Source organism: Cloacibacterium normanense (genome assembly GCF_002943105.1).
Lineage (GTDB): Bacteria > Bacteroidota > Bacteroidia > Flavobacteriales > Weeksellaceae > Cloacibacterium.
Genome location: NZ_PTPZ01000001.1, coordinates 461,372 through 519,042 on the forward strand (window position 1 = coordinate 461,372; position 57,671 = coordinate 519,042).

At 34.4% G+C, this 57,671-nt stretch carries 49 protein-coding genes and 1 tRNA gene (2 of these 50 running past the window's edge); 32 read left to right on the forward strand and 18 right to left on the reverse strand.

The window, feature by feature from the left end; all coding sequences use genetic code 11:
• Positions 1-2,074, reverse strand: partial view of an NADP-dependent isocitrate dehydrogenase gene (locus tag C3729_RS02090; protein ID WP_104792613.1) — the 5' portion only. The gene continues 146 nt to the left of window position 1, outside the view; the window shows 2,074 of its 2,220 coding nt (coding positions 1-2,074); it begins with the start codon at positions 2,072-2,074; its stop codon lies off the left edge, out of view.
• A gap of 147 nt (positions 2,075-2,221) precedes the next feature.
• On the opposite strand from C3729_RS02090, the gene tpx reads away from it, so the two are divergent.
• From tpx to argH, 12 genes are all read left to right on the forward strand, one after another.
• On the forward strand, positions 2,222-2,719 hold the full coding sequence (tpx, locus tag C3729_RS02095; protein WP_104792614.1) for a thiol peroxidase: 498 nt from the start codon (positions 2,222-2,224) through the stop codon (positions 2,717-2,719).
• A 61-nt stretch (positions 2,720-2,780) separates the two neighbouring features.
• The gene (locus C3729_RS02100; protein ID WP_104792615.1) at positions 2,781-3,197 is read left to right on the forward strand and encodes an SRPBCC domain-containing protein; all 417 of its coding nucleotides are present in this window, start codon (positions 2,781-2,783) and stop codon (positions 3,195-3,197) included.
• Between the two features lie 58 nt (positions 3,198-3,255).
• Positions 3,256-3,897, forward strand: a complete 642-nt coding sequence (locus C3729_RS02105; protein ID WP_104792616.1) for a J domain-containing protein — start codon at positions 3,256-3,258, stop codon at positions 3,895-3,897.
• A 90-nt stretch (positions 3,898-3,987) separates the two neighbouring features.
• Positions 3,988-6,846: an aminomethyl-transferring glycine dehydrogenase gene (gene gcvP, locus C3729_RS02110; RefSeq protein WP_104792617.1), complete on the forward strand. Its 2,859-nt coding sequence runs from the start codon at positions 3,988-3,990 to the stop codon at positions 6,844-6,846.
• A gap of 256 nt (positions 6,847-7,102) precedes the next feature.
• Entirely contained in the window at positions 7,103-7,678 is a 576-nt protein-coding gene (locus C3729_RS02115; protein ID WP_104792618.1) for an N-acetyltransferase, read from the forward strand.
• A gap of 5 nt (positions 7,679-7,683) precedes the next feature.
• Positions 7,684-8,880 (forward strand): argininosuccinate synthase, encoded by a 1,197-nt coding sequence (gene argG / locus C3729_RS02120; RefSeq protein ID WP_104792619.1) that lies wholly within the window; start codon positions 7,684-7,686, stop codon positions 8,878-8,880.
• Entirely contained in the window at positions 8,873-9,832 is a 960-nt protein-coding gene (gene argC, locus C3729_RS02125; RefSeq protein ID WP_104792620.1) for an N-acetyl-gamma-glutamyl-phosphate reductase, read from the forward strand. Before argG ends, argC begins: the two co-directional genes overlap by 8 nt.
• Before the next feature lie 111 nt (positions 9,833-9,943).
• Complete coding sequence (locus C3729_RS02130) at positions 9,944-11,080, forward strand: aspartate aminotransferase family protein (protein WP_104792621.1); 1,137 nt, start codon at positions 9,944-9,946, stop codon at positions 11,078-11,080.
• 3 nt (positions 11,081-11,083) lie between these two features.
• Positions 11,084-12,025, forward strand: a complete 942-nt coding sequence (locus C3729_RS02135) for an acetylornithine carbamoyltransferase (protein ID WP_104792622.1) — start codon at positions 11,084-11,086, stop codon at positions 12,023-12,025.
• A gap of 32 nt (positions 12,026-12,057) precedes the next feature.
• Positions 12,058-12,858, forward strand: a complete 801-nt coding sequence (argB, locus tag C3729_RS02140; RefSeq protein WP_104792623.1) for an acetylglutamate kinase — start codon at positions 12,058-12,060, stop codon at positions 12,856-12,858.
• On the forward strand, positions 12,836-13,918 hold the full coding sequence (locus tag C3729_RS02145; RefSeq protein ID WP_104792624.1) for a M20 family metallo-hydrolase: 1,083 nt from the start codon (positions 12,836-12,838) through the stop codon (positions 13,916-13,918). The genes argB and C3729_RS02145 overlap by 23 nt, the downstream gene beginning before the upstream one ends.
• 219 nt (positions 13,919-14,137) lie before the next feature.
• Positions 14,138-15,448, forward strand: a complete 1,311-nt coding sequence (gene argH, locus C3729_RS02150; RefSeq protein ID WP_104792794.1) for an argininosuccinate lyase — start codon at positions 14,138-14,140, stop codon at positions 15,446-15,448.
• Positions 15,449-15,493: 45 nt separating this feature from the next.
• On the opposite strand, the gene C3729_RS02155 is transcribed toward argH, so the two are convergent.
• The 3 genes from C3729_RS02155 to C3729_RS02165 form a co-directional block, all read right to left on the reverse strand.
• Positions 15,494-16,021 carry an Lrp/AsnC family transcriptional regulator gene (locus C3729_RS02155; protein WP_104792625.1) on the reverse strand — a complete coding sequence of 176 codons (528 nt, stop codon included), beginning with the start codon at positions 16,019-16,021 and terminating at the stop codon, positions 15,494-15,496.
• Between the two features lie 117 nt (positions 16,022-16,138).
• Positions 16,139-16,834 carry a DUF1003 domain-containing protein gene (locus tag C3729_RS02160; protein WP_104792626.1) on the reverse strand — a complete coding sequence of 232 codons (696 nt, stop codon included), beginning with the start codon at positions 16,832-16,834 and terminating at the stop codon, positions 16,139-16,141.
• A 32-nt stretch (positions 16,835-16,866) separates the two neighbouring features.
• Entirely contained in the window at positions 16,867-17,961 is a 1,095-nt protein-coding gene (locus C3729_RS02165; protein ID WP_104792627.1) for a hypothetical protein, read from the reverse strand.
• Between the two features lie 48 nt (positions 17,962-18,009).
• On the opposite strand from C3729_RS02165, the gene dgt reads away from it, so the two are divergent.
• From dgt to C3729_RS02185, 4 genes are all read left to right on the forward strand, one after another.
• A complete protein-coding gene (gene dgt, locus C3729_RS02170) occupies positions 18,010-19,368 on the forward strand; it encodes a dGTP triphosphohydrolase (protein WP_104792628.1) in 1,359 nt (452 codons plus the stop codon).
• Between the two features lie 256 nt (positions 19,369-19,624).
• The gene (locus C3729_RS02175) at positions 19,625-20,557 is read left to right on the forward strand and encodes an SPFH domain-containing protein (RefSeq protein ID WP_104792629.1); all 933 of its coding nucleotides are present in this window, start codon (positions 19,625-19,627) and stop codon (positions 20,555-20,557) included.
• 105 nt (positions 20,558-20,662) lie between these two features.
• Complete coding sequence (locus C3729_RS02180; RefSeq protein WP_104792630.1) at positions 20,663-21,052, forward strand: hypothetical protein; 390 nt, start codon at positions 20,663-20,665, stop codon at positions 21,050-21,052.
• Positions 21,053-21,078: 26 nt separating this feature from the next.
• The gene (locus C3729_RS02185) at positions 21,079-21,546 is read left to right on the forward strand and encodes a PEGA domain-containing protein (protein WP_104792631.1); all 468 of its coding nucleotides are present in this window, start codon (positions 21,079-21,081) and stop codon (positions 21,544-21,546) included.
• 45 nt (positions 21,547-21,591) lie between these two features.
• Here the strand turns inward: C3729_RS02185 and C3729_RS02190 are convergent, their stop codons facing one another.
• Positions 21,592-23,268, reverse strand: coding sequence for an APC family permease (locus C3729_RS02190; protein ID WP_104792632.1), 1,677 nt, complete (start codon positions 23,266-23,268; stop codon positions 21,592-21,594).
• 184 nt (positions 23,269-23,452) lie between these two features.
• Between C3729_RS02190 and C3729_RS02195 the strand changes: the two genes are divergently transcribed.
• The 4 genes from C3729_RS02195 to C3729_RS02210 all read left to right on the forward strand — a co-directional run bounded on the left by C3729_RS02195 (position 23,453) and on the right by C3729_RS02210 (position 28,686).
• Positions 23,453-26,407 (forward strand): tetratricopeptide repeat protein, encoded by a 2,955-nt coding sequence (locus C3729_RS02195; RefSeq protein WP_104792633.1) that lies wholly within the window; start codon positions 23,453-23,455, stop codon positions 26,405-26,407.
• A 28-nt stretch (positions 26,408-26,435) separates the two neighbouring features.
• Positions 26,436-28,205: a TonB-dependent receptor gene (locus C3729_RS02200; RefSeq protein ID WP_104792795.1), complete on the forward strand. Its 1,770-nt coding sequence runs from the start codon at positions 26,436-26,438 to the stop codon at positions 28,203-28,205.
• A gap of 51 nt (positions 28,206-28,256) precedes the next feature.
• Positions 28,257-28,328: transfer RNA gene (locus tag C3729_RS02205), tRNA-Arg, on the forward strand.
• Between the two features lie 121 nt (positions 28,329-28,449).
• Positions 28,450-28,686 (forward strand): YdcH family protein, encoded by a 237-nt coding sequence (locus C3729_RS02210; protein WP_069798662.1) that lies wholly within the window; start codon positions 28,450-28,452, stop codon positions 28,684-28,686.
• A 177-nt stretch (positions 28,687-28,863) separates the two neighbouring features.
• Here C3729_RS02210 and C3729_RS02215 read toward each other — a convergent pair whose 3' ends face one another.
• Positions 28,864-30,987, reverse strand: coding sequence for a Tex family protein (locus C3729_RS02215; RefSeq protein ID WP_104792634.1), 2,124 nt, complete (start codon positions 30,985-30,987; stop codon positions 28,864-28,866).
• 535 nt (positions 30,988-31,522) lie between these two features.
• Entirely contained in the window at positions 31,523-31,846 is a 324-nt protein-coding gene (locus tag C3729_RS02220) for a hypothetical protein (RefSeq protein ID WP_133159931.1), read from the reverse strand.
• A 478-nt stretch (positions 31,847-32,324) separates the two neighbouring features.
• Between C3729_RS02220 and C3729_RS02225 the strand changes: the two genes are divergently transcribed.
• Positions 32,325-33,419, forward strand: a complete 1,095-nt coding sequence (locus C3729_RS02225; protein ID WP_104792636.1) for a 6-phosphofructokinase — start codon at positions 32,325-32,327, stop codon at positions 33,417-33,419.
• Positions 33,420-33,793: 374 nt separating this feature from the next.
• Positions 33,794-34,369 carry an REP-associated tyrosine transposase gene (locus C3729_RS02230; protein WP_104792637.1) on the forward strand — a complete coding sequence of 192 codons (576 nt, stop codon included), beginning with the start codon at positions 33,794-33,796 and terminating at the stop codon, positions 34,367-34,369.
• A gap of 900 nt (positions 34,370-35,269) precedes the next feature.
• On the opposite strand, the gene C3729_RS02235 is transcribed toward C3729_RS02230, so the two are convergent.
• Together C3729_RS02235 and C3729_RS02240 are read right to left on the reverse strand one after the other, a co-directional pair.
• Positions 35,270-37,408, reverse strand: a complete 2,139-nt coding sequence (locus C3729_RS02235) for a catalase (protein ID WP_104792638.1) — start codon at positions 37,406-37,408, stop codon at positions 35,270-35,272.
• A 17-nt stretch (positions 37,409-37,425) separates the two neighbouring features.
• Entirely contained in the window at positions 37,426-37,977 is a 552-nt protein-coding gene (locus C3729_RS02240) for a ferritin-like domain-containing protein (protein ID WP_104792639.1), read from the reverse strand.
• Positions 37,978-39,058: 1,081 nt separating this feature from the next.
• On the opposite strand from C3729_RS02240, the gene C3729_RS02245 reads away from it, so the two are divergent.
• From C3729_RS02245 to C3729_RS02275, 7 genes are read left to right on the forward strand one after another with little or no spacing between them, the layout of a single operon-like run.
• Positions 39,059-39,241, forward strand: a complete 183-nt coding sequence (locus tag C3729_RS02245) for a hypothetical protein (RefSeq protein ID WP_133159932.1) — start codon at positions 39,059-39,061, stop codon at positions 39,239-39,241.
• Between the two features lie 17 nt (positions 39,242-39,258).
• Positions 39,259-40,974, forward strand: coding sequence for a cbb3-type cytochrome c oxidase subunit I (locus C3729_RS02250; RefSeq protein ID WP_104792641.1), 1,716 nt, complete (start codon positions 39,259-39,261; stop codon positions 40,972-40,974).
• Between the two features lie 11 nt (positions 40,975-40,985).
• Positions 40,986-41,978, forward strand: a complete 993-nt coding sequence (locus C3729_RS02255) for a cbb3-type cytochrome c oxidase subunit II (protein ID WP_104792642.1) — start codon at positions 40,986-40,988, stop codon at positions 41,976-41,978.
• Positions 41,979-41,999: 21 nt separating this feature from the next.
• Positions 42,000-42,281, forward strand: a complete 282-nt coding sequence (locus C3729_RS02260; RefSeq protein WP_260204346.1) for a hypothetical protein — start codon at positions 42,000-42,002, stop codon at positions 42,279-42,281.
• Complete coding sequence (locus C3729_RS02265) at positions 42,278-42,688, forward strand: cytochrome C (protein ID WP_104792644.1); 411 nt, start codon at positions 42,278-42,280, stop codon at positions 42,686-42,688. The genes C3729_RS02260 and C3729_RS02265 overlap by 4 nt, the downstream gene beginning before the upstream one ends.
• A gap of 30 nt (positions 42,689-42,718) precedes the next feature.
• Entirely contained in the window at positions 42,719-43,972 is a 1,254-nt protein-coding gene (locus tag C3729_RS02270; RefSeq protein ID WP_104792645.1) for an NAD(P)/FAD-dependent oxidoreductase, read from the forward strand.
• Between the two features lie 5 nt (positions 43,973-43,977).
• Entirely contained in the window at positions 43,978-44,505 is a 528-nt protein-coding gene (locus C3729_RS02275) for a DUF421 domain-containing protein (RefSeq protein WP_104792646.1), read from the forward strand.
• 1 nt (position 44,506) lies between these two features.
• Here the strand turns inward: C3729_RS02275 and C3729_RS02280 are convergent, their stop codons facing one another.
• From C3729_RS02280 to C3729_RS02300, 5 genes are all read right to left on the reverse strand, one after another.
• Complete coding sequence (locus C3729_RS02280; RefSeq protein WP_104792647.1) at positions 44,507-45,664, reverse strand: alcohol dehydrogenase catalytic domain-containing protein; 1,158 nt, start codon at positions 45,662-45,664, stop codon at positions 44,507-44,509.
• Between the two features lie 10 nt (positions 45,665-45,674).
• A complete protein-coding gene (locus tag C3729_RS02285; protein WP_104792648.1) occupies positions 45,675-47,246 on the reverse strand; it encodes an FAD-dependent oxidoreductase in 1,572 nt (523 codons plus the stop codon).
• Positions 47,247-47,371: 125 nt separating this feature from the next.
• The gene (locus C3729_RS02290; RefSeq protein WP_104792649.1) at positions 47,372-48,574 is read right to left on the reverse strand and encodes a Gfo/Idh/MocA family protein; all 1,203 of its coding nucleotides are present in this window, start codon (positions 48,572-48,574) and stop codon (positions 47,372-47,374) included.
• 12 nt (positions 48,575-48,586) lie between these two features.
• On the reverse strand, positions 48,587-48,817 hold the full coding sequence (locus C3729_RS02295; protein WP_104792650.1) for a hypothetical protein: 231 nt from the start codon (positions 48,815-48,817) through the stop codon (positions 48,587-48,589).
• A complete protein-coding gene (locus C3729_RS02300) occupies positions 48,807-50,351 on the reverse strand; it encodes an FAD-dependent oxidoreductase (RefSeq protein WP_104792651.1) in 1,545 nt (514 codons plus the stop codon). The genes C3729_RS02295 and C3729_RS02300 overlap by 11 nt, the downstream gene beginning before the upstream one ends.
• Before the next feature lie 83 nt (positions 50,352-50,434).
• On the opposite strand from C3729_RS02300, the gene C3729_RS02305 reads away from it, so the two are divergent.
• Entirely contained in the window at positions 50,435-50,923 is a 489-nt protein-coding gene (locus C3729_RS02305) for a CinA family protein (RefSeq protein WP_104792652.1), read from the forward strand.
• 59 nt (positions 50,924-50,982) lie between these two features.
• Here the strand turns inward: C3729_RS02305 and C3729_RS02310 are convergent, their stop codons facing one another.
• The 4 genes from C3729_RS02310 to C3729_RS02325 all read right to left on the reverse strand — a co-directional run bounded on the left by C3729_RS02310 (position 50,983) and on the right by C3729_RS02325 (position 54,211).
• Positions 50,983-51,510, reverse strand: coding sequence for a DUF892 family protein (locus C3729_RS02310; protein WP_104792653.1), 528 nt, complete (start codon positions 51,508-51,510; stop codon positions 50,983-50,985).
• A 67-nt stretch (positions 51,511-51,577) separates the two neighbouring features.
• Positions 51,578-52,417, reverse strand: coding sequence for a ferritin-like domain-containing protein (locus C3729_RS02315; RefSeq protein WP_260204354.1), 840 nt, complete (start codon positions 52,415-52,417; stop codon positions 51,578-51,580).
• 56 nt (positions 52,418-52,473) lie between these two features.
• On the reverse strand, positions 52,474-53,508 hold the full coding sequence (locus C3729_RS02320; protein ID WP_133159933.1) for a hypothetical protein: 1,035 nt from the start codon (positions 53,506-53,508) through the stop codon (positions 52,474-52,476).
• Positions 53,509-53,554: 46 nt separating this feature from the next.
• Positions 53,555-54,211 (reverse strand): hypothetical protein, encoded by a 657-nt coding sequence (locus C3729_RS02325; RefSeq protein ID WP_104792655.1) that lies wholly within the window; start codon positions 54,209-54,211, stop codon positions 53,555-53,557.
• A 928-nt stretch (positions 54,212-55,139) separates the two neighbouring features.
• On the opposite strand from C3729_RS02325, the gene C3729_RS02330 reads away from it, so the two are divergent.
• Together C3729_RS02330 and C3729_RS02335 are read left to right on the forward strand one after the other, a co-directional pair.
• The gene (locus C3729_RS02330) at positions 55,140-56,060 is read left to right on the forward strand and encodes a helix-turn-helix transcriptional regulator (RefSeq protein ID WP_104792656.1); all 921 of its coding nucleotides are present in this window, start codon (positions 55,140-55,142) and stop codon (positions 56,058-56,060) included.
• A gap of 334 nt (positions 56,061-56,394) precedes the next feature.
• A protein-coding gene (locus C3729_RS02335; RefSeq protein WP_104792657.1) for a DUF2075 domain-containing protein crosses the window boundary here: on the forward strand, positions 56,395-57,671 show its 5' portion. It continues 700 nt past the right edge of the window; 1,277 of the gene's 1,977 nt are visible here — the first part of the coding sequence; the start codon lies at positions 56,395-56,397; its stop codon lies beyond the right edge, outside the window.

Consider the following 57,671-nt stretch of genomic DNA (forward strand, 5'->3'; position numbering starts at 1 on the left):
CTAGCATTGATTGAGCAATTGGAGCAAAAGTAGCCGCTAATTCAGCATCTGCAGTTTGGTTTGCCAAAGCTTCAGCCCAATACATAGCCAGGTAGAAGTGAGAACCTCTGTTGTCAATTCCGCCCACTTTTCTTGCAGGAGATTTATCTGTTGCTAAGAATTTAGCATTCGCTTCATCAAGAGCATCCGCTAAAACTTGAGCTTTAGGATTGTTTTGAGTCTGAGAAAGGTGCTCTAAACTCGCTTGTAAAGCTAAGAATTCACCTAGAGAATCCCATCTTAGATAACCTTCTTCTAAGAATTGTTGAATGTGTTTTGGTGCAGAACCACCAGCTCCCGTTTCAAATAAACCACCACCGTTCATCAATGGAACGATAGAAAGCATTTTAGCAGAAGTTCCAAGCTCTAAAATTGGGAACATGTCGGTTAAATAATCTCTTAAAACGTTTCCAGAAACCGAAATCGTGTCTTTGCCTTCTCTACCTCTTTTTAAAGTTTCGAGCATGGCATCTTTTACATCCATAATTCTGATGTCAAGACCTGTTAAATCGTAATTTTGAAGATATTTTTCTACTTTTTTGATGATTTGTGCATCGTGAGCTCTTCCTTTGTCTAACCAGAAAATAGCTGGAGTGTTAGAAAGTCTCGCTCTATTTACCGCTAGTTTTACCCAATCTTGGATGGGAGCATCTTTGGTTTGGCACATTCTGAAAATATCACCATTCTGAACGTTTTGTTCTAAAAGGGTAGTTCCGTTTTCGTCTTCAATTTTTACCGTTCCTTCTCCAGAAATCTGGAACGTTTTATCGTGAGAACCGTATTCTTCAGCTTTTTGAGCCATTAAACCTACGTTTGGAACCGTTCCGAAAGTAGTAGGGTCTATTGCGCCGTTTTGTTTCATTTCTTCTACTATTGCATCATAGAAACCAGCGTAAGTTCTGTCTGGGATAATGCAAACGGTATCTTCTTCTTTTCCTTCTTTATTCCACATTTTACCGCCACCTCTTACTAAAGCTGCCATAGAAGCATCTACGATAACGTCTGAAGAAACATGGAAATTGGTAATTCCTTTATCAGAATTTACCATCGCAATTCTTGGTCCATTTTCAATTGTTTTTTCGATGTCTGCTTTAATTTCAGCTTCTTGAGCATGACCAGCAATTTTTTCGAAAAGGGTAGCTAAACCAAAGTTAGGATTAATGTCTAATTCATTGAAAGTTGCGGCATATTTCTCAAAAACATCTGCAAAATAAGTTTCAACAACCGCTCCGAAGATAATTGGGTCAGAAACCTTCATCATCGTAGCTTTCAAGTGAGCAGAAAGCAATACATTTTTTTCTTTAGCTTCGTTGATGGCGTCTTTTACAAAAGATTTTAGTGCAGAAATATTCATCACAGAAGAATCGATTACTTCACCAGCTTTTAAAGGAGCAAAATCTTTCAAAACTTTAGATGAACCATCATTTCCGTAGAATACAATTCTGTATTTGCATTCGTTTTCTACAGTGGTAGAGTTTTCAGTACCGTAGAAATCTCCATTATTCATGTGAGCAACAGAAGTTTTAGAATCTGCAGTCCAAGCTCCCATTCTGTGAGGGTTTGTTTTTGCGTAATTTTTAACTGCTTTAGGCGCTCTTCTGTCTGAGTTTCCTTCTCTAAGAACAGGATTTACAGCACTTCCTAAAACTTTAGCATATTTTTTATTGATAGCAGTTTCTTCTTCGGTTTTTGGTTCTGCAGGATAGTTAGGCACTGCATAACCGTGTTTTTGTAATTCTGCAATCGCTTCTTCTAATTGCGGAACAGAAGCAGAAATATTGGGTAATTTAATGATGTTAGCTTCTGGTTTAGTCGCTAATTCTCCTAATTCTGCAAGTGCGTCTGCAGTTTTTTGTTCTTCTGTTAAATATTCTGGGAAATTTGCCAAAATTCTTCCAGCCAAAGAAATGTCTCTAGATTCTACATTAATTCCAGCAGTAGAAGCATATTTTTGAATGATTGGTAATAATGAGTGAGTTGCCAACATTGGCGCTTCATCTGTATACGTATAGATGATTGTTGAATTGTTAGACATTATATTTCTGAGTTTTTAATTGTTTAAAATTAAGAAGTTAGCAAATTTAGTGATTTTTATAGAAAATATGAAATACATGTATTTATAATTCCTTTTATTTATTATGGGTAAAAACTATATCTTTGACAAAGTATAAAAAATAAAAAAATGGCAAATATTACATTACAAGGAAACGAAATTCACACTTCAGGAAATTTACCAGAACTAGGAACTGTAGCACAAGATTTTACATTGGTTGCAGAAGATTTATCAGAAAAAACATTGTCTGATTTTGCTGGTAAAAAAGTAGTACTTAATATTTTCCCGAGTATCGATACAGGAGTTTGCGCAGCTTCTGCTAGAAAATTTAACGAAGAAGCATCTGCTTTAGATAATACAGTTGTGGTAAATGTTTCTAAAGATTTACCATTCGCTTTAGGTAGATTTTGTGCTTCAGAAGGACTTGAAAATGTAATGAATCTTTCTGACTACAGAGGAAACTTTGGCGAGACTTATGGTTTAACGATTGCTGACTCTCCGCTTAAAGGTTTGTTAAGTAGAGCAGTGGTAGTTTTAGACGAAAACGGAACTGTAAAATATACTGAGCAAGTTCCAGAAATAGCTCAAGAGCCTAATTATGCAGCAGCTTTAGAAGCTGTAAAATGAATTTAAATTTTTTGTGTAAGCGCACTTTTTAGTGCGCTTTTTTAATTTAAATGAATAAAATATGGAACCACTTATTGTAAATGTCACCATCAATGCGCCAATAGAAAAGGTTTGGGCGTTTTTTACCGAAGCAGAACATATTGTAAATTGGAATTTTGCACACGAAAGTTGGCACTGTCCGAAAGCCGAAAACAACTTAGAAATTGGTGGCGAATTTTTCTATACCATGGCTGCTAAAGACAAGTCGGCAAGTTTTGTTTTTCATGGAACGTATACGGAAATCATTCCGCTTCATAAAATTGAATATCATATAGAAGATGGTAGAAAAGTAGAGGTGTTTTTTCATAAAATAGATGAAAATACTACTGAAGTTTTCGAACGCTTCGAGCCAGAAATGATTAATGCTTTGGAAATGCAAGAACAAGGATGGCAAAGCATTCTCAATCAATTTAAAAATTATACAGAAGGAAACTCTTAGCGGTTTCCTTTTTCATAAAAACTTATTTTTCTATTTTTGCTCCTCAATCATCAATCCATTGAAAGACTACTACTATTTTCTAGGAATAAAACCGAATGCTTCTTCTGAAGACATTAAAAAAGCGTATCGTAAACTTTCGTTGAAATATCACCCTGATAAAAACGAAAATGATGAGTTTTTTACAGAGCGTTTCAGAGAAATAAAAGAAGCGTATGAAACTTTGATGGATGAAGAATCTAGAAAAGTTTACGACCAGCGATTTGGGAGTTTTCAAAGAAGTCAAAAATCAATGCTTCCTCCAAAAATTAAAAACTTTCACGCCGATAAAATCCGAGCACAAAAAGGCGACGAAATTACCATTCATTGGCAAACTTATGATGCAGATCTGGTAAAAATCACACCTTTTGGTTTAGAAAAGTCTCAAGGCGATAGAAAATTTAGAATCAAGGAGTTTGATAAAGAAGGTAAGTTTCAGATTATTTTGCATGCTACCAATACTTTATTGCATAAAACAGTAGTTCAGGGAATTACCATCATCGAAGTTTCTGGGGAAATAAAAACTTCTATAAAAGAGGATGTTCCTGCTCAAAATTCTACAACTGCACCGCAAAACAAGGAAGAGGTTAACGCTCGTTTTTATTATAAGTTATTGGCTATTATTCTTTTAGCAATAGCTCTGTACTTGGTTTTTCGTCAATAGTTTTTATAGACAAATAGAATTTTACCATTCATAAAAAAATCCTTATTTTTACGAAACTTACAAAAAGTAAAAATAATACCTAAAATTTTTATGAACACACAGCAATTTGTGAACCGTCACATCAACTTCAATGAAGCTGATAAGAACGCTATGTTACAAAAAATTGGCGTTTCTTCTGTAGAAGAATTAATTTCTCAAACTATTCCAGATGCAATCCGATTAGAAAATGAATTAGATATTTCTGCTCCTTTATCTGAGTACGAAATGCTTCAGCATTCTAAAGAGTTGGCTGCTAAAAATCTAGATTATGATACTTACATTGGTTTTGGTTATCATAACAGTATTTTGCCAAGTGTTATCCAGAGAAATATTTTAGAAAATCCTAGTTGGTACACCGCTTATACACCTTATCAAGCAGAAATTGCACAAGGTAGATTAGAAGCGTTATTGAATTACCAAACATTAATTACCAATCTTACTGGTTTTCATTTAGCGAATGCTTCTCTATTAGATGAGGGAACTGCAGCTTCTGAAGCCATGAGTATGTTCTTTTCAAACAGAACGAAAGACCAGAAAAAAGCAGAAGCCAATAAGTTTTTTGTTTCTGATTTGGTTTTACCTCAAACTATTGCAGTTCTTAAAACCAAAGCTGATGGTTTAGGAATAGAAATCGTATTAGGAAATCATGAAAATTTTGAGCTTAATGCAGAATTTTTCGGAGCTATTTTACAATATCCAGGTAAAAACGGAGTTGTGATTGATTATACTCAGTTAATTTCAAATTATAAGGCGTTAAATCTTCAAGTAGTAGTGGCTTGTGATCCGCTTGCTTTAGTGAAATTAAAATCGCCGGCAGAAATGGGGGCTGATTGTGCAGTGGGAACTACGCAGAGATTTGGTATTCCATTAGGTTATGGTGGTCCTCACGCTGCGTTTTTTGCTTGTAAAGAAGAATATAAACGTGATATTCCGGGAAGAATAATTGGGGTAACTCAAGATGCTTACGGAAAACGTGCTTTGAGAATGGCTTTGCAGACAAGAGAGCAACATATTAAACGTGAAAAAGCGACTTCTAATATTTGTACAGCTCAAGTTTTATTGGCGGTAATGGCTTCTATGTATGCTGTTTATCACGGTAAAGCTGGTTTAGAATATATTGCAGACCAAATTCATTTTAAAACTAATGCTTTGAGAGATGCGCTTTCGGTTTTAGGATATGATACGGTGAAAGAGCCAGTTTTTGATACGGTTAAAATCAGCATGTCTGAAGAGGAAAAAGATAAGTTAAAGAGATTAATGCTAGATCATAAAATCAATTTAAATTATTTTACTGAAGGTTTTGTAAGTATTTCTATCAATGAAACTACAACTACCGAAAAGATTGATAAAGTAGTGGCTGCTTTTGCACAATTCAAGCAAAAACAAGGTTTCAAATTAGAACCAAAAGCCGTTTCTACACTTCCAGAAAATTTATTGAGAAAAGACGAAATCTTAAAAGAAGAAGTTTTTAATAAATATCATACAGAGACAGAATTGATGCGTTACATTAAGCGTCTCGAAAGAAAAGATTTATCACTCACGCATTCTATGATTTCTCTAGGTTCTTGTACCATGAAACTGAATGCAGCTACAGAAATGATTCCACTTTCTTGGGAACATTGGGGCGCAATTCATCCTTTTGTACCAGTTAATCAAGCAGAAGGTTATCAGAAATTAATCAAAACTTTAGAAAAAGATTTGGCTACGATTACTGGTTTTGCGGCAACTTCACTTCAACCAAATTCTGGAGCTCAAGGTGAATATGCTGGTTTAATGGTGATTAGAGCATATCAAAAATCTATCGGTCAAGGTCATAGAAATATTTGTTTAATTCCCCAATCTGCTCACGGAACCAATCCTGCTTCTGCGGTGATTGCTGGTCTTAAAGTAGTGGTGGTGAAAAATCTAGAAGACGGACAAATAGATTTCGAAGATTTAAAAGCTAAAGTGGAAGAGTATAAAGATAATTTATCTGCTTTCATGATTACGTATCCATCTACTTATGGTTTCTTTGATGATAACGTAAAAGAAATTACAGACTTAATCCACGAAAATGGTGGTCAAGTTTACATGGATGGTGCAAACATGAATGCTCAAGTTGGCTTCACTTCGCCAGGAAATATCGGTGCAGATGTTTGTCACTTAAATCTTCACAAAACTTTTGCAATTCCTCATGGTGGAGGTGGGCCAGGAGTTGGGCCAATTTGTGTGGCAAAACATTTAGTACCTTTCTTGCCTCAAAATCCTAATATTCCAACAGGTGGAAGTCAAGGAATAGATGCTATTTCTTCTGCACCTTATGGTTCTTCGTTGGTTCTTAATATTTCTTATGCATATATTAAAATGCTTGGAGCGGTTGGATTGAGAAATTCTACAGAATTTGCAATCATTAATGCAAATTATTTAAAAGAAGTTTTAGGAGAGCATTTCCCAATTTTATATGCAAATAAAAAAGGTAGAGTAGCTCACGAATGTATTGTGGATTTCCGTCAATTTAAACCACTAGGAATTGAGGTGGCAGATGTTGCAAAACGTTTGATGGATTATGGTTTCCATGCTCCTACCGTTTCTTTTCCAGTTGCTGGTACGTTAATGATTGAGCCTACAGAATCTGAATCTAAAGCTGAATTAGACAGATTTGCTGAAGCTTTAATTGCTATCAAAGCAGAAATTGAAGAAATTGCAGAAGGAAAAGCTGATGCTCATAATAATGTATTGAAAAATGCTCCGCATACAGAACAAGTAGTGATTTCGGATGCTTGGGACAAGCCCTATTCTCGTGAAAAAGCAGCTTATCCGCTAGAATGGGTGAGAGAACATAAGTTCTTCGCTTCTGTGTCTAGAGTAGATGAAGCTTTCGGAGATAGAAATTTGGTTTGTACGTGTGAGCCAATAGAAAGCTACATGTAAGATAAACGTAAATTTTACAGAAATTTTAAATCGCTAAATTCATTTTTAGCGATTTTTTTTGTTTCTAGATGGTCTTGTTTTGTAAAATCTTAATAATCAATGGTTTTATATTAAAGTGTTAACGCTTAAACAAATAAAAAATGTCAAATAATATTAATTTAACAATAAATTATCTTTTTATTAACTAAAAATAAAGATAAAAAATCTTTTAATTGAACTTTATTTGTATATTTGCACTCTAAAACTATTTATTTAAATGGAATTTATCATTAGAAAAACAACCACTGATGATTTTTGTTTTGCAGACGAGATTGTAAAAGAAATGGAAGAGTCTGCCAAAATTAGAGGAACGGGTATCGCCAAAAGATCTCCAGAATATATTAAGGAGAAGATGGAAAAATGCGATGCTGTTATCGCAATCACGCACAATGGAATTTGGGCAGGATTCTGCTATATCGAAACATGGACCAATGGTGACTATGCTTCTAATTCGGGATTGATTGTTTCGCCAAGGTATAGAAATATTGGTTTAGCAAGTAGAATTAAAGAATCTGTGTTTAATGTGACCAGAGAAAAATATCCAAACGCTAAATTATTCGGGATTACCACAGGTTTAGCGGTAATGAAAATTAATTCAAGGTTGGGTTATCATCCAGTTCCTTTTTCGGAACTTACTCAAGATGATCAGTTTTGGGATGGTTGCCAAAGTTGTGTCAATTATTCTATTTTACAAAGCAAAGGCAGAAAAAATTGTCTCTGCACAGGAATGTTATTCGTTCCACCAAAAGAAAAAAATAAAAGAGATTTAAGTTACTATATGCAAAATTATTAATAGAGATGAAAAAAGTTGTTTTAGCATTTAGCGGAGGTTTAGATACATCTTTTTGCTCAGTTTATTTGCAGCAAGATTTAGGCTACGAAGTTCATGCAGTTACGGTAAATACAGGTGGTTTTAATGAAGAGGAAGTCAAAAAATTAGAGCAAAAAGCAATTTTGCTAGGTGCTAAAACTTTTGCGTGTCTAGATGTAGTGAAAGAATATTATGATTCTTGCATTCAGTATCTGGTCTTTGGAAATGTTCTCAAAAATAATACCTATCCGCTTTCTGTAAGTGCAGAACGTACCATTCAGGCAAAATCTTTGGCAGAATATGCGCTAAAAATCGGTGCAACAGCAATCGCTCACGGAAGTACAGGTGCTGGAAATGATCAGGTTCGTTTTGATGGAATTTTCAATATCGTTTGTCCACAGATGGAAATCATCACGCCAATTCGTGATTTGAAACTTTCTCGCGAGGCGGAAATAGAGTATTTGACGAACAAAGGATTTTCAGGAGATTATACTAAGTCAGTGTATTCTATCAATCAAGGACTTTGGGGAACTTCGGTTGGCGGAAAAGAAACGCTTACTTCTCATAGCAATTTGCCAGAAGAAGCCTATCCTTCTCAATTAAAGAAGCAAAATCCTGAAAAATTGACTTTGGAGTTTGAAAAAGGACATTTAATTAAAATTAATGACCAAAAATTTTCTCATCCTTCCGAAGCGATTGTAAAACTCAACGAAATTGCTTCAGAATTTGCCATCGGTAGAGATACTCACGTTGGTGATACGATTATTGGGATAAAAGGCAGAGTAGGTTTCGAAGCTGCGGGTGCAATTTTAACTTTAAAGGCTCATCATTTGCTGGAAAAACACGTGCTTTCTAAATATCAATTGATGATTAAATCTCAAATGGCAGATTGGTACGGAACGTGGCTTCACGAAGCTCTTTTCTTAGACCCTGTGATGAGAGATATTGAAAAATTAATGGAAAATTCTCAGCAAAAAGTTACAGGTAAAGTGTTTGTCACGCTTCTTCCTTATCGTTTTGAACTGAACGGAATTGAGTCTAAATATGATTTAATGACTTCTAAATTCGGAAGTTATGGTGAAATGAATAAATCTTGGAGCGGCGAAGACGTGAAAGGTTTTTCTAAAATTTACACCAATTATCTATCGATTTATCATCAAGTAAACGCTGAAAATAATGATTAAAGCAGGAATTATTGGTGGAACAGGTTACACAGGTGGCGAACTGATTCGTTTGTTGCTTAATCACCCAAATGCAGAACTTTCGTTTGTGACGAGCTATTCTAATGTGGGCAAAAAAGTAACCGATTTACACCAAGATTTAATCGGAGAAATCGATTTAGAATTTATTGATAATTCTACCGATGCAGATGTTCTTTTTCTGGCTTTACCTCATAAAGAAAGTAAAATTTGGCTCGAAAATAATAACGTAGGAAAAGCTGTTGTCATCGATTTAGGGAATGATTTTAGGGTTGGAGAAACCTATCAAGGAAATTCTTTCGTTTATGGACTTCCAGAATTGAATTCGGCTCAATTGAAAGGCGCAAAACTCATTGCCAATCCTGGCTGTTTCGCTACTGCAATTCAGTTGGGCATTATCCCGATTCTTCAAGCTCAGGAAGTTTCAGAAATTTATACTACAGGAATTACTGGCGCAACTGGCGCTGGAAAATCACTTTCTGAAACCACGCATTTCAGTTGGAGACAAAATAATATTTCTGCGTATAAAACTTTAACGCATCAACATTTAGGCGAAATTAATTTTCAACTAAAAGAGTTGAGCAAAGTGCCATTTTCGGTACACTTTGTTCCTTGGAGAGGCGATTTTGCAAGAGGAATTTTTGTGAGTTCTACATTTAAAACTTCACTTTCTTTAGAAGAATTATTTGAACTCTATGAAAATTTCTACGAAGGACAAATGTTCACTACGGTTTCCAGAAAAGAAATCAATCTGAAACAAGTAGTCAATACCAATAGGTGCTTGATTAATATTGAAAAAAATGGAGATTTTGCAGTAGTACATTCTGCAATTGATAATCTCTTGAAAGGCGCTTCAGGACAAGCTATTCACAATATGAATATATCATTCGGGTTTCCCGAAAACGCAGGTTTGAAACTCAAATCTATCGCTTTTTAGCAATAAAAAGTAAAAATGAAAGGTACTTTGTCAAAGCTCTTATAATTTAAAATTAATCTTTGACAAAGTTTTTGAAAATCGTAAATCAAACATCGTAAATCATAAATAAAAATGAAACTTTTTGATGTATATCCTTTAATAGACGTAACTCCAGCAAAAGCCGAGGGAAGCTATTTTTGGGACGAAAACGGAACAGAGTATCTAGATTTATATGGCGGTCACGCCGTGATTTCAATAGGACATTCTCACCCAACTTATGTAAAATACATTACGGAACAACTCAATAATATCGGTTTTTATTCCAATTATGTGAAAATTCCGATTCAAAATCAAGTCGCTGAACAACTGACCAAGTTGTCTGGTTATGACGATTATACACTTTTCCTTTGCAATTCTGGTGCTGAAGCCAATGAAAATGCCATAAAATTGGCTTCTTTCCACACCGGAAAAAAGAAAATTATTTATTTTTCTGGTGCTTTCCACGGAAGAACTGCGGCAGCTGTTGCTTGTACAGACAATCCGAAAATTGTAGCACCAGTCAATCAATCCGAAAATTTTATCAAGCTTCCCTTCAATGATTTGGAAGCTTTAGAAAATGAATTCAAAACCAATTCAGATATTGCTGGAGTGATTGTAGAAGGAATTCAAGGAGTTGGTGGTGTTCAAATTCCAACTACCGAATTTTTACAGAAAATTCAACAGTTGTGTAATGAAAATAATGCAGTTTTCATCGCAGACGAAATTCAATCTGGTTTCGGAAGAAGCGGTAAATTTTTCGCTCATCAACACGCTGGTGTAACTCCTGATATTATTTCGATGGCAAAAGGAATGGGAAATGGTTTTCCTGTTGCGGGAATTTTAATTTCGCCTAAATTCCATGCTTCTTACGGTTTGCTTGGAACTACTTTTGGAGGCAATTTCTTGGCTTGCGCTGCTACAAAAGCGGTTTTAGATGTTATTGAAGAAGAAAATCTATTGCAAAATGCTCAAGAAGTGGGAGATTACTTGGTTTCTTTGCTTCAAAATCAAAAAAAAATTAAAGAAATTCGTTATCAAGGTTTGATGATTGGGATAGATTTGGCTTTTCCTTGCAACGAAGTAAGAAATAGATTGGTTAAAGAATACAAAATGTTGACAGGTAATGCTTCTACACCAAATACTTTGAGAGTTTTACCTGCTCTGAATGTGAAAAAAGAAGACGTGAAAAAAATCGCAGATGCTTTAATCCAAATTTTAAACGAATATTAAAAAATGAAACAGTTTTTATCCATCTCAGACGTAGAAAATCTTGAAAATCTCGTTCAAGATGCTTTAGAATACAAGAAAAATCCTTTGAAGGACGAGAATTTAGCTAAAGGGAAAACTTTGGGCTTAATTTTTATGAATTCTAGCCTCAGAACAAGGATGAGTACTCAAAAAGCGGCTGAAAATCTAGGTTTTAAAGTGATGACTTTCAATGCTGGACAAGATTTTTGGGCTTGGGAAACTGAAGATGGAGCAGTGATGAATGGCACTACTGTAGAACATATTAAAGATGCGGCTACGGTTATCGGACAGTATTGCGATGTAGTGGCAATCAGATGTTTTGCAGATTTAAAAAATAAAAAATCAGACACCGAAGAAAAGATTTTAACGCTTTTCCAAAAGTATCTCAATAAACCATTGATTTCTATGGAAGCGGCTACCAGGCATCCTTTGCAAAGTTTGGCAGACACCATTACCATTAAAGAACAATGGAAGGAAACCAGAAAACCTAAAGTAGTTTTAACGTGGGGACCTCACATTAAGCCAATTCCACACGCTGTTGCCAATTCTTTTGCGGAATGGATGAATGCACAAGATGTAGAATTTGTGATTACGCATCCTGAAGGTTTAGATTTAGACCCAGCATTTGTTGGCGATGCTCAAGTGACTAATAATCAAGAAGAAGCGTTGAAAGATGCTGATTTTGTGTATATTAAAAATTGGAGTTCATTTAATGATTACGGAAAAGTTGCAGAAGGTTATGATGATTGGATGCTGACTGAAGAAAAAATGAAAATTACGAATAACGGAAGACCGATGCATTGTTTACCAGTTCGTAGAAATGTTGAGGTTAGTGATGAGGTTTTGGATTCTGAACAATCATTGATTTTTGAACAATCATACAACAGATTGTTCGCTGCACAAGCAGTTTTGAAAAATATACTTTAAAATTTAAGCACTCAACCGCAAAAAATTTATTGATGAAACAAGAACTATACATCATCAAAATTGGTGGAAACGTGATAGATCATCCAGAAAAGTTAGAAGCTTTTTTGAAGGATTTTTCTGAAATTCAAAAACCTAAAATTTTGGTTCACGGTGGTGGGAAATTAGCCACCAAACTAGCCGAAAAATTAGAAATTCCACAGGAGTTTTTTGAAGGCAGAAGAATCACTAATCAGGAGACCAGAGATGTTGCAGTGATGGTTTATGCAGGTTTAATCAATAAAAATATTGTGGCTACTTTGCAAAAAAATGGTTTGAATTCCATCGGTTTTTCTGGAGCTGATGCCAATATAATTCCAGCGCACAAAAGACCTGTGAAAAAGGTAGATTTTGGTTGGGTAGGAGATGTAGAAACTGATAAAATAAATGCCATTTTTTTAGAAAAAGTAATTTCTGAAAATATTTGTCCGGTTTTTTGTGCCATTACACATGATGGAAACGGTAATTTGCTTAATACCAATGCAGATACCATTGCCTCGAGTTTAGCAGTAGCTTTATCAGCACATTTTGAAGTAAATTTGGCTTATTGTTTTGAGAAAAATGGAGTTTTAGAGAATGTAGAAGATGAAAATTCAGTCATTCCTAAAATAACACCCGAAACTTATATTCAACTCAAAGAAAAAAATATTGTGAATGACGGAATGATTCCGAAAATCGATAATGCTTTTGAAGCGATAGAAAAAGGAGTAAAATCAGTATTTATTGTAAAAGAAACTTTTTTGAAGAAACTAATTAACGAAAACGATAGAACGAGTGGAACAGAAATCACCCAATAATTTTTTAGAACTTGGCGATAATGCTGTAGAATTGCTCAAAAAGCTAATCTCTATCCCTTCTTTCAGTAAAGAAGAAGATAAAACGGCTGATTTAATCGAGGAATATCTTCAGGGAAAAGGGGTGAAAACTCATCGTCAAGAAAACAATGTTTGGGCTTTCAATCAAAATTTTTCTCCTGAAAAACCAACCATTCTTCTCAATTCTCATCACGATACGGTAAAACCTAATTCTGGCTACACTTTAGATCCTTTTACGCCAGTCGTTAAAGACGGTAAATTATATGGTTTGGGTAGTAATGATGCTGGTGGAGCATTGGTTTCATTGATGGCAACTTTTCTTTATTTTTATAATGCAGATGATTTAAAATACAATATCGTTTACGCAGCAACTGCAGAAGAAGAAAACTCTGGTTTAGATGGAGTTGAATCGGTACTTCCACATTTTGGAAACTTAGAATTTGCGATTGTGGGTGAGCCTACAGAAATGCAGATGGCGATTGCTGAAAAAGGCTTAATGGTGGTAGATTGCGAAGCTTCGGGAACTTCTTCTCACGCAGCGCATCCTAATGATGATAACGCCATTTACAACGCAATTAAGGATATAGAATGGATAAAAAATTATCAGTTTCCCAAAAAATCTGATGCTTTGGGTGACGTGAAAATGACGGTAAGTGTTATCAATGCGGGAAAATTGCACAATATGGTTCCCAATACTTGCAGTTTTACCATAGATGTAAGGACTACAGACCAATACACCAATCGTGAAGTTTTAGAAATTATTCAACAAAATATAAAAAGTAAGGCTGTAGCAAGAGGATTTAGATTGAATTCTTCCTCTATTTCTGTGGAGCATCCTATTGTGAAAGCAGGTTTAGAATTGGGCAGGACTACTTATGGTTCGCCTACCACTTCAGATCAAGCTGTAATTCCTTATCCATCACTTAAAATGGGACCAGGTTTGTCGGCGCGTTCGCACAGCAGTGACGAGTTTATTTATGTAGATGAAATTTATGAAGGCATAAAAATTTACATTCAATTATTATCAAAAATTGTATTTTAAAATAATTTGGGCAGCTTTTTCCGCCTTCCGCTCCCGCTTTTTTTAGTAACTTTCACAAGCTCAGTTACCAAAAAAGAGCTCCGCTCAAGTCGGGCTGCACTTTTCAACAAGGTTAAAATGAGAGATAGTATTTTTAACGAAGTTAAAAATCATTGCGCCTTAACAACATATAAAAATTTAATTAAACAATTTGCGCCTTTGCGTTTAAAACATACAAAAATGAGCAAAAAACTTTGGCAAAAAAATAATTTATCTGAAAATCAGCATGCTGCTTTGGTAGAAAAATTTACCATTGGTAGAGATGCTGAATTTGATTTGCAACTCGCAAAATACGATGTTTTGGGAAACAAGGCGCATGTGAAAATGTTGGCAACCATTGGTCTGATTGAAGAATCTGAATTGCCAAAAATTTTAGAAGAATTAGATAATATTGCACTTCAAATAGAAGAAGGAAAGTTTGTCATCGAAGAAGGAATAGAAGATGTGCATTCACAAATCGAATTTCAATTAACTCAGAAATTAGGAGATATTGGTAAGAAAATTCACTCTGCGCGTTCTAGAAATGATCAAGTTTTGGTGGATATTAAACTCTTCCTCAAAAATGAAATTCTAGAAATTAAAGATTTGGTGAAAAATCTTTTCCAGACTTTACAAAAATTAAGCAATCAGCATCAAGATAAGCTCATTCCCGGTTATACGCATTTTCAAATTGCGATGCCTTCCTCTTTTGGACTGTGGTTTGGAGCATATGCAGAAGCGTTGATAGATGATTTAGAAATGCTTTTGGCTGCGTATAAAATCACCAATAAAAATCCTTTAGGTTCTGGTGCTGGTTATGGTTCTTCGTTTCCGATTAATCGTACTTTAACAACAGAATTACTGGAGTTTGAAACACTAAACTACAATGTAGTTTATGCACAAATGACACGCGGAAAGTCTGAAAAAACTTTGGCAACTGCCATTTCAGCTATTGCGCATACTTTGAGCAAATTAGCCTATGATGTGTGTCTATACATGAATCAGAATTTCGGATTTATCACATTTCCAGATACTTTCACTACGGGAAGCAGCATTATGCCACACAAAAAAAATCCAGATATTTTTGAGTTAATTCGTGGTAAATGTAATATTTTGCAAGGTGTTCCTACGGAATTAACATTGCTCACCAATAATTTACCTTCTGGTTATCACCGAGAAATGCAATTGACCAAAGAAGTGCTTTTTCCTGCAATTAATACCATCAAAGATTGTCTTTACATCACAGAATATACCTTGAATCACATTCAGGTAAAAGATAATATTTTGGAAGACGAAAAGTATCAATACCTTTTCAGTGTGGAGAATGTAAATGATTTGGTTTTAAATGGAGTTTCGTTCCGAGATGCTTATGTTCAGGTTGGTCAAAGTATTGAAAATCAATATTTTGAACCGAATAAAAACTTAAATCATACCCACGAAGGTAGCATAGGGAATCTTTGCAACGAAGAAATTAAAGAAGAATTCTCAAAAGTTTTTGAGAAATTTAAATAGGATGGAGTGGAATAATTGAATTAAAAAAGCTTTAAACAGAATGGTTTAAAGCTTATTTTTTTTAGACGAATTTTTCTCATTTTCCATATCCAATTGGTATTCTTTTTCTATGAGTTTATAAGTGTTTTCTCTTTTGATTTCGTTCAGAACAATACTGCTGTGATATTGATAAATATTTGGAGTGTTAGCTAAAACATTGGTAATGAAATTGTTGTAGGTGTCAATGTTATTGGTGGCGATTTTCAACATATAATCATAAGTACCAGACAAACTAAGCACTTCTTGTACTTCATCATACTGTTTAATTTCTTGCTCAAATTCATCTAGCGATTGTTTCGATTGATTTCTGATTGTCACGTTACAATAAGCCACTAAATCAATGCCTATTTTCTTACGATTGAGAATAGCAGCATATTTTTCTATAAAACCATTTTTTTCTAAATACTTAATTCTGTCGTAAGTTGGGGTAAAAGATAAGCCAATTTTCTCTCCGATTTCTTTTACCGAATAGTTAGAATTTCTTTGAAGCAAATCTAATATTTGTAAATCTTTTTGATCTAAATTTTGACTCATTAGCTTTATTTATAGTGGTTCAGAAACAAATATACACTAATTTTTTTAATTTTTTTAACAGAATTCTTCCTCATTGAAGTAAAACTTTAGCTTAAAAACATTTTCAGAAATTTTATTTTACTCTTTCTTTACATTATGTAAAATATTTTCTAATAAGTCAATTTGGGTTTTCTGAATTTCGAGTAAATCCTGTTGATAGTGAATGATTAAATGGTCTATTTTTTCGTGTAATTCTCTGATTTCTAGTTCACTTTTTAGATTGATTTTGTAATCTTTTTTGGCGCGTTCTCTATCTTTTTCTTCTTGTCGGTTTTGGCTCATCATAATCACAGGAGCCTGAATTGCCGCAATACAAGATAAAATTAAGTTCAATAAAATGAATGGATAAGGGTCAAATCCATGATTAGAAAGCCAAAAAACATTCAGCAAAATCCAAACGATTAAAAAACTCATGAAAAAGATGATGAAACCCCAACTTCCCCCAAATTCTGCTACTTTATCTGCCAATTTTTGACCGAAAGTAATTTCTTTTTCATCTTCTTCCACTTCTGTAGAAATCATGGTGTTTTTAGAAACAGATTGAATGACTTGTTTTTCTACTTTGGTTAGGTTTCCTAATTTTTTGTTGAGAAATTCAGAGATATATTTTTCTCGATAATCATTCATTTCTTCAATGCTCAAAAAACAACTTTTAGAAAAATTTGGATGCGTTTTATTGATAAAATGAAGCAAAGATTGTCTGATATTTTTAGCGGAAATTTTTTCGTTTTCGGGAAATTCTTTCCCAGATAAATCACTTCTGAAAGTATTCATATTGATTAAATTTTATGAAGTTTTTACGGTGCTTAAACACCAAAATAGAGATTGGTTTTTTTAGAAATTTTCCATTTTTCATTGATAAATTCTGCGCTAATGTTTCCTGAACCTTTTTGATCAGCATAATCTATATCATAAGTATTAGGATAGAATTTATTTTCAGAAATTTTGCTGTATTTTACACTGAAAAAATGGTCTAAAACATCTTCTTTAATAGGAATTTGTTCTTCGGTGTTATAAAAAAGAAATTTTCTGTTTTTGGGATTGATTTGATTGAAATAATCACAGTCGGTCAAGACTTCTGTGAAACTGTAATGTGTTTTTGGCGAAGTTTCATCTACGATGGCTTCGTACATTGCAGAGAATTTAGAAGAAACAGATGCGTATCTAGGATTGGCATCTTCGAAATCATTGAGTCCATCATCATCACTATCTTTTTGGGTTGGATTTAAACCAATGAATTGTTCAAACAAGTCATTGTAACCATCTTGGTCGCTGTCTTTTTTAATTTCATCAAGTGGAATAGAAAATTCTACATCATCTTTTATCACTTCATATTTTGGCAAAATAGGAAAAGACGAAAGTCGAGTAACTTTTACGATGCTTCCGCTTAAATGAACAGCATTCTCACTCAAAAATGTGAAATTGGGTGCATTAAAATCATAATTCACAAAAGCATTTTGGGTAAGTCCGAGAAAATAAGGTTTCGCTTTTTGATTTCCAGATTTTTCAATGAGCCAAAGTCCGTATTTATTTTTGGCGAGAGCAAATTCTCTATTTCTTGCTAAATATTCAAATTCAGGAAGTTCTTCATAAAACTTTTTGAAATAGATTTTATATTCATTGGTTTTTAAATACTCTTGTTGTTTTTTTATTTCAATTTCATTGTGTTTTAGAACATTTTCAAAGCTGTTTTTGTGTTCATTGGTTACAAAATGAATATGTTTCGGGAAATTCTTTATAATATCTTCTTTTGATGGTTCTAGATATTGCTTTTTAGGCGTTTCTTTACCCACTTTTACAATTTGGAAACAATTTTCTTCAATAGATTTCTGATTGAAAGTTTCTGGTTTTTTGTCGCAAGAAATAAGCGCTGCCAAGAATAAAAAATTTAAAAATTTCATAGCTAAATTTTTAGATATTAAATTTAAGACTTATTTTTGAATTAGATTATGATTCTAAACACAATTTTTACCAATCAGAGAACCGGAAACCACGTTCAGAACATTGTTTCACGTACAGATTTCCAGAGAGATTTTGACCGAATTATCTTTTCTTCGGCATTCAGAAGATTACAAAACAAAACTCAGGTTTTCCCGCTTCCAGGAAGTGTTTTCGTGCACAATCGTCTCACGCATTCGCTAGAAGTTTCTTCTGTGGGAAGAAGTTTGGGGAGTCTTGCTGGCGAATTTATCGTTCAAAATTTTGAAAACGAACTCACCGAAGTTTCTAAAAATTTCTATCTCTATAATCTCAATAATGTGATTGCAGCGGCTTGTCTTTGTCATGACATTGGCAATCCTGCATTCGGACATTCTGGTGAAGATGCAATTGCTAGTTTTTTTGAAAAAAATGAATCAGAATTAAAGCCAAAATTCACTGAAAAAGAATGGGCAGATTTGGTAAATTTCGAAGGAAATGCTAATGCCATCAGAATTCTTACGCACAAACAAACTGGTAAAGACGAAGGCGGAACTCAACTTACCTATACTACTTTGGCAAGTATTGCCAAATATCCTTGCGAAGCAATTGCTAAGAAAAAAGGTCACGTTAATCGTAAGAAATTTGGGTTTTTCCAAAGTGAAAAACAGACGTTTCTGAATATTGCGAATGCTACCAAAATGATAGTAGAAAGTGAAGAACCTGCGATTTTTAAACGTCATCCTTTCGTTTGGCTGGTAGAAGCTGCAGACGATATTTGTTATAACATTATCGACATGGAAGATGCGCACAGATTGGGAATTATTTCTACTGCTGACTGCGAAAATCTTTTCATGGATTTGATACAGTCTGTCAACGAAAAAGACGCCAAAAGAAGTGCAGAGAAATTGCTTTTATTTTCGAATAAAAATGAGAGAATTTCTTATCTGAGAGCCAAAGTGATTAATGCACTCATCAATAAATCTACAGAATTATATCAACAACATTTCTCTGAAATTATAGACGGAACTTTAAATAAAGCTTTGCTAGATATTTTTAAATCTGTGAGTGAATCTTTTCAAGAAGTGGAACGTTTTTCTATCGAAAAAATATATGGTCACAGAAGTGTGGTAGAAATAGAAAATGCTGGTTACAACGTAATGTATGAGCTTTTGAACCATTTTATTCCGCCGATTATTAAAGAAAAATCAGAGCGAAAAGGTTTTGAGAAAAAAGCATTACAATTGATTCCTTCACAATTTATTTATGAAGATGGAACGGTTTATGAGAAAGTTCTCGGAGTCCTGGATTTCGTTTCTGGAATGACGGATAATTTCGCAACTGATTTGTATAGAAAAATTAAAGGAATAGATATTGGAATGACGATGTAATTTTCATGTAAAGTTGATGAATCGTTGAGTCGTAAATTTGATTATTGAAAATGGATTTTAAATAAATGAAAAGGGAAAAATTCTAATAGTTTTTACAAATCAGCAAATTCACGATTTCACGACTTTACAACTTTACAACTTTACAACTTCACGACTTTACAACTTCACGACTTTACAATTTCACGAGTTTAGAAATATTTCGTAACTTTAAAGAACATTTCAAGACTCATTAATAAATATTTAAAAACAATAAACTATGGAAGTATTAGGCGTTTTAGTCTTTTTGGGACTCGTTATTTTATTCGCTTCTTTTTTCACTGTAAAACAAGAAACAGCGGCAATTGTAGAGCGTTTTGGTAAATTTCAATCGGTAAGACAATCTGGTCTTCATCTTAAAATTCCTTTTGTAGATCAAATTGCAAAAAGAATGAATCTTAGAATTCAGCAGTTAGACGTGATGATTGATACCAAAACTTTGGATAATGTTTTCCTTAAAATGAAAGTTTCTGTACAGTATCAAGTGATTAGAAATCAAGTTGGTGATGCGTATTATCGTTTAGAAAATCCTCAAGATCAAATTACATCTTATGTTTTTGACGTAGTAAGAGCGGAAGTTCCTAAACTGAAATTAGACGATGTTTTCGTGAAAAAAGATGACATTGCAATTGCGGTAAAAGGTGAGTTACAAGAAGCGATGCAATCTTATGGTTATGATATCATTAAAGCATTGGTGACAGATATTGACCCGGATGAACAAGTGAAACATGCCATGAACAGAATTAATGCTGCTGAACGTGAAAAAACAGCTGCAGAATATGAATCTGAAGCGCAAAGAATTAGAATTGTAGCCGTAGCAAAAGCAGAAGCTGAATCTAAAAAATTACAAGGTCAAGGTATTGCAGACCAACGTAGAGAAATTGCAAAAGGTTTGGAGGAATCAGTAAGAATGCTGAATAACGTGAATATCGGTTCTCAAGAAGCATCTGCATTAATAGTAGTGACACAGCATTATGATACGCTTCATTCTGTAGGTGCAAACAATAGAAGTAACTTGGTTCTATTGCCTAATTCTCCTACTGCTGCAAGCAATATGCTTAACGATATGATGGTAGCCATGACTGCGGCTAATAAATTAGAACAAGCAGATCAAGGTAAAATGCCACCTCCACCAAAACAACATAATCATTAATTTTATTTACTGAAATTCAGTTAATTATATAAAAACCTTCAAAAATCATTTGAAGGTTTTTTGCATAATAAAGAGATATTTTTATCTTTGGAAAAACTAATATTCATGAGGAAACTCTATTTTCTATCTTTTTTATTTTCATTATTTCTTAGTTCTTGTGGTGCAGTTATCAATGAAAGCATTTCAAAAAACTATTCTTACTTACCAATAGATGCTAAAATCGCTATTTTAGAAGTAAAACATAATGTTCCTGTAAATGCAGAGAAATTAGGATTTATTTCCTTTGGAGATAGTGGTTTTTCTACCGACTGTGATTACTATTCTAATCTTTCCAAAGCGAGAAAAAGAGCCAGAGAAATAGGAGCGAATATTGTAAAAATAAATCAGGTAACTGAACCTTCTATTGTTTCATCATGCTATAGAATGAATATCTCTTTTTATAAATATGATGGAGATGTTTCTCAACTTCCACAAATCAGTCTTCAACAAAACTAAATAATAAATTTTTAAATCAAAAACCTATGAAAAAAACGATTCTTGCTTTATCAATGGCTTCTGCTTTGATGATGACAAGCTGTGCAACGATTGTATCAGGAACTACTCAAAAAGTGAGCTTTAATTCTACTCCTGCTAATGCGTCTATTTTTATTAATGAAGTAGAAGTAGGAAAAACACCTTTCCAAACTAAATTAGAGAGAAATAAAGATCACAATGTTGTAATTAAATTAGAAGGTTTTAAACCTTACGAAACCAAATTAACAAGAAAATTTAATGCTTGGTATCTTGGAAATATTATTTTCGGTGGATTAATCGGAGTTATTATTGACCCAATTACTGGAGCAATCTATCAATTATCACCAAGTGAAGTTAATGCACAATTAGAGCAAGGAACTGCTTTTAATAAAAGCAAAGGTGGGGAGGTATACATCGCTGTATCATTAGAAAAAGATGCTAATTGGAAAAAAGTTGGTCAATTAGAAAAACTATAAAATCTTATTCGAAAAAAAGCGGCTCAAATTTTTGAGCCGCTTTTTTTATTCTATATTCTCAGGATTCAACTTACTATTTTTCTTTCCGTAGAAGAAATAGATTCCTAATCCTATAATAAACCATAATCCGAACCAAAACCAGTTATTATGTGTCATTCCTGTTAATAAATAAAGACAAGAAGTTAAACCTAATAATGGTATTAGAGAAAGGTTTTTGAGATAAGACAATACTACTAAAGCTAAATTAATAATTAAGAAAATGATGATAGAAAGCCTAAATTCACCTTCATGCTCATCTGTAATGTTCCATAAATTATGGAAAAATTCTGGCTGCCAAAAATAGAAGCCTACTAATCCACCGATAAATAATACAGGGAAAATATATTTAGCATTGATGTAAGGCAAATGAAATCTGCCTTTTAATTTTTCCTTTTGCGGCATCAATAAAATTCCTCCATTCACCAATACAAATGCGAAAATTGTCCCAATACTGGTAAAATCTAAAATAAAGGTTTTATCAGTAAATAAAATCGGTAAACCAACAGCAACTCCCGTGATAATGGTAGCAAAACTTGGTGTTTTATATTTCGGGTGAATTTCTGCAAATTTTTTCGGCATTAATCCATCTCTACTCATACTCATCCAAATTCTTGGCTGTCCCATTTGGAAAACCAACAAAACCGTAGTAATCGCAACAATAGCGGTTACAGAAACCACAAATTCCATCCAAGGAATATTGGCATTTTGAGGAGCGAAAATAAAAGATAATGGATCGCCGATTCCTTCAAATTTTCTATAATCTACAATTCCTGTTAATACTAATGTCAAAACAATATAAATTGCAGTACTCAAAACCAAAGAAATAATCATTCCTTTTGGTAAAGTTTTTTCAGGATTTTTGGTTTCTTCAGAAAGCACGCTCAATGCGTCAAAACCAATGTAAGCAAAGAAAACACCAGCTACAGCACTCATGACTCCTGTGAAACCATTGGGCATAAAAGATTTTACACCTTCATTGTTCGTAGGAACCCAATTTTCTGCATTGAGATAAAAAACACCTACAGCAATAATTAAAAATATTACGGCTAACTTTAAGATAACCAATAAGTTATTGAAATTTCTACTTTCTTTAATCCCGATATAAACCAACCAAGTGATTAAAGCATTGATAATCAGAGCAGGAATATCTACGATAAATTTAATTCCAGCAATGATGGGAGCAGATTTCCATGCGTTTACCAATTCTTGATTTTGAGAACCTGCCATAAATGCTTTTTTGGCTTCGGTATAACTGGTCGTCAAATAATCTGGAATTCCAAAGCCTAATCTTTCTACAAAAGACGTAAAATAATCACTCCAAGAAAAAGCGACATAAATATTCCCGAAGGAATATTCCATAATCAGCGCCCAACCAATAATCCAAGCGATTAACTCGCCGAAACTGGCATAAGCATAAGTATAGGCACTTCCTGCAGTAGGAATTCTACTGGCAAATTCTGCATAAGACATCGCAGTAAAAGCACATGCAACAGCACAAATAATATAGAGGGAAATTACACCAGGTCCGCCTCGGAAAATAGCCTCGCCTAAACTACTGAAACTCCCAGCTCCAATAATGGCAGCTAAACCAAAAAATACAATGTCCCAAGTACCGAGAGCTCTAATCAATTCAGATTTATGCTCTTTTCCAGTGTAATGTTTTCTTCTGAAAAGTTGATTCATTATTAATTTTTAAAATTACAAAGTAACAAATGTAATTAAAAATCTGAAAAATGTAGATTTATTTGTCTTTTTATCTCTCTTTTTAGATAAAAAATTTGAATCTTCATCCTTAAAAAACTTGCTTCTACAATAAGTTTTCTGTATTTTCGTTCTAATTATTACAATTCTAATTCATCAAAAAATAATGAATCAAAGAAATAAAATTTTATTGCTATCGGCCATTTCATTATCTGGTCTTTCGATGGCTCAACAATCACAATTTTTCGCAGCTAAAGAACAATATCGTTTTAACCTTGCCGAAAATCTTTACCAAAATAAAATCTACGCTGCTTCACAATACGAATTTTCTAGACAGTATTTTTTTAACCAAAATTTTGAAAATTCTAAGAAAGAAACTGCCCGTTTTTTTAGCAATGTTATTGGAGTAATCTTAGCTCAGAATCATGCAGAAGATGGTTTAGATGCATTTATCAAAGATTATCCTAAATCTGCACTTTTTGCTCAGGCGAATTTGCCTTTAGCGGATTATTATTTGGCTAAAAAGGATTTTCCTAAGGCTTTGGAAACGCTTCAAAAAGTCAATCAATATCAATTAGATAAACAGGAAAATACACAGTATATCTTGAAATTAGGATATGCCAAATTCATGACGGGCGATTCTAATGGTGCGATTGATGCATTGGAAGAAGCGTATAAAAATGCCGAAGAAAAAGGTGATATTGCGTATATGCTCGGACATTTATATTACGCCAACCAACAAAACGAAAAGGCTTTTCAGTTTTTTGATGAAATCAAAAATAATGAAAAGTACGCCAAGTTGGTAAAACCGTATTATGTACAGTTGTATTTTAATGAAAAGGACTACGAGAAAGCCATTGTAGAAGGAAATGATTTGCTCCAAGAAGATATTTCTTCAGCTTATAAAGCAGAAGTTCATAAAATTATTGGCGAAAGTTATTTCATGCAAAAGCAATATGCAGAAGCGTATCCTCATTTAAAAGCATATTTGCAAACCCAACAAAACCCTTCGGAAAGTGATTTGTACGAAATGGGTTTTGTAGCGGCAAATCTTCAAAAATTTGACGAAGCGATTTCATATTACAATCAGTTGGTCAATTCTAATTCTGCCTTTTCTCAAAATGCTTATTATCAGCTAGGAAATGCATATTTAGAAGTAGGGAAGAAGCAAGAAGCTTTGTCGGCGTTTCGTTCGGCAAAAGACATGACTTACGATAAAAACGTCTCGAAGTTAGCTCACGAACAATACGCAAAACTGAGTTACGATATTGGAAATCCGTTTGAAAGTCCGCAAATTGCTATTAAGTCTTACCTCGAAAAATATGGTTATTCTAAAGAATTAGAACAACTTTTGGTAAAATCTTACTTGTATTCTGGCGATTACAAAGGTACGATAAAAGCCATCGAAGAATTGACTGGAGTTGATACTCAAACCGAAAAAATCTATCAAGAAGTTTTGTTTCTCTATGGAACTGAACTCTTTAATAAAGGTGAATTAGACGCTGCAGAACAGAATTTCAAGAAAAGTTTAAAATATAACTTCAATAAAACATTCAATTTAAGAGCACAATATTGGTTGGCGCAAACTTATTATCAAAAAGAAGATTACGCCACTGCAATTTATGGTTTTGAAAAACTCGACAGAAATGTAGAAGAGTTTCCTGAAAAGCAACAATTGAGCTATGATTTGGGTTATGCTTACTTCAAATCTAAAAATTTCACAAAAGCTAAAGAATATTTCAAAGAATATCTTAAAAATCCCAAACCAGAGTTTAAATCTGATGCAGAATTGCGTTTAGCAGATACTTATTACGCAGGAAATGAACTGAATGAAGCGATTGCAATTTACAATAAAACAGAAGGTGCCAATGATTACACGCAGTTCCAAAAAGCAATGGCAATTGGTTTTAAAGGTGATACAGAAGCCAAAATTGTTGAGCTCAAAAAATTGATTTCCAATTATAAAAACTCTGAATATCAAGATGATGCGTATTACGAATTGGGAACTTCTTATGCTTCGATTGATCAGTTTCAAAATTCTAGCGATGCGTTTTCTCAAGTGATAAAAATTGGAGCTGATAAAGATTTGGTTGCGAATGCAGAAATTTACAGAGCACAGAATTTCGAAGACTTAAATCAACCGGAAAAAGCTTTAGCAGAACTTAAAGCTCTCGGAAATAAATATAAAAATACAGCTTATGCAGAAAAAATAGTAGCGGCAGCTAAACCAATTTATTTGAAAAACGGAGACGCTTCTGGTTACGAATATTTTGCAAAAAACATGGGCGTAAATATTGCTCAAACGGATTTAGACGAAATCAACCTTTCTTTGGCACAATCTCAGTTTGCGAAGAAAGAATACGCAAAAGCCATCCCGAATTACGAGAAGTTTTTAACCCAAAATCCAACGGGCGAAAAGTTCTATCAAGCACAATATGAATTGGGCGAAAGTTATTATCAAACCAAGAATTTTACAAAAGCCAAATTGGTTTTAGGGGAAATTGCCAATGCCCAAAATGATTATCAGGAAGATGCTCAAGTAAGAATTGCTCAAATTTTATTGAGTGAAAACAACAGTTCTGAAGCGAAAATTTATTTGGAAAATCTCGCCAACTCATCGAATGTGACCATTAAAAACTTCGCGAGTATAGAATTGATGAAGATTTATGCAGAGGAAAAGAATTTTTCACAGGCAGAAAAATATGCGAATGAAGTCTTGAAATATTCTAAAAACTCAGCAGCAGTTTTAGAACAGGCGAAGGTTATTAAAGCCAGAAGTTTGATGAATCAAGGCAAAGATAAAGACGCACAAACTGCTTATGCAGCGTTAGAAAAATCTGCAAATACCGAAGTGGCAGCAGAAGCTTTATACGCAAAAGCGTTTTATCAAAACAAAGGAAAAGCCTTCAAATCTTCCAATGAAACCATTTTTAAACTAGCGAATAATTATGCTTCAGAAGAATTTTGGGGCGCAAAAGCTTTGGTGTTGATGGCGAGAAATTATTTGGCTTTGAAAGACAACTATCAAGCAAGTTATACTTGTGATCAAATCATAGAAAACTATCAGGATTTCCCAGAAATCGTTTCAGAAGCAAGGGAAGTGAAATCGATGATTAAGTAATTTGATAATGAATTTAACTTTAAAGAAAATGAACAAAAACATAAAAATATTATCTCTTGTTTTAGTAGGGATTTCTCAGTTTTCTTTGGCTCAAATCAAAGAAGAAAGACTGATTCTCGACAGAAAACGTGAACCAGAAGTCAAGAAAATCGAAAAGAAAAAAACTTCAGTAAAAACAGAGAAAAATTATCCTCCAAAAGAAAAAGAGCAGGAATCTGTGGAATATAAAATCACGAATGTTCCCATGGTTTCAGAATTTAAAACGTCTACGATTGAAGGAGAAGATATTTCACCGAAATTCAATACAGACAGCCAGAGAAACTATTTTCAGGTTGGTTATGGCAATTATTCTAAATTTCTGGCAGACGGAAATATTTCTCATCAATTAGACAAAAATACAGAAGTGGGAATAGACATTCACGGAATCACTACGAACGGTTTAGAAAAAGAATACGACTGGAGTTCTAAGCAAAGTGATTTTAATGTGGCAGCGTTCATTACTTCGAATACAGAAAAGGGAAAAGCCAATATTACCGCAGATTTTGGAAACCATAACTACAATTATTATGGAATTTACGCCTTGAAACCAGCTGCTAATGTTGATTTAAAACAAAGTTACAATGAATTGAAAATCAATGGTTATTATGATTTTTTCAAAAACAATTGGATAAATGACATCAGATTTAAATCGTCTATGTTGGCAGACCATTTCGATGCGAAAGAAACTTCTGGTGAAGCTCAAATCAACTTTTCGAAATATGATTTGCCACTTTTTTCGGCGCAAGACATGAAAATTAATGCAGATTTGGGTGTAAAATTATCCACTCAAACATCAACTTTTGAATTGCTGAACAAAAATGAATCCCAATATTTGCTTTTTGCCATGACTCCGAAAGTGTCTTTCTACAAAGGAAATTCTTATTTGGCGATTGGTTCAGACTTTTCTTTCATCAACGGAAAAAATGCAGATAAAAACACACCAGAAGCGAAAACCAACAATTTCAGATGGTTTCCTTTTGCAGAAGTGTTGTATGAAGCTACAGAACAGTATAAATTCTATGCAGGAATAGATGGTGGCGTAAAAATGAATTCTTATTCGAGTTTATTGCAAGAAAATCCGTTTTTGGTATCAGATGTTGTGCTGAAACCTACAGAAACCAAATACCATTTCTATCTTGGTTTAAAAGGAGATGTAGACCAAACCTTTAAATATGATGTAAATGCAGGTTTCAGCGAGCTTAGAAATGCGCAATTTTTTAAAGCGAATGATTTGTTTGACTATGTGAATACGCTTAATCGTTCTGCTTATAATTTTGCGAATAATTTCTCGGCTGTTTATGATGACGGAACCTTGAGCGAAGTGAAAGGAAGTGTACAATATTTCCCGTTGCAGAATTTGGTTTTAGATGCAGAACTTCACTTCATGAACTTTAAATTAGACCATCTCAATGAGGTATATTATAAACCAGTGGTTCAAACCACGATTGGTGCGAAATATTCTTTGTTGGACAGAAAGTTAAATCTCGGTTTCAAAGGGATTTTTGTGTCAGAAAGAGCCACCAATTCTTATGATATAACGGTGAATACTGCTGTGCCAAGTCAATTGACTTCTACGGAAAGAACCAAAGAATCTTTACCTTCTTACTTAGATGTAAACCTGAATGCTGATTATAAAATCAATAAAAACTTCACCGTTTTTGTAATGGGAAATAACTTATTGAACAAAAAATACGAGCATTATTTAGGTTACAAAGTTCTTGGAGCACAAGTTTTGGGCGGTTTAAGGATTGCTTTTTAAAGGGAAACCATTATTTTTGCAATCTATAATCTAAAATCTAAAATCTAAATTGGCCGCATAGTTTAATGGATAGAACTACGGATTTCGGCTCCGTCAGTGAGGGTTCGAATCCTTCTGTGGTCACTAAAATTTTAAAAATCAGCTGTAAAGCTTAAATAAATGACAATTTTCATATGGAGAGTTGTCTTTTTTTTGTGTAACTTTAATGTATTAAAAAAATGTTCAACCATTTAATCTTAACAATATGGAAAATCATACATTAACCCACGAATTCCCAGAATATGTTCAAAAAATCGCAGAGCTGAAAGCTTCAGATGAAAAATTCTTAAAAATGTATGTGAACTACGAAGAAGTGAATGCGCTGATTTCTCACTACGAAGAAGGCGAACAAAATCACACCACTGATGAGCATCTTACAGATTTAAGAAAGAAAAGAGTTCATCTGAAAGACGATATTTATAATTATTTACATCAGAATTAATTTCTGAAACTTTTACGAAAAAATATAATTAAAGCGACTCAAAAGGTCGCTTTTTTATTAGTATAAAAATCCAGTCTTGAACTTTTGTTACTTTTAGTTCAAGCCAAAAGTAAATTTGAAAAAGAAATAACTATAATTAGTTGCTAATTTGGCTATTTTTACTTTTTAATTGGCTCTTTACAAAATCATCGTCAACTGTATCCTCTTTCTCGCTTCATCAATTTCCAGAACTTTTACCTGAACATGCTGATGCAGTTTTACCACTTCATTTACATCAGAGACAAAACCATCTTTCAGTTGAGAAATGTGGACCAAACCACTTTCTTTAATGCCAACATCTACAAAACAACCAAAAGCGGTAATATTGTTCACAATTCCGGGTAAAATCATTCCTACATGCAAGTCTTTGATGGTTTTTACATTTCGGTCAAACTCGAAGACTTTAGCAGATTTTCTAGGGTCGAGTCCGGGTTTCAAAAGCTCTTTCAGAATATCTTTAATTCCCAGAATTCCGATGTCTTCGGTAATATATTTTTCTGGATTAATTTGGTCAATTTTCTCTTTATTGGCAATCAATTCTTTGGTTTTTAAACCCAAATCTTTCGCCATTTGTTCTACAATTTTGTAAGCTTCAGGATGAACTGCCGAATTATCCAACGGATTTTTAGCATTTTTAATCCTTACGAAAGCTGCCGCTTGTTGATACGCTTTTTCCCCTAATCTTGGTACTTTTTTCAAATCTTTTCTGGACGTGAAAGCGCCATTTTCTGCTCTGTAATTCACAATGTTTTCTGCCATTTTTTCGCCAATTCCAGAAACGTAGGAGAGGAGTGATTTACTTGCGGTATTCAGGTTGATTCCCACAGAGTTTACACAAGAAATCACGGTATTGTCTAGTTTTTCCTTGAGTTTAGTCTGGTCAACATCGTGCTGATATTGCCCAACTCCAATGGATTTTGGGTCTATTTTTACGAGTTCAGCCAATGGATCAGAAAGTCTTCTGCCAATAGAAACTGCACCACGAACCGTCACATCATAATTCGGGAATTCTTCTCTTGCAATTTTACTCGCAGAATACACAGAAGCGCCCGCTTCGGAAATCACAAAAACCTGCAAATCTCTGTCAAAACCAATTTTTTTGATGAACTGCTCCGTTTCTCTACTTGCCGTTCCGTTTCCTATGGAAATCGCTTCTATGTGGCAAGAATTTACGAGAGATTTTATCTTTTTCATTGCCATTCCCGTTTCGTTTTGTGGAGCATGTGGAAAAATGGTTTCGTTGTGTAAAATATCGCCTTTTTCGTCCAAACAAACTACTTTACAGCCTGTTCTATAACCTGGATCAATCGCTAAAATTCGCTTTTCACCGAGTGGAGCAGCCAATAATAATTGTTGAAGATTTTCTGCAAAAACGTCAATCGCTTTTTGGTCGGCTTTTTCTTTGGCTTCCTGCAAAGTTTCGTTAGAAATGGCAGGTTCCAACAATCTTTTGTAAGCATCTGCAATGGCTAATGCTATGTGTTGGGCGCAATCGTTTTGGCTTTTAATCACGGCATTTTCCATGATTTCTAAAGCTTCTTCTTTTTCTACTGAAACCGAAACCTTTACAAAACTCTCGTTTTCTGCTCTCAACATAGCGAGAAGTCTGTGAGAAGGTGTTCTGTTCAATGGTTCTTGCCAATCAAAATATTGGGAGAATTTCTGTGCTTCTTCTTCGTCTTTTTTGGTTTTTACCACTTTTGTAGTAATCACCGCTTTTCTTTGGAATAATCTTCTCAGATTTTTACGGATGTAGAGATTTTCATTGAGCCATTCTGCGATAATATCTCTTGCACCTTGCAAGGCTTCGTCTTCATTAGCAACATCTTTGTTCAAATATTTGGAAGCGAGATATTCTACATCATCCGATTTTTGAGACATAATGATTTTTGCCAAAGGTTCTAAACCTTTTTCACGCGCAGTATCTGCTTTGGTTTTCTTGCGTTTTTTGTACGGAAGATAAAGGTCTTTCAGTTCTTGTAAATCAAAACTTTGAGTAATTTTCTGTTGAAGTTCAGGCGTGAGCGCATTCTGTTCTTCTATCGATTTTAAAATGCTTTCTTTACGTTTTACAATTTCATCAAAACTTTTATTGAGTTTAAAAATGTTTTCGATGGCAACTTCATCAAGATTGCCAGTTTTATCCTTTCTATAACGCGCTATGAAAGGAATAGTGCAGTCTTCAGCAAGCAACTGAAGCGTGTTTTCTATGCTTTTGGTGGGGATTTGTAAACGTTCTTGGATGTATTGTTCTACGGTCATTTTCTCAATTTTCGAAGTGCTAAAATACGAGGGATTTATGGAATAATCAATTTTTGGGTGTCCTGTTTTGTCCACTTTTGACCAGTTTTGTCCACAATGCTTTTTTTTCCTTCGAGACTTCTTCGATAGAAGTGTTGGTATTCTTCGGAAAAAGGGGGTAGTTTTCCGAAGGTGACTCGAACAAGACTCGAAGAAGAGTAAGAGAATTATTTTTTTAGACAAAAAAATCTCTAGTTATAAAAATCATCCAACAATCAACTTTGGGTGGCTGTTTTTTATTAATTTTACTCAAAACTAATAAGGTCTAAGAAATACCAACTGATTTTTAACGAATAGTACAATTTTTGCTGTGGATTGTAAATCTGAGTAAGCTGTCTCAAAGTCAGGAGACTTTGCGCAGCGGGTGGAAGGAAAATATTCCCCCAAATTTTCAAGAGATCATTCCAAGAATTTATGTCTCACAAAACCCAACACAATCTTAAATAAAAAATAGCCTTGTGTCAGATTAAATCGTAGCTAATACATGTAAAATCTACTATTTTTTTAATATCCAATGATTGGTTAAATTAAGATTCCAATTTTTAATCTTACCTATTTTTGCTGAATCTTCTTTTGAAAAAACATAACAATTAAAATACATAATACTATCTCCTTTTATTATAAAGCACTTATTTGTGTTTGGAATTTTTTTTAAATAAGTTCCATTTTTAATATTTTTGAAAATCATATCAGAATTCCTAATGCTAATCCCATCATCTTTTGAATTAGAATGTATATCTATTGATAAAACACCTCCTTTTATTGGTGTGGCATCATAGATTGTTCCACTAATTTCTTTAGGAAAGTAATCTGTTTTCATATTATTAATGAAAAAATTTGAATTCAAATAATTATATAAAATTATTCCAATTAATAACAAAGTAAAAGTTATGTATATTCTTGTTTGTTTCATATTAATTAACGTACTACGCTTCAAAGAAATTTTGACATTTTGGAATAAATCCTTAATGAGCATTTCAGATTATAAACTTAGTAATTTTTGTTGAAAATACAACGGTCTTCTTTTTGATATTGAACCACATATAGTGGCTTATCAACTTCACTTTGCAAGCTTTACAACTTTGAGCAATGATAAAAAGCAACAAATGAATTTCGGAAATGGAGAAATAAACCAAATACATTATACCCTTTAATTTTAAAATAATACTGTCAAAAATCATTAGAATATCTTCATAAAAACAAATTATAAACAAAAATATAATGGTAAATTTGAAAAATATTTAAAAACAATGATTTCAACAGAAGTGTTGATGAAATAGATAAGAAATTATATTAAAATGAAAAGAGTATTAGTAGCAACAGGAGGTGGAGATTGCCCAGGATTAAATGCGGTAATGAGAGGGGTGGTAAAAAGAGCATCCCAAGAAAAAGATTGGGAAGTGGTAGGTAGCATCAATGCGTATGACGGAATTTTAAAAGAACCCACAGAAATTATGGTTTTAGATGATAAAACCGTAGCAGGAATTCATAAAGATGGTGGAACAATTATAGGAACTACCAACAAAGGTGGGCCTTTTGCTTGGCCTTACAAAAATAAAGATGGAGTTTGGGAAGCGGTAGACAGATCAGATGAAATGATTCGCAAACTGCAATATTTAGGCGTAGATGCCGTAATCAGTATTGGTGGTGATGGCTCGCAAAGAATTTCTCAACAATTATACGAAAAAGGACTCAACATTATTGGTGTTCCAAAAACCATTGATAACGATTTGTCTGCTACAGATTTTACTTTTGGTTTCCAGACTGCTGTACAAATTGCAACAGAAGCGGTAGACAGATTGGTCACTACTGCTGCAAGCCACAACAGAGTTTTGGTACTGGAAGTAATGGGAAGATATGCCGGTTGGATTGCTCTTCACGCTGCTATTGCAGGTGGTGCAGAAGTTTGTCTGATTCCAGAAATTCCTTATGACATCGAAAAAGTAGTGAAAAAACTCAACAGCAGATTCAATAAAGGAAAAGGAAATGCCATTGTAGTAATAGCAGAAGGGGCAATTCCGAAAGGTGGAAGCCTGCTTTCTGAAGTAAGTGATGAGGTAGGATACGAAAATGTAAGATTAGGAGGGGTGGCTCATAAATTGGTTCACGATTTGAAATCTATTGGTTTTGAGGCAGATATGCGCGAAACGGTTTTAGGACACTTACAAAGAGGAGGAACGCCAACTGCTTATGATAGAATTTTGGCAACGCAATTTGGGGTAAAAGCATTCGAAATGGTGCTCAACGAAGAATACGGAAAAATGGTAGCTTATCGCCATCCAAATATTATTGCGGTACCATTCAAAGAAGCGATAGACCGTCCAAATTTTGTAGACCCTAATTGCGATATGGTAAAAACCGCAAAAGGTGTAGGAATTAGCTTTGGGGATTAATTAAGATTTTATTTTATTAACTGAAATAAAAGCCAACTTCAAGAAAATGAAGCTGGCTTTAGTTTTTTTAGAGACTATCAAGTAAAGGCATTCTATGGCAAAAACCAAATAAAAATATAAAAATTTTAAGATGCAAATTTGTAAGTATTGACAAAAGGAGATTCTCTGCTAATAACAGCAAAAGCTCTGCTTACAATTTTGCATTTTATATTATTTAATACCAAGAGCGTATGTTTGCCTTCATCCCCCGCTGCGCAAAGTTTGCAACTTTGAGCAATGCTAAAATATAAAAACTAATAACCAAGAAAACTTAAGTAAAAACAATCACACATAGTAGAAGTCAGTTATATTGAGCAATAATAAAAAATAAAAAAATGAAAGAAGGCTATACCATAAAAGACCAAGAAAAACCCCACTTTATTACGTGTACAGTAGTAGATTGGGTAGATGTTTTCACAAGAAAGGTTTATAGAGATATAGTAATTTCATCATTAGAATATTGCATAAAAGAAAAGGGAATGATATTATATGGTTACGTAATAATGAGTAACCATATCCATTTAATTGTTCAATCTAAAGAAGGTAAACTATCAGATTTGATTAGAGATTTTAAAAAGTTTACCGCAAAAAATATTTTAGAAGCCATACAAACAGAACCTGAAAGTAGAAGAGAATGGACGCTAGATTTATTCAGAAAAGCAACAGAAAGCCATTTAAGAAATAAGAATTACCAGTTTTGGCAATATGGCAATCATGCTGAAGAAATTTATACATTACGTTTTATGTGGGATAAGTTAAATTACATACACCTAAATCCTATAAGAGCAGGTATTGTAGAAAAAGCCCAACATTATGTTTATTCATCTGCGAGTAATTATGTAACAGGCAAAGGGTTATTAGATGTTGAATTGGCGGATAACCCAGTAATTGATACAAGCAAAACAAATTAATTTTGTAAATAAAGAATTGATGATGAATAGACTGGCACAAAGTCAGGAGACTTTGCGCAGCGGGGGCAACGGGGGTAGTATAATTTTTGCTTGGATTGTAAATCTAAATCAGCTGGCACAAAGTCAGTAGATTTTCGCTTATCGTGTCACGGATTAGAAATCCGCCTTTACTTTGTATTCTATAAAAAGAACTAAATTTATTCAAAGAAAAGCAGAGGTGAACTATGAAATCCGCAAAGCTCATAGGCTTATATGACGCATTAGTCCTCTGCATTCTCTTTGATAACCGTTGAATGACTTTAGATAGAATGATAGATTTTCAGATCTAATAAAGGCTTTAGAGACATTCAACACTTTTTGTTTCACTAAATACAAAGTAAAGGCGGATTTCTAATCCGTGACTTTAAGTACAACAATTTTCCTCCCATGGTAACTGAGCTTGCCGAAGTCAGGGTCGGGGAAAAGAAAATTGTTTATGTTGAAGCTATAGATGAGCATAAAAATCCGATGTCATAGGTTTCTAATCCATTACCTTTAAAAACACTAAATTGTACAGTTCTTAATAACCTCGTCAAGACTCCAAAATCACCACTGTCCGGGGCTAGTTTTATAATCGAAATTATTCACACTGCCAAAGAGAGAGGTCTTCGTATTCCAAAACGTATTATTTAATGGGTTACGTCTCAGTATTCCTTATTTTCTATATTTGAATATAAGGTAAGATGCATTCCTTGCAAAGGGGTACAGCTTTATGCGTTACCCCATTATAGTAATAGAATACAGTTAGTAAACACTCTCATTAAACACACTCTCAGTTTAGTAATTAAAACCTAGAAATAATGAGCACAATACTAAATACAAAACCCTACATCAAGTAGGGTTCTATTTAGATATTTTAATTTATGCAGGAACTTTTGGATCTTCCTCTCGTTCCCAAAATCGATGCTTTTGGATAGCACTTACAAAACCATCAAGATTCCCATCCGTTACTACTCCGTTGGTCGGTAATTCTATCTGTGGAATCGCTTTAAGTAATAATTCTGCAGCATCCACATCTGCACCAATCGGCTTACAGTGTTTGAAGGCTTCCGCTACAAAATGCAGGGCATCCGCATTCGAAGAAAGTGAAGCAACACTCTCTCCGCCTGCAATATAAACTGCATCGAAAACTACGGACGCTGCCGTTAGGAGGCTTTCACAAACGGGATACATATCACCACTTTTTGTAGTGACAAATCCATGTTTTGGGGCAATGATATTCACTACGGCGTCCATATCGCAAAGTTGTTTTTTAATTTCTGTAAAAGCGGTGTCATTTACGCCATCTGCAGTCAGAAGGGCAATTCTTCTTGCTTTGATGTTGGTAGGTAATTTATCAGCTTGGCTTACAGCTGGAGATTTATCTATAGGGAGTTTATTACTAAATGAATAAAATTCTTCCAGATTTCCGTCCGCAGGAATACTTCCTGTAATAGGCTGCGGAAGTTTTTGTGGAGTCAGGCCAAGATGATTTCCAACGATGGTGGCCAATTCTACACTCACTTCCAAAAGCATGTTGACGACTCTTTGGCGAATCGGAACCCATTTTACTTTTCCGAGTTCAAAGGAAAACGCATTTTGAATATGTCGCTTCTCATGAGGGGTCATACTATTATAAAATAGAGCAGGTTGACTGAAATGGTCAAAGAAACTCTGGCTTCTTTTCCTAATTTTTGACGAATCCACACGTTCATTGAAAGAATGAAATCCACCTTCCTTCATCATCGCTTGGAAAGGACAGCCTCCGCCAATCGAATTGGGATGGTAATGTGCTTTACCTTTGTTAACCTGCATTCTGTGCATGCCGTCACGCTGATTATTGGTAATTTCGTGGATGGATTTGTTGATGGGGATTTCGTGGAAATTAGGGCCTCCAAGCCTTGAAATCTGTGTATCGGTGTAGGAAAAAAGTCTACCTTGAAGCAAAGGATCATTGCTGAAATCAATTCCCGGAACAATATGCCCAGGATGGAAGGCCACTTGCTCTGTCTCAGCAAAGAAATTATCAGGATTTCGGTTAAGGGTCATTTTTCCAATAATTTCTACGGGAACCATTTCTTCAGGAACGATTTTAGTGGGATCCAATAAATCAAATGGGTATTTATGTTCATCTTCCTCTGGAATAATTTGTACGCCAAGTTCCCATTCAGGATAATGACCTGCTTCTATGGCTTCCCAAAGATCGCGACGGTGAAAATCGGTGTCTTTTCCCGCAATTCGCTGAGATTCGTCCCATGCCAATGAAAGTACTCCCTGCAAAGGTTTCCAATGAAATTTCACAAAATGAGATTTTCCTTCCTCATTAATAAATCTAAAGGTATGGATGCCGAAGCCTTCCATGGTTCGCAAACTCCTAGGAATAGCTCGGTCACTCATAAGCCACATAATGTTGTGCATGGATTCTGGCATAAGAGAGATAAAATCCCAAAAAGTATCATGAGCGGAAGCCGCTTGCGGAATTTCATTGTCTGGTTCTGGCTTTACGGCATGTACAAGATCAGGAAATTTCATCGCATCCTGAATAAAAAATACAGGTGTATTATTGCCCACGAGATCATAAATCCCCTCTTGTGTATAGAACTTTACCGCAAAACCACGAATGTCACGGGGCATATCTGTCGAGCCTCTGCTTCCTGCAACAGTAGAAAAACGGGCAAAAACGGGCGTTTTATAAGAGGTATCATTTAAAAATTTTGCCTTGGTATATTTTCCCATAGGCTGATATAACTCGAAAAAACCATGGGCACCTGACCCTCTTGCATGTACTATTCTTTCAGGGATTCTTTCGTGGTCGAAATGGGTAATTTTTTCTCTTAAGATAAAATCCTCAAGCAGAGTCGCGCCTCGTTCTCCGTCTTTCAATGAATTTTGATCGTCATTGATTTTCAGTCCCTGGTTGGTCGTCATAAATTCTCCTTGGGTATCTGTGGTATATTGTGACAATTGTTCCTGTTTAGGATTTGCACCGTTTTCAAAGGGTTCTTTTTCGTTAGGTTTCATAATTTTATTGTGAAAAGTTAAACAGCTTTCATATTTTTAGATGGCAACAGATCCGTCATGGCCTGTGAATTAAGATTGGTATCTGCTATGGAACTCAATAAACAGTCAGATTTTTTTTCTTCACCTAATGTTCTCAAGAGTAAATCTAATGCTGCTCTTTCATTAAGTGTTTTGGCGTAAGCACAAAGGGTACCATATGAAGTAATTTCATAATGTTCAACCTTTTGAGAGGCGGCAATGATTGCGGCGTCTCGAACTGCTCCTTCTTCGGTGTCTTTTAAAATTTCGTCACCTTCCTTCAGTATTCCCTCCATGGCGAAACATTTTTGGGCTTCTGCTTTTTCTCCCAATTGTTCAAAAACTTGCTCCAGACGGGTAACATGTTCTTTAGTTTGAGCAAGGTGGTCTTTAATGGCGGTTTTAAGTCGAGTGTCCCTTGCATTTTCAAACATTTTTGGAAGAGTCTTTACCAATGTATTTTCTACCCAATACATATCCTTAAGTCCCTCTATAAATATATCGTTCAAATTTTTCGATACGGACTCTGCTAAATTTTTCTGATTTTTCATAATAATATTATTAAATGGGTTTTGGCCAAAGTTATGAGAAGGGTTTTACAAAAATTTATACAATTATTTGTATTTTATATATAATTAATGGTTGGTTATTTTTTGAAAATTAGCGGTGGTGTTGTCAATGAGTTCGAGACGATATAAAATGATTTCTCTACAGAAAAAGTCTATGGGTAGAACAATGCATGAAAACGACAATGCAGAGTATAAAAATATAGGTCTGGAAGTTTTGACGATTTGATATTTAACCAACCAATTATCCATATTTCTAATCCGTCTCTTCAAAATATCCAAAACTTTTCAGAATTTATAATTTTCCACCCAAGGTGACCGAGCTGAGATTCGAGGTCTGCGAACGAATTTCTCGAAGTCAGGGTAGGGGAAAAAATGTTTCCACCTTAAGTGACAAAGTTTAGATTGCAAGGATTTCTCATCCTGTCCCTTATTTCTTATAACCCCATTCTACTATTCTAAAAATTCACCATCCACCAATTTTCATATTACCTCACCATCATTCTTCATCTTCAAATTTATCCAATACCAACAATTATCTCCGCTTATAATAATCTTCCTTTATGGTTTTAGGAATCATAGAGTTGTTTTTTTATAACTTTTTATAAAAAAAATGCTATTGAAATCAAAGATACATAATAAGGCGTTTTTTATTAGTAATTTGAAAATCAATGATTTGTGTTTTTGTAAGAGCAAGTGTAGTGTTAAAAGGAGATTTCCAATTTAATAGTCGTATTTTTTTTAAATCAATAGAATATTCTTTTTGAAAAATAAATAAATAGGGAAGCTATAAATAGGCAAGTATATTTTGTTTTGTGGGTATTTTACGAATAATAATCAAATAATCATCTAATAATTTATTAAAATTTCATCGTAATGATGATTTTATAGGTTAGAGATAATATAATTTTTTTTAATAAAATAGATTAGATACGTAATATGCCTTAGAGGAAGGTTTCTTTTTTTTAACACAATAAATTTTTTTTATGCTAAGGTTTCTCATTTATTTATCAAACCAATCTAAAAAGAATTAATTATGAAATCAATTATTGTATCAACAGCATTTTTGCTATTCCTATTAGGAAGCTGTAAGAAACGTGAAAACAAAAATGAAACCGTAGAAGCAGATTCTATTATGACTCAAGATAGCTTGGTTTCTGGCACATCTCCTCAATCTCCAGATACCGATACTACCAGAATTATGGACAGTACCGCCTACGATTTAGATTCTATTAAGAAGAGTAAGTAATCTAATTCAAGATAAGTATGGATCCTTTGTTAGAAAAGTCGGGCGTACAAATTACGCTCGTACTATTGTTATTGGTAATTATTGGTGCTTTAGTAGTCGCTATTGTTAAGACCTATGTCCTATATATTGACTTGGTGAGAAAAAAGGAGTTTGGAGAAGATGGAGAACTTATAAATGCAGAACAAAAGGAAGGACTACCTTTTGACTTTTCACCAGATGTACCCAGTATGTTACCAGACCCATTGCAGATGCCTCCTCAAAATGTTTTGTTAAAAAACGTAAATACGGTAGGCGAGATAAGGGTTTTTCCCACTAAAAAAAGCAGAAACCTCTCTCAAACAGTTTCTCCTGAATTAGGAAAACTCATTTTGTGGTTTATGGGAACTTCTTTATTTTGGTTAGTGCTGGGAACTACTGTAGGTTTATATGTAGGAATAAAGTTTGTAGTTCCTGATATAGAACAGGTGGAGTGGTTAAGTTTTGGAAGGCTTCGTCCCGTACATACCAATATGGTTTTTTGGGGTTGGGCATCTCTTGCAATGGTAGGACTAGCCTATTATGTAGTGCCTAGAGTGAGTAATAAAGAGAATTTTAACTTCACGCAAGGATATACTTCTATGGTCTTAATGAACATAGCGGTGTTAGCGGGTTCTATTTTTATCATGGCAGGAATCAATAATGGAGGTGGAGAATATCGAGAATATATTTGGCCCGTAATGCTCACTTTTGGAGTGGGAGTGGCACTGTCAGCTCACAATTTTTTTAGACCAATTGTCCATCGCAAAACCGAAGAGATTTATATTTCCAATTGGTACATTGCGGCATCTGCTGTCTTTATAGTCATCGTGATAGTGTTTTCCTATTTGCCTTTTTATCAAAATGGAGTAGGAGAAACCATTATCCAAGGCTACTATATGCACATGGCAATAGGGATGTGGTTTATGTTTCTTACACTCGGACTCATGTATTACTTTCTTCCTCAGCAACTGAATAAACCTATTTATTCATACAGCTTAGGCGTTTTAGGATTTTGGACACATATTTTGTTTTATACCTTAATAGGAACGCATCATTTTATTTTTAGTGCTATTCCTTGGAGATTGCAAACTACTGCTATTGTAGCTAGTGCAGGTATGGTAATTCCTGTTGCAGCAGGAACAGCTAATTTTTTGTTAACATTTAAGGGTGCTTGGCATAAACTGAAGACAAGTTATACCCTTCCGTTTTATTTTCTTGGAATTATTTTTTATTTCACAGGATCTTTTCAAGGTACAGTGGAAGCCTTTAGATACACCAACTTATTATGGCACTTTACAGATTTTACGGTGGCGCATTCCCATCTCACCATGTACGGAATCATCACCTTTATGTTATGGGGTTTTTCTTATACCATGATTCCTAGAATTACAGGTAAAGAACCACCTAAACTCTTAGTGGGATTTCATTTTTGGTTCGCTTTAATAGGATTGTTGTTTTATGTTATCGCACTTATGATAGGAGGAACACGTACAGGGATGATTTGGATGGATAAAAAACCATTCATTGATGGAGTGATGAGTATGGCGCCATTCTGGCTTTGGAGAGCCATCGGAGGAACCATGATGTGGTTATCACACATCATTTATGCCTATAACTTCTATAAAATGGTTGCCAAAAAAGAACCTATAGAAGTGAAAAATTCTCCTGCAGGGATTTTACAAGCCAAGAGGGAAAGCTATAATAAAGAATTTTAAATGAAAATACCATGAAGTTTTTTAATAATCATTATGTATTGTACGGTTTGGCCTTTTCATTATTTCTAGGACTTACCTTTTATATTGCGATTTTTCCAGCAATTGAAAATCAAAAAATAAATAATGCCTTGCCTCCACAAACGAAAATGCTCTCTGCTGAAGAAAAAGCTGGAAAAGCCGTATACATAGAAAACGGCTGTGTAGGGTGCCATACCCAGCAAGTAAGAAATGTAGAAATGGATAATATTTTTGGAAAAAGACCAAGTATACCAGCAGATTTTGCCACCAATAAGCGAACAGATTTTTGGAGAAATACAGCTAATCTTATGGGAACCCAAAGAACAGGACCTGATTTAACCAATATTGGAGAACGCCAGCCAAGTGACCAATGGCATTATATCCATCTATACCAGCCCAGAGTTGCAGTAGCACAATCTGTAATGCCAGCATATCCTTATCTTTTTATAGAAAAAGATGAAGTGCAAGCGGGAGACATAGAAGTGAAGATCCCTGAAAAGTTTTTAAAAAATAAAAACAAAAAAGTAGTCGCTTCAGATAAAGCAATTTTCTTAGTAGCTTATTTGAAGTCGCTAAAACAAAGAGATTTTACAGGGAATTACGTTCCTCCTTTTTTATATAAATCTCAAAAAAAAGAACCCAAAAGTGGAGGAGATTCGCAGTTGCCTGATGGAGCAGAACTCTATGCAGTGAATTGTGCTTCATGCCATCAACCAGATGGTAATGGTGTAGCGGGTGCGTTTCCTCCTTTGGCTAATAGTCCAGTGGTAAATGGAGGCGACTTAGAGTTAATCGTAACCATTATCATGAAAGGGTATGACCCAAGACCAGAATTTGCGGTGATGCCTCCCGTAGGTCAATCGGCTCAATTTACACCTGAAATGGTAACTGCGATTATCAATCATGAAAAATCTAGCTGGGGAAATAATGCTAAAAAAGTAACAGTAGAAGAAGTGAAAATCCTAATGGATAAAATTCAGAAATAAATAATGTATAAATAAAGAGCCATGCAAAAAATAAGAATAAAATTAGTTATAACCTTCTTAATGTTTTATGGAATTTTCATAAGTGCATGTGATGCGTGTAAGCTACAGCAGCCTAAAATAACCAAAAATATTGCCCATGGAGTAGGGCCAGAAAGCAATTGGGATTATATTATCGTAGGTGCTGTAACCCTTTCAGCCATTGGAATGTTTTTTTTGGCACTTAAATTTTTAATTGTTCCCAAAGAAAGAAATACATCCCATATCAAATATTCTATTTTATCTGACCAAAATGATGAATCATGACTAAAGATAATAGTATAATTTTTCTGTTTCTAGACCAAGAAACGCAGCCTATATCCATGATGGATACTCCTGTGGTCTTTGATTTAGATACTTCTAAACTTACTGATGGAGCACATGTGCTAAAGATAGTAAGTCGCTCTCCCTCGGGGAAAGAGGGAGTCCGTTTTATTCATTTTACCGTAGCCAATGGTCCTTCGATTTCAGTAGAAGGCATTAAAGAAAACGAAATTGTAGACGGTGTTTTATCGCTTATGATTAATGCTTATGATAAAGGAAATCAAAAAAGTTTCATCATATCAGGGAGTGAAACGCCTAGAACCATCCCTTTTTGGGTATGGGTAATCATCATAGTTTTTATCGCATGGGCAATTTACTATGAAATAACCAGCGCCAATGTGGCGGTCTAAAAATAATAAATAAGTTTAAAGAGAACTAATATGAAGGATAAAGAAAAAGTAATAGTATTAGGGGGTGGTTTTGCGGGATTACAATTCATCAAAAATCTAAATCCTAGAAAGTATAGAGTTCTACTGATTGATAAAGTAAATCACCATCAGTTTCAACCACTATTTTATCAAGTAGCGGCTGCACAAATTGAACCCTCAAGCATCTCTTTCCCTTTTAGAAAAATATTTCAGGGAAAGAAAAATGTTAAGGTAAGAATGGAAGAAGTAATAAGAGTAGATGCCGAAAAGCAACATGTATTTACCAATAAAAATTCATATCCTTATGACCATCTAATTCTGGCAATGGGATGTACTACTAATTTTTTTGGACTTGAACAATTCGCCAAAAAAGCATATACACTCAAATCTACTGCAGAAGCCATTCATATTCGAAATTCTTTTATTCAAAATTTTGAAAATATGGTCTCTAATTCCATCAATACCCCAGAAGAACATTACAATATAGTCATTGTAGGAGCAGGACCTACTGGTGTAGAATTAGCAGGAGCATTTGCAGAAATGAAAAAAAATATTTTGTCAAAAGATTATCCCGATTTACAAACAGCCAAAATAAAAATTATAATCATTGAAGGAAAAGAATTCCCGCTATCAAATATGAGTACTACCACCCAGAAAACTGCCCTTAGGTATTTACAGAAATTAGGAGTAAAATTATACTTCAATGCATTGGTCAAGGAGTATAACAACCATACAATTACCTTGCAAGATGGCAGAGAGATAAAATCTTCTTATGTCATCTGGACAGGTGGGATTAAAGCGAACCACATTGAAGGATTAACCAATGCATTTATAGAGAAAAGTGGGCGGGTAACAGTAAATAGAAACCATGAAGTAATGGGGCATAATAATATCTACGCCATAGGAGATATGGCACTCATGAAAACGCCTAAATATCCTAATGGTCATCCTCAAGTAGCAAATGTAGCCATCAATCAAGGGAAAAATCTCGCACAAATTTTTAACACCAGTAAGTCAAAAGAATTTATATACCGAGATTTAGGCTCATTAGCAACCATAGGAAAGTTCAAAGCGGTTGCAGATTTGCCGTGGCTCAAAATGAAAGGTTTTTTTGCTTGGCTCTTCTGGATGTTTCTTCATTTAATGCTCATTTTAAGTGTTAAAAATAAACTCATCATCTTCATCAATTGGATGTGGAATTTTTTTACCAATGACAGCTCTCTACGCCTAATTTTGTCAGCCGAAAAAAATAAAAACTACCATTAAATAATATGGAAATCAAAATAACAGACCTCGAGAAAATAGTAAAACCAGAAATGCCCCTTTTTGAAATTTTTTTAAGAGGCGTAATTCTTTATTTCTTGATCTTGCTAATTCTCCGTTTTCTTCCAAGAAGAACTACAGGTGAATTAGGAGCTATGGATTTGGTTTTCATCCTTCTTCTTACAGAGGCGGCCTCACACGCCATGGGAGATTTTACTTCTCTGGGAGATGGGGTAATAATGTTGTTGGTTTTTATCCTATGCAATTATGGAGTGAACCAACTCACTTACCATGTTAAATTTTTTCAGAATATTTTTGAACATCCTCCGGTACAAATCATTAAAAACGGAAAAATCTTACATCGAAATATGCGTAAAGAGTTACTCACCCAAGATGAATTGATGGCTAATCTCAGAGAAAATGGGATAGAGAAATTAACCGATGTAAAAAATGCCTTCGTAGAAAGCGAAGGCAATATTTCATTTGTAAAATGGGAAAAGGAGGCTCATGATAATCCCAGTATTAAACGAAATTAGTCTATTTCCAAGGGTCTAAAACCACTTTTACACAGCCATCTTCTTTTTGATCAAAAAGCTGATAACCCTTTTCTACCTCATTCAGAGATAGCCGGTGGGTTATAATATCGTCTAATATGACTTTCTCATCTATGACATAATCTAAAAGTTGATCTATAATACCATGTACAGGTGCTTGTCCAGCTCTTATGGTAAGTCCTTTGTCAAAAATTTGTCCCAACGGAAAGTTATCGTAATTCACGGGATATACCCCCAAAATAGAAACTTTGCCTCCTCTTCTTACAGAGCTGAAGCATGCCTCTAAAACTTTTATGGAACCTTTTTCAAAATTAACAGTTGCTTTTGCTCGGTCTAAAAGATTTCGGTCGGGTTCGAAGCCTACAGCATCTACACAAAGGTCGGCTCCACGTCCTTCGGTAAGAGCTCTGACCTGAGCGATGGTATCTTTCGCATTTTCCCATAAAATGGTTTCACATCCCGTTTGCATTTTTACTTTTTCTAAGCGGTATGCCAGAGTATCTATAACGATGATTTTTCCTGCATGATGCAAAACGGCGCTTTTGGCAGCCATAACACCTACTGGTCCAGCTCCAAAAATAACTACACTTTCGCCTCCTTTTAATTCTCCCCACATGATTCCTGTAGGAAAAATATCAGTAAGAAATAAGACTTGTTCATCGCTTAGGTGCTCAGGAACTTTTCTCGGACCATAATAAGCATAAGGAACTCTCACATATTGTGCCTGTCCACCATTGTACCCTCCATACATATCGCTGTAACCAAACATTCCTCCTCCTTTTTCAATGAAAATTCCCCCTTCTGGCCCATAATGTTCTGGGTTAGAATTTTCACAAGCACTGGGTAAAGAATGTTGACAAAAAAAACATCCACCACAAGCGATAGGGAAGGGTACTACCACACGGTCGCCTTTCTTCAGATGCAGTACGTTTCTGCCTACTTCTTCTATAATCCCCATGAATTCATGACCCATTACCATAGGTCTTGCCTGAGGTATTCCCCCCGAATACATATGCAGATCGCTTCCGCAAATGGCAGTAGAAGTAACTTTTAAAATAATATCATCTTGGTTTTCTAAGATAGGATCATCTATTTCATCACAAGTGATTTTTCCTGGTCGGTGAAATACGGCTGCTTTCATAAATTAATTGTTAAGGATTAATAAATTTGTTTTCTGTCATTTTTTTAGGTGTTGCTTCTTCTTTTTCTGGATGTTCTATTTTTACAACCTCTAGATTTTTAAGTGCAGGACCATGAATGACTCTTCCATTGGGTTCAAATTGAGAACCGTGACATGGGCAATCCCATGTTTTTTCTGTGGTATTCCATTGTACAGTGCAACCCATGTGTGTACATAATGGACTTAGGTAATGAAGGGAATCTCCAGTATCTCGGTAAACTGCAAAGGTTTTTCCTTGACATTGGGTTAGCTTGCCTTCTCCTTTCTCTATATTTTCTAAATCAAAATTTAATTCTGCATTTTGCCTTTGATGAATGTGCTTGAAAAATGAATTTACATTTTCATGAATAATACTTTGAGCACTACAAATATGATGGCTTCTGCAAGGAGAGAGCAATTGTGATATTTCAGACTCTTTTCCATCCATCAATTCGGGGATGATTCGTGCAGCCATACTACCATACAGCATACCATCTCCTCCAAATCCAGTAGCCACATAGATATTTTGCTCTCCTGGCATAAGACCTATATAAGGGAGTCCATCTGCTGAAGTATAATAGGGTGCAAACCATTTGTTTTTGACTTCTAAGGTGAATCTTTCTTTTACATATTCTTCTAAGTCTTCAAAAGGATTTTTAGTAGAATTTTCTTGTCCCGCTTTATGGTCAAAACCTCCAGCGATGATTTTGTAATCTTTGCCGCTTTTATGGTATCTGAAATAATGATATGGCTTTTCTAAATCTCCTCCTTGAGCGATTTTAGGAGGTGTATTTTTTAAATTTCCACAGAGAGCATAACTGATATAGGGCGTGACCAATAGATTAAGTCGCGTGTCCGCGGGTGGATTATGTGTCGCCCAAACTACTTTTTTGCTGAGTATGTTTTTTTTGTCTTCGGTTTTTATGACAACCATATCATCTTGGGAATTACAAGACAAAACAGCACAGTGGGATAAAAGTTGCCCTCCATTTTTTTCAAATTCCTGCAATAGTCTTTTTAAATATTTAAGAGGATGAAACTGTAGTTGTCCCTCAATCTCCAAAGCTTTTTTATAAGGGATATCAAAAGGGAGTTCGTAAATTCTCTTAGTAGGAATCCCTAAACTGGTATGGGCTTTTAGAATTTGAGTGAGTTTTTCGTTTTGCTCCTTTTCGGTGCTAAATAAATAAAAATTACACTTCTTGTGCTCGCACCTGATTTGATAATTTTTAATGTTTTGATAAATGTATTGTATGGTTTCTTGGGCTTGGTCGGCAATCACTTTTGCTTTGCTTTCTCCGAAACATTGAATCAGTTCATCATAAGGGGTTTCTAAAAAGTTATTAATAAAAGCAGTAGATTTTCCCGTAGTTCCACTGCCTGGATATTCTTTTTCTAGAATAAGACATTTTTTATTCCTCTTTTGAAGTTCATTTCCTAAAGTGATTCCAGTGATTCCCGCACCTATTATGACCACATCATAGAGTTCATCAGAAGAAATGGAATCTTGGGTTAGCGTTTTTCTGGTATTCCAAAAATTTTTATTTTGCCTAGCTCTGTTCATAGTACTGAGTTGTTGTTTTTAAGGTTGAGTAACGGTTACTGTAGAAAAGAACGTTTGTGTTTTTTTAGGCTTTATCTTCTTTATAATACAAGAAAATTTTTTAATTAAACGGTTTTATGAAGGCTTTATTTTTCTTGAAGTTTTATTTCGGGTTTATTTCCTCTTTTTATACTCTTGGGCAAACGATGGCTAAGGGAGATGGGCTCATTCGTTTGCGCAGATTCATAAATAGCTTCCATAATCATTAAATCCTGAAGGCCCACTTCTCCCGAAGTGTAGGGTTCAGTATCGTTTAGGATACATTCAGAAAAATAATCAATCTCTTGAGTAAACTGGTTCACAGGAGAAATTTTGATTTCCTTTTTTAAAAGATTTTCTTCAGGCTTACTGATGATCAGTTTTTGACCCTCATACGAGTAGGCGTCATCTAAAATCATCCAGCCACCATCACCATAAATCTCATATTTTCTAGAAGTATGGATTTGATAACTGGTAGAACATTGTACGATGATGTCATCAGGAAACTTCATTTGCCAATTGACCATCTCTTCTATTTCCTGAAAACTAGGATCTAAAGGGTTACTATATTGATGAGCATAAACTTCTAAAGGTTCGGAATCGAGTAAAAATCTCATGGTATTAAGGCAATAAATGCCAATATCAAAAAGAGCTCCTCCTCCTGCAAGGTCTTTGATGTAGCGCCAGTGCTCTGGCTGGTGAGAGGGTTGCCCATTATGAGTTTGGATAAATTTCACAGTTCCTATAGAATGCTCTTCTATCTCTTGTCTTACATAATGATTATAAGGTTCATATTGTATCCTATAGGCAATCATAAGTTTAACAGCTGCAGCTTTACAAGCATCAATCATCTCCTGACATTCTTGTGAATTAATCGCCATGGGCTTTTCGCAAAGGACATGTTTTTTTGCTATTGCGCTGCGGAGGGTAAACTCTTTGTGCTTACTATTCGGCAAGACAATGAAAACGGCATCTATATTTTTGTTTTCAGAAATTTGTTCAAATTCTTCATAAAGATATTGAGCACTTTCGGGTATATCATACATCTCTCCTGTCTTTCTAAGCTTTTCTAAACTACCACTTACCAAAGCACTGATTTTAGACTTTTTACATTCTTTCATAGCGGGTAAAATCTGGTTGAGCGTTAGATGTCCCAGTCCTACAATGGCGTAACCTATTTTGGCATTTTCAGGATAGTTTAGATGCATGGTTTCTACTTTACTACTGCTGTTACTTTCCAATAAAATGGGCTCATCTATGCCTGCAGGAATAAAGGCTTGTGATTGATGAGGGGTGGTGTTTTTTTTCATATTTTTTAATTTTTATAATTCTAAAATAACGACTCCTATTTGCTGCGGAGAAGTGGAAGATAAGGTTAAACTGATAGAATAAAGATTGATAATTTTTATTTTAATGTCTACTTCAACTCCTTCAGTGAATTGATAGAGCGCAACAATAATATCTTGTGTGCCAAGACCATGTTCTATAACTTGTGTTTCTCCGGGGTCAAGGTGAATCATTCTTTGTAGAAGATGAAGACGATTACTTTTCATGTTTTTCTGTTTTAGAAGGTTTAAGAATTTGAAGTTCTTCAAGTCCTTGCGTACTAGGTCCATTCAGTAATTTGCCAGAAGTATCAAATCGAGATCCATGGCAAGGGCAATCCCATGATTGCTCTGCTTTATTAAACTTTACGGTACAGCCCATATGTGGACAAACAGCAGATAAAAAACTAAAATTTCCTTCTATATCTTTGTATACTGCTACTTTTTTCTGTTCTATTTCTACCACTTTCCCTTCATCAAAACTCATCTCATCAAGCAGGTGATGGGTGCTTTCTGTCCATTGGCTTTTTATGAAATGAAGAAAGGCATCCGTATTTTCTTTAATAGCTTGACTTGCACTGGCAATAATTTTTATTCTTTCTGGAGAAATTATTTTGGCCAATTCATTCTCTTTTCCTTCTATTAAGTCAGCAATCACTTCCGCGGACAGAGTTCCCCAAGTCATGCCGTTTCCATTATAACCTGTCGAAATATAAATATTTTCTTCTCCAGGCATTTTACCAATGTATGGCAGTCCATCTGCGGGAACATAATACTGGGAGGACCACTTTTCACATATTTCACCAATTCTAAAATGCTCTTTTGCATAAGCAATAAGTTGCTGAAAAGAATTTTCGGTATTTTCGAGATGTCCAGTTTTATGGTCGAATCCTCCAATAATCAAATAATATTGATGGTCTTTTTTATGATATCTGAAATAGTGATAGGGTTCATGTAAATCCGCCGCTTGAGCTGCTTTAGGAGGCGGAAAAAGCATTTTAGCACTTAAAGCATAACTTCTGTAGGGAGCAACTAATAAATTAAAACGGTTATTTCCCGGTGGAACATGGGTGGCCCAAACCAAATTTTTTGCGGTAAATATTTTATCTTTTCCAAGGCTTATTCTAATTCCATCCTCTGTTTTTTCATAATCTTCAACCAAGGCACGGGTGAGAAGGTAACCTCCCTGTTGCTCAAAATGATGAAATAAGCCATGAATGTACTTTAACGGATGAAAATGAGCCTGTCCTTTAATCTTGATAATACTATGGGTTTGGATGTCAAATGGGAATTCTGTTGTAATGGCAGTAGGTAAGGATACTTTATAATGGCCTTCAAAAATTTTACGCAGCAATGCGTCTTGTTTTTTTTCTGCGCTAAACAAATAAAAATCACATTCCTCATAATCACAGTCCAAAGCATATTTTTTTATATACGTATGAATCGTATGATAGACTCCTTGCGCATGTTCAGCAATGATTTGAGCTTCTTTTTCTCCAAAGTTTCGGATGATTTGATCGTATGAACAATCGAAAAAATTATTAATATGTGCTGTAGTACCGCTACTGGTTCCTGAAGCAATATCATTTTTCTCCAATACCAAACATTTTTTTCCTCTTTTTTGAAGTTCCATAGCAATAGAAATTCCACTAAGACCAGCTCCTACGATAATGGTGTCAAAGTCATTCGTGGGAGGAGGTATATTTTGGTGTTGGTAACCAGCGTCTTGCCAGAAACTTTTTAGATGGCCGTCTCTTTTCATACTGAATATTTAAAATTTTAATTAAACATTTTTATTTTGGTCTCATTATTGAACTTTATATCATTCACCATTAATCCTTTAAAATGAAAAAATCCCAAAAGAAAATTTTAGATGACCTTTCAAACAATCTTCTGGATAAAAAGCTTACCATAGCGGTTGCAGAAAGTTGCACTGCTGGACTTCTGATGAATATATTGTCTCTTGCTCCACAAGCCATGTCCTTTTTACAGGGTGGTATGGTAGTTTATAATATCGGTCAAAAAGCAAAACATCTGAATATAAATCCTATTGTTGCTCAAGAAAATAATGCCGTTTCTGAACCAATCGCAGAAAAAATGGCTTCAGAGGTTGCTCATAGATTTAATGCTGAAATAGGAATTGCCATTACAGGTTTTGCTCAACCCATCTTAGAAGAAAATATTAAAGATTGTTTTGCTTATTTTGCAATTTCTCTTCATGGTAAAACCATTGTTTCTAAACAATTATTTGGTGACTCAAAAAAATTACTTTTTTCTAATCAAGAAATCTATGCAACACAAATTTTAAAAGAACTGCTGAATCAACTGAGATAATATAATTAATGAAAGTATGGGTTTTCAGAGAAGGTAGCTGTCCAACAGTTCTTTGTTTTTTAAGTAATTTCTTCTAGTTCTTGTCTTTTTTCTTCCATTTCCGCAATTCCTATTGCAAATAATTCATGGGCTTCTGTAAAATGAATGATGTTAGATAATACCATCAATGCAGAATAAACGCCCATTTGATAATGGATTATTTTTTGGATGAGCTGCAATAATTCTTCTTCTTTTCTTTTGGGGTCTTTAATCGTCTTTTGTAAAATAGTGTGAGCTTCTTTTTCCAAGGCGAGTAGGGATTGATCAAAAGCTGATTTTTTGATGCCATTTTTTTTCATAAGTTGTGCTATTCTTTTGGCTTGTGCTTTTTTAGTAAACTCAAAAGACAAGTAAAGCTCTTTGATTCGGGGAGAATCAAAAAAACATTCCATTTTCTCTAAAATGGCTGAGGTTTGATGATCGGAATAAATGGCATAATTTAAACTATCTTGATAGTAAGAGAACAAAGGATTATGTACTTGATGATGTTTTTTCAACGGTTTTTCCTTAGGAAATGACGGTTGAGGCAAATGCTGATTATTCTTCATAAATCTATTTTTATCAAAGAAGGGAGCTGATTCTGCAAACCAGCATCCCTCTTCTTAATATGGAAAATTAGTAAAAGAACCTTCTTTGTTGGCTGCTATATCGATTTTCATCATATTCCTCGTCATAAAAATCTTCATCTTCTTCATTCTCATCATCATATTCCTGGTCACTTTCCCCTTCTTGATCATCTTCTTTGGCAGCGAAATTGATATTGCTTTCTGCAATCATCGTAAGAAGTTCATCGGTCTGTTCTTCTTCTTCTAATGTTTTATGGAGAAGTTCAGAGATATCATAAAGCTCTAAAGTTTCTGCCAATGCAGCTAAACCTCCATAACTGGCAATTTCATAATGTTCTACCTTTTGAGCAGCGATAATCAAGCCTGCATCTCGGGTCATACTGCCATCTTCTGTTTCTTTAATGGTATTTTCTCCCTCTTTTACAATGCCAACGATTGCCTCACATTTTTTAGCTTCTGGCTCTTCTCCCAACATTTTAAATACCTTTTCTATTCTAGAAACGTGTTTTTGGGTGAGTAGATAGTGATCTTCAAAAGCTTCTTGTAATTCATTCGTTGTAGCCGCTTTTTGCATTTTGGGTAAAGCTTCTAAGAGATGTTTCTCTGCATAGAGAATATCTTTTAGCCCTGCGATGAAAAATGTAAAAAGAGGTCCTCCTTTTTCTGTTTCAGAAGGCTTCTGGCTATTCTTTTTTTCATCCATTCCCGTATCATCTTCCTGATTAGACTTATCTTGATTTTCTTGAGAAGAATTCTGAGTGCTATTATTACTATTTTGAGTAGCAGACTCGTTAGATGAGTTCTGATTGGTGTCCTTTGAAGTACCTTTTGGAGTAGACGTTTTATCTTTGTCCGAAGTATTGTTGGTTTTATTTTTATTCGTGTCCATAATAATTTCTTTTTAAAAAACCAGCCGCCTTTTGAGCGGCCAGTCGAGTGTTAATGTTATGAATTTCTGTTATTTCCACTATTTCTGCTGTTGCCGCTGTTGCTTCTACTTCCGTTGCTGCTGCTGCGGTTGCTGCTATTACTTCTGCTTCTGCTCCCAAAACCTCCACGTCTTGAACCGCTAGATGAACCTCCTCTTGATGAAGAACTTCCTCCTCTACCAGAATTTCCTCTTGATGATGAGTTTCCAGATCTTCCAGAAGAACTTCTGCCTGACGAGCCACGTCCTGATGAACCTCTTCCAGTAGAAGTGAATCTACCCATTTCGTCTCTTGGGTGTTCTGATTCATCGAAATTACTTCTGCCATCTCTGCCAGATGATGAGCCTCTACCCGAATTGGAGTTGCTGCCGCGTCCAGAATTGCCTCTTGAAGAAGATCCTCCTCTTGAAGAAGAGTTTCCTCCTCTGCTAGAACCACTTCTTGATGATGAGTTACCAGACCTTCCAGATGATGAACCTCTTCCAGAATTACCTCTGTTTGAAGAACCTCTGCCAGAAGAAGTGAATCTACCCATTTCATCTCTTGGATGTTCTGATTCGTCAAAGTCACTTCTTCCATCTCTGCCAGAACTGCTTCTTGATGAAGAACTTCTGTTAGATGACGAGTAGGAAGATGAACGGTTAGATGAGCCTCTTCTTGAATTTCCACGTCCTGATGAACCTCTACCAGAATTAGATCTACCTCCTTGACGATAATCATTATCATCATATTCCTCATCTTCGTCATCATCATAGTAGTCATCATAATCGTCGTCGTAATCATCATAATCGTCATCATCATAATCATCGTTATAGTTATTTTCATAACGATAATCATCGTCATCATAATCATCATCGTCATAATCATCATAATCATCATAATCATCATAGTCCTCGTCATAATCGTAACGATTGTCATAGTCATAATCGTCATCTTCATTATAGCGACTTCTTCCGCTGTTATAGTTTTGTGAATTTGAACCTCTTCCCGAAGTTCCTCTACTGGTGGAAGATCCATACCTTCCGTTTCCAGAATTTCTTCTTGTATTCATAATGTTGAATTTTAAATGATTTGGTTATAAATAAAATTAAAGGTGTTTAGTAATTTCTACGTCTTGGGCGATGGTAATCATTGCTGAAGTCGTCGTCTTGGTTTCGGTTTTCATTTCCTCTTGATGAGTAATAATCCTCGTTCATTCTTGAACGATTACCTCTGTTGTTGTCGTAAGAGTCTGAATAATTTCCTCGTGGATTTCTCTGGTTAGAAAAGCTGTTTTGTGAACGACTTTGTTGTGAAAAAGAATTTCTATTCATCCCCATATCAAAGTCGTCGTCCATTTCCCAAAGATCATTTTCGAAATAATCAGAGTTTCTATCATTATCCCATTCGTTTCTATTCATTCTAGAATCTCTCCCTCTATCAGAATTGCCATAAAACTCATTTTCACTTTCAAATCTTCTGCTGTTACCACTTCCGTAGGGTGAAGATTGTTGATGACTTGAATTGTAATCTTGATAGCCACCAGAGCGGTTAGAATTTGAACCATTATTAAATCGATTCATAGAAGCACGAGTATTGTTGCCTCTTTGCTCATAATTTTGAGAATAATCATCTTGATAATCATCTTGATAATGATTCCCTTGTGAATTACGGTTGTTGTAAGATCTTGAATTAAAATCTCTGTTCTGATTTTGAGATGTTCTGTTGGTAGAAGAATTCATTCTTCCGTTTCCAAAATTTCTTCTTTGGTTCATAATAAAAATATTTTGTGATTAGGTTTTGCTAATGTAGAAGTGTAGAGTAGTGAAAAAAAATATTTAATGTTAATTTATATATGTTAAAAATCAATTATGAATATTAAATATTTATTTTAATATTTTATTTTTTATTAAATGTGTAAAATATGATATTTTTTATTTAATACCATTTAAGTCTTAATTACAGGAGAAATATTGTTTAATTGATAAAAAAAATAGATATTTCTAACTCGTTTTATGTGAGTCATAAATTTGAGTCATAAATTTTAAGAAAGTGATAAATTATTATCTTTTTAAAAGATACGGGCCGAAATTATGGGATAAATTTTAACATTTTTAGAATAAACCTTTTGAAATGCCAAAAAATTGTGATAATTATATAAAAGAAACATCTAAATGATGTAAGATTTAAACTTATAATACAAGTATTTTATAGCAAGATGTTTCGTCAGAGGATTACTTTTTTATCATTATTTTTTTATCTAAACGGTGATAAATATTATTAAATAAGTTTTTAGATGAATATTTATGGTGTTATTCTCTATATATTTTGATAAAAAAATAAATTTTGTTTTTTTTAGTGTAGGTTTATAAAAATGAAACTTGTTTGACAAATAACATTATTAATTTATCTAAAACTAATAAAGATTTACTAAATTTGCTATACGATTTGAGTAAAATTGTAACATTTTAATAGGGGGAATATTCGGTTACCTGAAAATAATTAAAATCTGTAAGCCCTTGCAGTAAGCAGATTGAAGAAGAAAAATATATTCCTGGAGAAACCACAAACCGCTTCTTTCGAGAGGCGGTTTTTGTTTTTTATAGGGTTTTTAAATAATTATTTGATATCTCATTCATTCCGTCACAATTTGACGTTTTACTTTCTTACCTTTGCCTCAACCTTAATCTCCATCTATTTTCCATGGCAAAAAACGAACAAATGCTCAGACTGCTCTTTATAGAAGAGTTTTTACGCAGACGAAAAGACAGAGGCGCCACTTATCCAGAAATTGCTGACTACTTAGAAACGCAGTTTGCAGAAAAAGGACTGGAACTCAAATTTACTGAACGCACTTTTCAGCGAGATAAACTGGCGATTGCAGATGTATTTGGGATACAGATTTCTTATTCCCGAAAGAAAAATGCCCATTTCATAGAGGAAGAAGAACTGGAACTTTCCCAAGAGAGCGTATTTGACCAATTGCTATTGGTAGAAGCTTACCGCGAAACCAAAGGAAAAGCAGATGTGATGTTTTTCGAGCCGAGAAGAGCCAGAGGTTTAGAACACCTTAATGATTTGATTCATGCCATTACCCAAAAGAAAGTACTTTCTTTTACCTATCAAAAATTTTGGGAAAACGAAAAGTCTAGCAAAGTCGTTATGCCTTATGCGTTGAAGGAATTTAAAAACCGTTGGTATCTTTTGGCAGCCGATTATCAGTCCAAAAACACCTCTTTTTTCCTGAAAACTTACGGATTAGACCGCATTTCTGACCTCAATATCAGCAATACTTCTTTCAAAAGAGAGGATATTGATATAGAAAAGGCTTACAAAAATTCTTTTGGGATTATCAGCACTTTAGGGAAAGAAACTCAGGAAATTTTGTTGAAATTTGACCGTGAACAAGCCAATTATGTAAAAGCTTTGCCACTGCATCATTCCCAAACCATAATCGCCGAAAACGAAACAGAAACCATTTTTAGGGTGAGTTTGGTGCCTACTTATGATTTCCAAAGGGAGATTTTATCCTACGGAAAACGCGTGCAAGTTTTAGCGCCCGAAAGTTTTATCCAAGAACTAAAAGCAGAGGTAGAAATTATGCTGAAAAATTTTTCTGTGTAAGTCTATTTTTAACTCTATTTCTTCGAGTCAAAGTTGGGAGAAATTCGGGTTTTCTGTGGGGTTTGTTCGTGGTTTGTTCGTGTTTCCTTCGAATCAGCCTCGGAAAAGTACCATAAATTACGAACAAGCCACGAACAAACCTAAAACTTGAGTAGAACTTGACCCTAACTTGATTGGGAGAAAAATGATAGGGTTTTATGATTTTTATTGCAATACGTTTTTCCGTAATGTTGTTTGAAAAGGATTTGATATATTTGTTTGAACTAATCAATGAAAACTTTAATTAAAAGAACATTATCTTTTCTTTTTAGATTCAAAACTCTTAACCTATTTTATGCTTAATTACTATTATTCCGATACAATTTCTGATTTTCTTGAGAAATCAACTGAAACTATTATTGGCGAAATTTCTGTAAATGGAAGATTGGGTCATATTCATACTGAATTATACGCTTGGGAATTTCAAATAAGCCTTTTAAAAGATATTTTAAAAGATTTTAATGGGCATTTATTTTTTGAATTTTCGATTCCAAGAATGGGTAGAAGAGTAGATTGTATATTAATTATCAAGAATATTGTTTTTGTAATAGAATTTAAGGTAGGTGAAAAGGAATTTTTAAATCATAATATTGAACAAGTTTGGGACTATGCGTTAGACTTGAAAAATTTTCATAAACCGAGTCATGAGATTTTACTTGTTCCAATTTTAGTTGCAACACATTCTAAAAAAATTCCATTAGAAGTTGTTTTTACAAGTCATAATGATAATTTAACCAATCCAATAAGAACTAATGCCGAAAATCTGGGATTAACAATTCAAGAGGTCATCAATTTTTATCAATCTACAGAAGAAATTAATCCTAATGAATATTTAAAAGGAAGTTATTCTCCTACTCCGACGATTATTGAAGCGGCAATAAGTTTATATAATAATCATAATGTAGAAGCAATAACCAGAAATGATGCTGATGCTATTAATTTAAATTATACTTCAAATTATATTTCTGAAACAATAGATTATGCTAAACAGAACAATAAAAAAGTAATTTGTTTTGTTACGGGTGTTCCTGGCGCTGGAAAAACTTTAGTTGGATTGAAAGTAGCAACTGAACACTTAGATAAAGAGAAGGGTAATACAAGTGTTTTTCTATCGGGAAATAAGCCTTTGGTAGATATTTTACAGGAAGCATTAGCACGAGATAAAATTGTGCAGGAGAAATTAAAAGGCAATAAAATAACCAAAAAAAGTGCAAGAGAAAGTGTAAAAGCTTTTATTCAAATCATTCACCATTATCGTGATGAATATTTGAGAGATCCTAAAGCTCCTTATGATCATGTTGCCATTTTTGATGAGGCTCAAAGAGCTTGGACTAAAGAACAAACTGTAAAATTCATGCATCAAAAGAAAGGAATTGCTAATTTTCAATATTCTGAGCCAGAATTTTTAATTTCTTGTTTAGATAGACATGAAGATTGGGCTGTAATTGTTTGTTTAGTAGGTGGTGGTCAAGAAATTAATACGGGAGAAGCTGGTATTTCTGAATGGCTTTCAGCGGTTAAAAATAAATTTGAAGATTGGGAAACAAGAATTTCCCCTAATTTGATTGATAC

What these genes read in the sequence shown, in the direction of transcription:
- tpx (WP_104792614.1), top strand. Translation starts at nt 2,222, where the DNA reads ATGGCAAATATTACATTACAAGGAAACGAAATTCACACTTCAGGAAAT.
- C3729_RS02100 (WP_104792615.1), top strand. Translation starts at nt 2,781, where the DNA reads ATGGAACCACTTATTGTAAATGTCACCATCAATGCGCCAATAGAAAAG.
- gcvP (WP_104792617.1), top strand. Translation starts at nt 3,988, where the DNA reads ATGAACACACAGCAATTTGTGAACCGTCACATCAACTTCAATGAAGCT.
- C3729_RS02115 (WP_104792618.1), top strand. Translation starts at nt 7,103, where the DNA reads ATGGAATTTATCATTAGAAAAACAACCACTGATGATTTTTGTTTTGCA.
- argG (WP_104792619.1), top strand. Translation starts at nt 7,684, where the DNA reads ATGAAAAAAGTTGTTTTAGCATTTAGCGGAGGTTTAGATACATCTTTT.
- argC (WP_104792620.1), top strand. Translation starts at nt 8,873, where the DNA reads ATGATTAAAGCAGGAATTATTGGTGGAACAGGTTACACAGGTGGCGAA.
- C3729_RS02130 (WP_104792621.1), top strand. Translation starts at nt 9,944, where the DNA reads ATGAAACTTTTTGATGTATATCCTTTAATAGACGTAACTCCAGCAAAA.
- C3729_RS02135 (WP_104792622.1), top strand. Translation starts at nt 11,084, where the DNA reads ATGAAACAGTTTTTATCCATCTCAGACGTAGAAAATCTTGAAAATCTC.
- argB (WP_104792623.1), top strand. Translation starts at nt 12,058, where the DNA reads ATGAAACAAGAACTATACATCATCAAAATTGGTGGAAACGTGATAGAT.
- argH (WP_104792794.1), top strand. Translation starts at nt 14,138, where the DNA reads ATGAGCAAAAAACTTTGGCAAAAAAATAATTTATCTGAAAATCAGCAT.
- C3729_RS02155 (WP_104792625.1), bottom strand. Translation starts at nt 16,021, where the DNA reads ATGAGTCAAAATTTAGATCAAAAAGATTTACAAATATTAGATTTGCTT.
- C3729_RS02160 (WP_104792626.1), bottom strand. Translation starts at nt 16,834, where the DNA reads ATGAATACTTTCAGAAGTGATTTATCTGGGAAAGAATTTCCCGAAAAC.
- C3729_RS02165 (WP_104792627.1), bottom strand. Translation starts at nt 17,961, where the DNA reads ATGAAATTTTTAAATTTTTTATTCTTGGCAGCGCTTATTTCTTGCGAC.
- dgt (WP_104792628.1), top strand. Translation starts at nt 18,010, where the DNA reads ATGATTCTAAACACAATTTTTACCAATCAGAGAACCGGAAACCACGTT.
- C3729_RS02175 (WP_104792629.1), top strand. Translation starts at nt 19,625, where the DNA reads ATGGAAGTATTAGGCGTTTTAGTCTTTTTGGGACTCGTTATTTTATTC.
- C3729_RS02180 (WP_104792630.1), top strand. Translation starts at nt 20,663, where the DNA reads ATGAGGAAACTCTATTTTCTATCTTTTTTATTTTCATTATTTCTTAGT.
- C3729_RS02185 (WP_104792631.1), top strand. Translation starts at nt 21,079, where the DNA reads ATGAAAAAAACGATTCTTGCTTTATCAATGGCTTCTGCTTTGATGATG.
- C3729_RS02190 (WP_104792632.1), bottom strand. Translation starts at nt 23,268, where the DNA reads ATGAATCAACTTTTCAGAAGAAAACATTACACTGGAAAAGAGCATAAA.
- C3729_RS02195 (WP_104792633.1), top strand. Translation starts at nt 23,453, where the DNA reads ATGAATCAAAGAAATAAAATTTTATTGCTATCGGCCATTTCATTATCT.
- C3729_RS02200 (WP_104792795.1), top strand. Translation starts at nt 26,436, where the DNA reads ATGAACAAAAACATAAAAATATTATCTCTTGTTTTAGTAGGGATTTCT.
- C3729_RS02210 (WP_069798662.1), top strand. Translation starts at nt 28,450, where the DNA reads ATGGAAAATCATACATTAACCCACGAATTCCCAGAATATGTTCAAAAA.
- C3729_RS02215 (WP_104792634.1), bottom strand. Translation starts at nt 30,987, where the DNA reads ATGACCGTAGAACAATACATCCAAGAACGTTTACAAATCCCCACCAAA.
- C3729_RS02220 (WP_133159931.1), bottom strand. Translation starts at nt 31,846, where the DNA reads ATGAAAACAGATTACTTTCCTAAAGAAATTAGTGGAACAATCTATGAT.
- C3729_RS02225 (WP_104792636.1), top strand. Translation starts at nt 32,325, where the DNA reads ATGAAAAGAGTATTAGTAGCAACAGGAGGTGGAGATTGCCCAGGATTA.
- C3729_RS02230 (WP_104792637.1), top strand. Translation starts at nt 33,794, where the DNA reads ATGAAAGAAGGCTATACCATAAAAGACCAAGAAAAACCCCACTTTATT.
- C3729_RS02235 (WP_104792638.1), bottom strand. Translation starts at nt 37,408, where the DNA reads ATGAAACCTAACGAAAAAGAACCCTTTGAAAACGGTGCAAATCCTAAA.
- C3729_RS02240 (WP_104792639.1), bottom strand. Translation starts at nt 37,977, where the DNA reads ATGAAAAATCAGAAAAATTTAGCAGAGTCCGTATCGAAAAATTTGAAC.
- C3729_RS02250 (WP_104792641.1), top strand. Translation starts at nt 39,259, where the DNA reads ATGGATCCTTTGTTAGAAAAGTCGGGCGTACAAATTACGCTCGTACTA.
- C3729_RS02255 (WP_104792642.1), top strand. Translation starts at nt 40,986, where the DNA reads ATGAAGTTTTTTAATAATCATTATGTATTGTACGGTTTGGCCTTTTCA.
- C3729_RS02260 (WP_260204346.1), top strand. Translation starts at nt 42,000, where the DNA reads ATGCAAAAAATAAGAATAAAATTAGTTATAACCTTCTTAATGTTTTAT.
- C3729_RS02265 (WP_104792644.1), top strand. Translation starts at nt 42,278, where the DNA reads ATGACTAAAGATAATAGTATAATTTTTCTGTTTCTAGACCAAGAAACG.
- C3729_RS02270 (WP_104792645.1), top strand. Translation starts at nt 42,719, where the DNA reads ATGAAGGATAAAGAAAAAGTAATAGTATTAGGGGGTGGTTTTGCGGGA.
- C3729_RS02275 (WP_104792646.1), top strand. Translation starts at nt 43,978, where the DNA reads ATGGAAATCAAAATAACAGACCTCGAGAAAATAGTAAAACCAGAAATG.
- C3729_RS02280 (WP_104792647.1), bottom strand. Translation starts at nt 45,664, where the DNA reads ATGAAAGCAGCCGTATTTCACCGACCAGGAAAAATCACTTGTGATGAA.
- C3729_RS02285 (WP_104792648.1), bottom strand. Translation starts at nt 47,246, where the DNA reads ATGAACAGAGCTAGGCAAAATAAAAATTTTTGGAATACCAGAAAAACG.
- C3729_RS02290 (WP_104792649.1), bottom strand. Translation starts at nt 48,574, where the DNA reads ATGAAAAAAAACACCACCCCTCATCAATCACAAGCCTTTATTCCTGCA.
- C3729_RS02295 (WP_104792650.1), bottom strand. Translation starts at nt 48,817, where the DNA reads ATGAAAAGTAATCGTCTTCATCTTCTACAAAGAATGATTCACCTTGAC.
- C3729_RS02300 (WP_104792651.1), bottom strand. Translation starts at nt 50,351, where the DNA reads ATGAAAAGAGACGGCCATCTAAAAAGTTTCTGGCAAGACGCTGGTTAC.
- C3729_RS02305 (WP_104792652.1), top strand. Translation starts at nt 50,435, where the DNA reads ATGAAAAAATCCCAAAAGAAAATTTTAGATGACCTTTCAAACAATCTT.
- C3729_RS02310 (WP_104792653.1), bottom strand. Translation starts at nt 51,510, where the DNA reads ATGAAGAATAATCAGCATTTGCCTCAACCGTCATTTCCTAAGGAAAAA.
- C3729_RS02315 (WP_260204354.1), bottom strand. Translation starts at nt 52,417, where the DNA reads ATGGACACGAATAAAAATAAAACCAACAATACTTCGGACAAAGATAAA.
- C3729_RS02320 (WP_133159933.1), bottom strand. Translation starts at nt 53,508, where the DNA reads ATGAATACAAGAAGAAATTCTGGAAACGGAAGGTATGGATCTTCCACC.
- C3729_RS02325 (WP_104792655.1), bottom strand. Translation starts at nt 54,211, where the DNA reads ATGAACCAAAGAAGAAATTTTGGAAACGGAAGAATGAATTCTTCTACC.
- C3729_RS02330 (WP_104792656.1), top strand. Translation starts at nt 55,140, where the DNA reads ATGGCAAAAAACGAACAAATGCTCAGACTGCTCTTTATAGAAGAGTTT.